This window comes from Streptomyces sp. NRRL F-5755 (assembly GCF_001279365.1).
Classification (GTDB): Bacteria; Actinomycetota; Actinomycetes; order Streptomycetales; family Streptomycetaceae; genus Streptomyces; species Streptomyces rimosus.
Genome location: NZ_LGCW01000047.1, coordinates 56,414 through 98,059, shown reverse-complemented (window position 1 = coordinate 98,059; position 41,646 = coordinate 56,414). Strand labels below are relative to the sequence as shown.

The 41,646-nt window shown below is 71.8% G+C and carries 35 protein-coding genes (1 of these 35 running past the window's edge); 16 read left to right on the top strand and 19 right to left on the bottom strand.

The window, feature by feature from the left end:
• Nucleotides 1-451 precede the first annotated feature (451 nt).
• The 9 genes from ADK86_RS08140 to ADK86_RS45615 all read left to right on the top strand — a co-directional run bounded on the left by ADK86_RS08140 (nt 452) and on the right by ADK86_RS45615 (nt 12,765).
• The gene (locus ADK86_RS08140) at nt 452-1,732 is read left to right on the top strand and encodes a cytochrome P450 (protein WP_234345767.1); all 1,281 of its coding nucleotides are present in this window, start codon (nt 452-454) and stop codon (nt 1,730-1,732) included.
• 94 nt (nt 1,733-1,826) lie between these two features.
• Nucleotides 1,827-2,642, top strand: coding sequence for a thioesterase family protein (locus ADK86_RS08135; RefSeq protein WP_053695983.1), 816 nt, complete (start codon nt 1,827-1,829; stop codon nt 2,640-2,642).
• A 30-nt stretch (nt 2,643-2,672) separates the two neighbouring features.
• On the top strand, nt 2,673-3,473 hold the full coding sequence (locus ADK86_RS08130) for an alpha/beta fold hydrolase (protein ID WP_053695982.1): 801 nt from the start codon (nt 2,673-2,675) through the stop codon (nt 3,471-3,473).
• 302 nt (nt 3,474-3,775) lie between these two features.
• Nucleotides 3,776-5,302, top strand: a complete 1,527-nt coding sequence (locus ADK86_RS08125) for an AbfB domain-containing protein (RefSeq protein ID WP_159393812.1) — start codon at nt 3,776-3,778, stop codon at nt 5,300-5,302.
• A gap of 65 nt (nt 5,303-5,367) precedes the next feature.
• A complete protein-coding gene (locus tag ADK86_RS08120; RefSeq protein ID WP_053695980.1) occupies nt 5,368-5,907 on the top strand; it encodes an RICIN domain-containing protein in 540 nt (179 codons plus the stop codon).
• Nucleotides 5,908-5,971: 64 nt separating this feature from the next.
• Nucleotides 5,972-6,511 (top strand): RICIN domain-containing protein, encoded by a 540-nt coding sequence (locus ADK86_RS08115; protein ID WP_053695979.1) that lies wholly within the window; start codon nt 5,972-5,974, stop codon nt 6,509-6,511.
• A gap of 284 nt (nt 6,512-6,795) precedes the next feature.
• On the top strand, nt 6,796-7,785 hold the full coding sequence (locus ADK86_RS08110; RefSeq protein ID WP_234345766.1) for a hypothetical protein: 990 nt from the start codon (nt 6,796-6,798) through the stop codon (nt 7,783-7,785).
• A gap of 166 nt (nt 7,786-7,951) precedes the next feature.
• The gene (locus ADK86_RS08105; RefSeq protein WP_078951924.1) at nt 7,952-12,334 is read left to right on the top strand and encodes a polymorphic toxin-type HINT domain-containing protein; all 4,383 of its coding nucleotides are present in this window, start codon (nt 7,952-7,954) and stop codon (nt 12,332-12,334) included.
• Nucleotides 12,229-12,765: an Imm1 family immunity protein gene (locus ADK86_RS45615; RefSeq protein WP_078951923.1), complete on the top strand. Its 537-nt coding sequence runs from the start codon at nt 12,229-12,231 to the stop codon at nt 12,763-12,765. The genes ADK86_RS08105 and ADK86_RS45615 overlap by 106 nt, the downstream gene beginning before the upstream one ends.
• Nucleotides 12,766-14,039: 1,274 nt before the next feature.
• Here the strand turns inward: ADK86_RS45615 and egtD are convergent.
• From egtD to ADK86_RS08035, 13 genes are all read right to left on the bottom strand, one after another.
• A complete protein-coding gene (egtD, locus tag ADK86_RS08095) occupies nt 14,040-15,002 on the bottom strand; it encodes an L-histidine N(alpha)-methyltransferase (RefSeq protein ID WP_053695976.1) in 963 nt (320 codons plus the stop codon).
• A complete protein-coding gene (egtC, locus tag ADK86_RS08090) occupies nt 14,999-15,754 on the bottom strand; it encodes an ergothioneine biosynthesis protein EgtC (RefSeq protein WP_053695975.1) in 756 nt (251 codons plus the stop codon). Before egtC ends, egtD begins: the two co-directional genes overlap by 4 nt.
• Nucleotides 15,755-15,845: 91 nt before the next feature.
• On the bottom strand, nt 15,846-17,162 hold the full coding sequence (gene egtB, locus ADK86_RS08085; RefSeq protein ID WP_053695974.1) for an ergothioneine biosynthesis protein EgtB: 1,317 nt from the start codon (nt 17,160-17,162) through the stop codon (nt 15,846-15,848).
• Nucleotides 17,159-18,523 (bottom strand): ergothioneine biosynthesis glutamate--cysteine ligase EgtA, encoded by a 1,365-nt coding sequence (egtA, locus tag ADK86_RS08080; protein ID WP_078951922.1) that lies wholly within the window; start codon nt 18,521-18,523, stop codon nt 17,159-17,161. Before egtA ends, egtB begins: the two co-directional genes overlap by 4 nt.
• A gap of 343 nt (nt 18,524-18,866) precedes the next feature.
• Nucleotides 18,867-19,628, bottom strand: a complete 762-nt coding sequence (locus tag ADK86_RS08075; RefSeq protein WP_053695973.1) for a sulfite exporter TauE/SafE family protein — start codon at nt 19,626-19,628, stop codon at nt 18,867-18,869.
• On the bottom strand, nt 19,601-20,185 hold the full coding sequence (locus ADK86_RS08070; protein ID WP_053695972.1) for a hypothetical protein: 585 nt from the start codon (nt 20,183-20,185) through the stop codon (nt 19,601-19,603). Before ADK86_RS08070 ends, ADK86_RS08075 begins: the two co-directional genes overlap by 28 nt.
• Entirely contained in the window at nt 20,182-21,009 is an 828-nt protein-coding gene (locus tag ADK86_RS08065) for a hypothetical protein (RefSeq protein WP_053695971.1), read from the bottom strand. The genes ADK86_RS08070 and ADK86_RS08065 overlap by 4 nt, the downstream gene beginning before the upstream one ends.
• A complete protein-coding gene (locus ADK86_RS08060) occupies nt 21,006-22,685 on the bottom strand; it encodes a TauD/TfdA family dioxygenase (RefSeq protein ID WP_053695970.1) in 1,680 nt (559 codons plus the stop codon). The genes ADK86_RS08065 and ADK86_RS08060 overlap by 4 nt, the downstream gene beginning before the upstream one ends.
• Nucleotides 22,682-23,851, bottom strand: a complete 1,170-nt coding sequence (locus tag ADK86_RS08055; protein ID WP_053695969.1) for an acyl-CoA dehydrogenase family protein — start codon at nt 23,849-23,851, stop codon at nt 22,682-22,684. Before ADK86_RS08055 ends, ADK86_RS08060 begins: the two co-directional genes overlap by 4 nt.
• 7 nt (nt 23,852-23,858) lie before the next feature.
• The gene (locus ADK86_RS08050; protein WP_234345765.1) at nt 23,859-24,806 is read right to left on the bottom strand and encodes a VOC family protein; all 948 of its coding nucleotides are present in this window, start codon (nt 24,804-24,806) and stop codon (nt 23,859-23,861) included.
• A 17-nt stretch (nt 24,807-24,823) separates the two neighbouring features.
• A complete protein-coding gene (locus tag ADK86_RS08045; RefSeq protein ID WP_053695968.1) occupies nt 24,824-25,567 on the bottom strand; it encodes an enoyl-CoA hydratase/isomerase family protein in 744 nt (247 codons plus the stop codon).
• 20 nt (nt 25,568-25,587) lie between these two features.
• Complete coding sequence (locus ADK86_RS08040; protein WP_053695967.1) at nt 25,588-26,838, bottom strand: acyl-CoA dehydrogenase family protein; 1,251 nt, start codon at nt 26,836-26,838, stop codon at nt 25,588-25,590.
• Nucleotides 26,835-28,478, bottom strand: a complete 1,644-nt coding sequence (locus ADK86_RS08035; RefSeq protein ID WP_053695966.1) for an AMP-binding protein — start codon at nt 28,476-28,478, stop codon at nt 26,835-26,837. Before ADK86_RS08035 ends, ADK86_RS08040 begins: the two co-directional genes overlap by 4 nt.
• Before the next feature lie 667 nt (nt 28,479-29,145).
• Here ADK86_RS08035 and ADK86_RS08030 point away from each other — a divergent pair.
• Complete coding sequence (locus tag ADK86_RS08030) at nt 29,146-29,658, top strand: nucleotidase (RefSeq protein ID WP_053695965.1); 513 nt, start codon at nt 29,146-29,148, stop codon at nt 29,656-29,658.
• Nucleotides 29,659-29,781: 123 nt separating this feature from the next.
• Here the strand turns inward: ADK86_RS08030 and ADK86_RS08025 are convergent, their stop codons facing one another.
• On the bottom strand, nt 29,782-30,342 hold the full coding sequence (locus tag ADK86_RS08025) for an ATP-binding protein (protein WP_063788965.1): 561 nt from the start codon (nt 30,340-30,342) through the stop codon (nt 29,782-29,784).
• Nucleotides 30,343-30,349: 7 nt separating this feature from the next.
• Nucleotides 30,350-30,958 (bottom strand): CGNR zinc finger domain-containing protein, encoded by a 609-nt coding sequence (locus ADK86_RS08020; protein ID WP_234345764.1) that lies wholly within the window; start codon nt 30,956-30,958, stop codon nt 30,350-30,352.
• A gap of 137 nt (nt 30,959-31,095) precedes the next feature.
• On the opposite strand from ADK86_RS08020, the gene ADK86_RS08015 reads away from it, so the two are divergent.
• A complete protein-coding gene (locus ADK86_RS08015; RefSeq protein ID WP_234345763.1) occupies nt 31,096-31,944 on the top strand; it encodes an alpha/beta fold hydrolase in 849 nt (282 codons plus the stop codon).
• Between the two features lie 21 nt (nt 31,945-31,965).
• Here ADK86_RS08015 and ADK86_RS08010 read toward each other — a convergent pair whose 3' ends face one another.
• Complete coding sequence (locus ADK86_RS08010) at nt 31,966-32,781, bottom strand: class I SAM-dependent methyltransferase (protein WP_234345762.1); 816 nt, start codon at nt 32,779-32,781, stop codon at nt 31,966-31,968.
• Nucleotides 32,782-33,061: 280 nt separating this feature from the next.
• On the opposite strand from ADK86_RS08010, the gene ADK86_RS08005 reads away from it, so the two are divergent.
• Entirely contained in the window at nt 33,062-34,183 is a 1,122-nt protein-coding gene (locus ADK86_RS08005) for a selina-4(15),7(11)-diene synthase (protein WP_053695961.1), read from the top strand.
• A gap of 74 nt (nt 34,184-34,257) precedes the next feature.
• Here the strand turns inward: ADK86_RS08005 and ADK86_RS08000 are convergent, their stop codons facing one another.
• Together ADK86_RS08000 and ADK86_RS07995 are read right to left on the bottom strand one after the other, a co-directional pair.
• Complete coding sequence (locus ADK86_RS08000; protein WP_053695960.1) at nt 34,258-35,895, bottom strand: phytoene desaturase family protein; 1,638 nt, start codon at nt 35,893-35,895, stop codon at nt 34,258-34,260.
• A gap of 52 nt (nt 35,896-35,947) precedes the next feature.
• Nucleotides 35,948-36,403, bottom strand: coding sequence for an SRPBCC family protein (locus ADK86_RS07995; protein ID WP_053695959.1), 456 nt, complete (start codon nt 36,401-36,403; stop codon nt 35,948-35,950).
• Nucleotides 36,404-36,628: 225 nt separating this feature from the next.
• Between ADK86_RS07995 and ADK86_RS07990 the strand changes: the two genes are divergently transcribed.
• Together ADK86_RS07990 and ADK86_RS07985 are read left to right on the top strand one after the other, a co-directional pair.
• Entirely contained in the window at nt 36,629-37,513 is an 885-nt protein-coding gene (locus ADK86_RS07990; RefSeq protein WP_053695958.1) for a short-chain dehydrogenase/reductase, read from the top strand.
• Between the two features lie 92 nt (nt 37,514-37,605).
• A complete protein-coding gene (locus tag ADK86_RS07985) occupies nt 37,606-38,781 on the top strand; it encodes a glycosyl hydrolase family 18 protein (protein WP_053695957.1) in 1,176 nt (391 codons plus the stop codon).
• Here ADK86_RS07985 and ADK86_RS07980 read toward each other — a convergent pair.
• The gene (locus tag ADK86_RS07980; RefSeq protein WP_053695956.1) at nt 38,725-39,606 is read right to left on the bottom strand and encodes a helix-turn-helix transcriptional regulator; all 882 of its coding nucleotides are present in this window, start codon (nt 39,604-39,606) and stop codon (nt 38,725-38,727) included. The two genes, ADK86_RS07985 and ADK86_RS07980, sit on opposite strands and share 57 nt — an antisense overlap.
• Nucleotides 39,607-39,789: 183 nt before the next feature.
• Here ADK86_RS07980 and ADK86_RS07975 point away from each other — a divergent pair, with 183 nt between their 5' ends.
• Nucleotides 39,790-40,788, top strand: coding sequence for an NADPH:quinone oxidoreductase family protein (locus ADK86_RS07975; protein WP_053695955.1), 999 nt, complete (start codon nt 39,790-39,792; stop codon nt 40,786-40,788).
• A protein-coding gene (locus tag ADK86_RS07970) for an acyl-CoA dehydrogenase family protein (protein WP_053695954.1) crosses the window boundary here: on the top strand, nt 40,785-41,646 show its 5' portion. The gene runs 353 nt beyond the window's last position; the window shows 862 of its 1,215 coding nt (coding positions 1-862); the start codon lies at nt 40,785-40,787; its stop codon lies beyond the right edge, outside the window. Before ADK86_RS07975 ends, ADK86_RS07970 begins: the two co-directional genes overlap by 4 nt.

Below are 41,646 nucleotides of genomic sequence, written 5' to 3'. Positions count from 1 at the left end.
ACGTAGGAGTGGGGGACGGGGTGGGTGTGGGGGTGGGCTTGGGCGGCCTGGTCGGTGAGGGCGTCGGAGTAGGGGTCGGGGTCGGGCACTGCCACTCCCAATCCCAGCCCGGCCCCCAGTCCCAGTCCCAACACCAGTCCCAGTCCCCACACCAGCCCCGGCCCCAGCCCGGCGGCCTCGGCCGGCCGGTCGGCGGCTGCACCGGCGCGTCCACCCCGGCGCTCGCGCAGGCGTCGGCGGGCCGGGCCGGGGCGGCAGACGGCCGGGCGTGGGCCACCGCGGGCGCCGACAGCACGGCGAGCGCCACCAAGAGCGGTATCAAAAGCGCAGGTTGGACGCTGCGGAAACGTTGCGATCCCTTCACGTCGTCATGCTGCGCAGGCCGGACCGCCATCAGCCGCCGGGCGGGCCCGATTCCCCCGAACGGATGGAATACCGTACGGTCGCCTGCGTGAGAGCAGCCGACGTGTTCGCACCCCGCACGTACGCCACCGCGGTCCCGTACGAGCTCTTCCGGGAACTGCGCGCGACCCGGCCGGTGTGCTGGATCGAGGAACCGGCGGTCGACGGCTGGCCCGCCGGGACCGGCTACTGGGCCGTGCTGCGGCACGCCGACGTCAAACACGTCCTGCGTACGCCCGAGATCTACTCCTCGTACCTGGGCGCGACCCAGATCCGCGACCCCGACACCGAGGAGGACCTCGCGTTCGTCCGGGCGATGATGCTCAACCAGGACCCGCCGGACCACGCGCGCATCCGGCGCGTCGTCGCCGCGGCCTTCACCCCGCGCGCGGTACGGGAACTGGCGGACGTCATCGACGCGCGGGCGCGGGAGCTGGTGGCGGAGGTGGCACGGGCGGGCGAGGCGGACTTCGTGACCGTGGCCGCCGACCTGCCGGTGTGGACGCTGGCGCACGTCATGGGCGTCCCGGAGGAGGACCGGCAGCTGCTCTTCGACTGGTCGAACCGCGTCATCGGCTACCAGGACGACGCGTACGCCACCTCCAGCACCGCCGACCCCGCCCGCCTCAGCCCGATGGGCCGGGCCGCCCTGCGCCACCGGGCCGCTCCGGCGCTCCGCCCGGACGGACGTCCGGTCAACCCGCGCTCGCGCCGCGCGCTGGCCGACATGTTCGCGTACGCCCACGCCCTGGCCGAGCACCCGCGCCCCGGCACCGTGATGGCCCACCTACGGGAAGGCGGCCTGACCCGCGCCGAGTTCGAGAACACGTTCTTCCTCTTCGCCGTGGCCGGCAACGAAACGCTGCGCAACGGCATCCCGGGCGGCCTGCTCACCCTCCTCCGGCACCCGGACCAGTTCGCCCGCCTCCGCCGGGAACCGGAGCTGACCGACAGCGCGGTGGAGGAAATGCTGCGCTACTGGCCCCCGGTGATCGACTTCCGCCGCACCGCCACCCGCGACACCGAACTCGGCGGCCGGCACATCCGCCGCGGCGACAAGGTCGTCGTCTACCACGCCTCCGCCAACCGCGACGAAACCGTCTTCCCCACCCCCGACCACTTCGACATCACCCGCACCCCCAACGACCACCTCAGCTTCGGCTTCGGCCCCCACTTCTGCCTGGGCAGCCACCTCGCCCGCCTCCAGATGCGAGCGGTACTGCGGCATGTGCTGGAGCGGCTGCCGGGGCTGGAGCTGGCGGGGGAGCCGGTGCGGTTGGTGTCCAACTTCCAGAACGGGTTGAGGCGGTTGCCGGTGCGGGTGAGGTGACCCGGCTACCGCACGAACCCCGCCCGGACGGCGTGGGCTTGCGACTTCTGAACATCCATTGCCCGGAACGGCCGACGTGGAGTAGGCAGTCTTCATGACTGATCCTTTGCCGGCCGAGCCGGAAGCGGGAGACCAGGCGTTCTACCGGAGCCTCGGTGAAGGCCGCTACGAGAGCAGTTCCGCCACCGCGGGCCCGTGGAGCCCCAAGACCCAGCACGCCGGTCCGCCCTCGGCCCTGCTGGGCAGGGCGCTGGAGCGGCACGAGGCCCGGGAAGGGTTCCGTGTCGCGCGCGTCACCGTGGACCTGCCGCGCCCGGTGCCCGTCGCCGACCTGCACGTCCAGGTGCGCACCGTCCGTGCCGGCGGGCGTACGGAGCTGGTCGAGGGCGAGCTGACCTCGGGCGGCGAGACGGTGATGCTCGCACGGGCGTGGCGGGTGGCCGCCGCCCCGGCCGACACCCCGCGCCTGCGCCCGGAGACCGAACCGCCGCCCCTGCCCGGACCGCAGACACCGCAGACCATGGCCGCTGCCCACCTGGACGGCTACATCGCCGCCATGGAATGGCGCTTCGAGCCCGGGAAGAACTTCGACACCCCCGGCCCGGGAACAGCCTGGGGTCGCCAGCGCATCCCCCTGGTGGCCGGCGAACCCGACACACCCCTGACCCGCGCACTCACCCTGGCCGACAGCAACTGGGCGGTCGCCTTCGAACTCGACCACGTCCGCCAGTTCGTCATCAACACCGACATCACGCTGGCACTGCACCGTGAGCCGGTCGGTGAATGGTTCTGCATCCGCTCGGCGACGGCAGCCAGTCCCGGCGGGTCGGGACTGGCTGCCGGTCAGCTCTCCGACGGGGCCGGGGACTGCGGCCGCATCCTGCAGACACTGCTGGTCGCCGACCGCTGACGATTTACACCGAGATATTGGGAGCCCCCTGTGCCGCTCGTCACGACCCCGGGCGGAACCCGGATCGCCTGCCAACTCCGCGGCGAAGGGCCCGTACTGGTCCTGCTCTCCGGCCAGGCCAACAGCCACCACTGGTGGGACGGCGTACGGGAGGACTTCCACACCACCCGCAGCACCCTGACCCTCGACTACCGGGGCACCGGCGACAGCGACGCGCCGGACGCCCCGTACAGCACCGGTCTGTTCGCCCACGACGTGATCGCGGTCCTCGACGCCCTGAGGATCGACCGCGCGGATGTCTACGGCACCTCCATGGGCGGCCGGGTCGCCCAGACACTGGCCGCCCACCACCCGGACCGGGTCCGGGCTCTGATCCTGGGCTGCACGTCCCCCGGCGGCCGGTACGGCGTCGAGCCGAGCAACACCGTACGCCGCTCGCTGGCCACCACGGACCCGGCCGCCGCCCGACGAGCCCTCGCCGAACTCATGTACACCCCCGCCTGGCTCGCCACCCACCCCGGCCCCCACCAGACCTTGGGGGACCCCACCATGCCGCCCCACGCCCGGCGCCGGCACCTGGCCGCCAGCCGTGACCACGACGCCTGGAAAGCCCTGCCCGGCATCCGCGCCCGCACCCTGGTCCTCCACGGCACCGACGACCTCCTCAACCCCACCGCCAACGCCCCACTGCTCGCCGACCGCATCCCCGACGCCCGTATGTCCCTGCTGCCCGGCGCCCGGCACGCCTACTTCGAGGAGTTCCGCGAAGTGGCGAGCCGGATGGTGCTCGACTTTCTCGACGAGGCGGAGAAGGCCGCGCAGCGCTCCTGAAGGCCCGGCACGGCCCCAAAGGACGGAGCGGGGGGCTGCGGCGGGTGCTGAGACTTCCCGGATTGGTTGACCTGAAAACGTACTAGGACGCCTGGATCTGGCCAATGGGGACAACTTCGGTAAGTCTGCTTTGACTCTCCATAAGCCCAGATTAAAGACTTCGCTGGCGTTCGTTCTGTACATGTCCAGGTCGCCCGTACGGGGGGCTAGAGGGGTTCCTGAGAACAAAAATGCATAACAACAGCACACGTCCCGTGCGTCCCGGTTCCGCCCGCGCACGGCAGCTCATCACGCGCGGGATCGTGACCGCCACGGCGCTGGCGGCCGTCACCGGCATCGCCGCTCCGGCCGGTGCCTTCGCGGCTCCCTCGGGCGCCGCGGGAGCGGTGGCCGATGTCACCCGCACCACCCCGGAGCAGCGCATCGCCGCGGCCTCGAAGCTCGGATTCGAGCCGGCCCCCGAGCAGTACGCCATGAGCGACCGCGACTTCATCCTCGTGCTGTGGTCGAAGGCCAAGGACGCCGGCGGCAAGTGGGAAGCGATACGCCTGGCCGCCGAGGAGGCCTTCGCCAGCGCCTCCGCCGACGATCACGTCCGCTTCATCACCGACGGCGTCCGCGAGGCGTTCGACATCGATGCGAAGCGGCAGCAGGAGGAGGCGGCCGAGGACCGCAAGGCGCGCACCCTCAAGGCGCAGGCGCTGATCGCGATCGGCATCCCCACCAGCCCCGAACTTCTGGGGCTCAGTGACGAGAACTTCATCCGCGCGGTCATCAAGCACCAAGCCACCACGCCGGAGGTCAGGAAGGCCGCTGACCAGGCTCTGGGAGAAAAGGACCCGGCCGTCTGGCGCGAGTTCATCACCAACGGCGCTCGTGAAGCCCACGACCGCGACACGGCGAACGAGCGCAGGGAGCTGGAGCAGAAGGACCGCGAGAAGGCCCAGCGCCAGCAGGAGCTGGACGCCCGCCGGAGCGCCGGCGCGCTGTTCGGCATCGTGCCTTCCGAGGCCATGCTGAACCTCAGCGACGACAACTTCATCCGCGAGCTGATCAACCGGACTCCGGCCGAGGCCCAGGGCACCGAGCTGTTCGCCGCGGCCCAGAAGGCGCTGAACAGCTCCAGCGCGGCGGACTGGCGGACGTTCATCCACACCGGCGCCGACCACGCCTTCAAGCGCGACGCCGAGATCGACGCAAAGAAGCAGGCCGACGAGACCCGCCGGAAGGTCCTCGCCATCCAGGCCCGGGCGGCCAAGACCGGGGTGCGCCCCAACCTGGTCGCCGCGGCGGAGAAGGCGCTCCAGGGCACCCCCGAGGACGTCTCCCTGTTCTTCCGGGAGGGCCAGTTCCGTGCTCTGCGACAGTCCCTCCAGGCCTCCAGGCTGAGCGGCTGGTTCATCCGCCAGTCCAGCGTCGACGGCGGCAACACCTTCCTGACGCCGGTCGGCGTCAAGGGCAAGGAGTCCGACCGCGAGGACGCCACCTGGATCGTCCAGGACGCGCTGGCCACCGACATCGAGCCCGGCTGCTTCTCCTTCGAGTCCGCACGCAAGCCCGGCTTCTACCTGACGCTGAAGGACTCCCGCGTACGGATCGCCCCGGACGACGGCAGCGCAGAGGCCAAGAAGGACGCCACCTGGTGCGTGCACAAGGGCCTCACCGGTGCCGGCAAGTCCTTCACGTCCATGTCCAACAAGGACGCCTATCTGCGGCAGTACAAGGGTGACCTCTATGCGGCCGTCAAGGGCGGCAAGCATGGCTTCGAGGCGGCCAAGGACTTCGAGCAGGACGCCACGTGGAACCTGTCCACCCCGCTCGCTGGCTGACCGGCCCGCCTGAACCACTAGACGTCACCGACGTCACTACCTTGAGAACAAGAACGGAATTCACGATGTCTCGGTCCATCCGAGCCGCGCTGGCCACCGCCGCCGGTCTCACCGCGCTCGTCGGTGGTACGGCCACTGCCCACGCCGCCCCGGTCGCCTCCGCACCGGCTCTGGCGAAGCTCCAGGCAGCGCACAGCGGTAAGTGCCTCACCACCACCAACGGCAGCTTCAACAACGGCGCCAACGCCGCGCAGTCGACCTGCGTCGACGGCCTTGACAACCAGGTCTTCGAGCTCGCCCCCGCCGGTGACGGAACCTTCGAAATACGGGCGAAGCACAGCGGCAAGTGCCTCGAAGTGCGCGGCGGCGGCACCAAGGCGGGCGACAACGTCTGGCAGTGGTGGTGCGGCGAGGGCGACCACCAGCGCTGGCGGTTCCGCCTGGTCGAGGTCGCCAAGGAGCTGTTCGAACTGCGCCCCGAGCACGCGCCGAACCAGTGTCTGGACGTCTACGACAGCCAGACGGCGGACGGTGCCAACGTCACCCAGTTCACCTGCAACGGCGGCGACAACCAGCGCTGGCGGATCCTGCCGGTGGCTGGCTGACGCGTCGCCTGCCGACCGCGTACTCCTTGACGACAACACTGTGAGAAGAAGAGAGAACCACACGATGGCACGGATCACCCGAGCCACGCTGGCCACTGCCGGCATGGTCGCCGCGCTGGCCGGCGGCACGACCACCGCTCACGCGGCAGGCACCACGCCCGCCCCGGCCGCGGAAACCGTCCAGTTCCAGCTCGCCGCCACCGGCAAGTGCCTGGACACCTCCCCCTACACGGCGGGAGACCAGACGAAGGTGCAGCAGCTCACCTGCAACGGCACCGACGCCCAGAAGTGGCGCGTCGTACCCGCCGCGGAGTCCACCTTCGAGCTGCGGAACATGGTCAGCGGACGGTGCCTGGAAGTGCGCAGGTCGCAGCCCCAGTCCGGTGCCGAGGTCTGGCAGTGGCCCTGCTCGGGCGAAAAGCATCAGCGCTGGACGTTCGGTCTCCTGGACCCGATCAACAAGCTCTACGAGATCCGCCCCACGCACACCGGCGACCAGTGTCTGGACATCGGCCACGCCCAGGACACCGAAGGTGCCGCGGTCTGGCAGTGGAAGTGCAACCAGGGCATCGCTCAGCAGTGGCGCATCCTGTCGGTCAAGTAGCCAGCCCGGCCGTGCCGTTCGGGCACGGCGGACACCTGCCGTGAAGAGACGGTGCCGCACCGGTCCGCCGGTGGCGGCATTGTCCTCACGTTCTTCCACGTAACCGGTCGCAGCACGGGATGTGCGTGCTGCTCGCCGAATTTTTCTCCGAGGGGACTTGAGTGAGACGTCAGTGGTGGATCGCCCAGGCGTTGACGTGCGGCGTACTGGCCGGTGCGAGCGCTGTCGCGGGCACGGCGCCGGCCTGGGCCGACGCTCCGGGGGGCGTCCCGGCTGCTCATGGCGTGACCTTTGCTCAGGACTCCGACGCGGCCGCGCTCATGGCCGCCGAGGCAGCCGAGCGGGCCCGCAAGGAAGTGCTGGGCTATGCGATGACCAACCCGTACGCGGAGGTCCGCATGTCGGCCTGGAATGCCCTGCGGAGCGATGACCCGCAGGCGATCGAGAAGTGGCTGGCTCCCGATGGCGGCTATGCTTTCGCCCGCACCCGGGCTCGTAGTGTCAGGGCTCGTAACAAGGCCTACATCGAACGGGTCATCCGTACGCACCCCGCGAGTTACTCCCCCGAGGTGCGGGCCGCCGCCGAGGAAGCGCTGAAGGGCAGCTTCGACGAGCAAGCGGAATTCGTCCGCACGGGATACGCCGAGGCCCAGAAGCGTGACCGTGCCAAGCGTGATGCCAGTACGCAGCACAAGCAGAAGGTCGCTGCCGCCGCTCGTGAATACGTGAGACAACTCGCCGAGGAGGATCCGGGCGAGCAGGTACGGACGGCGGCGCAGTGGGTGCTGCGGCCCGGTGCCACGGACGACGACATCGCGGAGTTCTACGGGTACGGCTGGGCGTCCGGCGCCACGCTGGATCTGGAGAGCCACCGGTCCCGGATCGCGGACGAGGAAACGCTCCGCCATGACAAGCTGACCCGTCTGATCAAGGTGGCGGTGGCGGCCGAGGAGGCCGTCAAGGGTGCTGCCGACGCGGCGCAGGCCAGGGCGAACGCGGAGCGGGCCTGGGAGGCGGTGGCCGGGCACGCCGACGCCGCACGCAAGGCGTGGCTGGCCGAGCAGGCCGCCGCCGAGACCCAGTCGAAGAACTGGCGGGCCATCGCCGAGAAGGCCAAGACCTCTGCCGACGACCTCTGGAAGAACATCGCGGACCCGGCCACGGCCACCGGCGACGCGTGGGCCAAGGAACTGGCGGGCGCCGTCGAATCGGCCACCTTCTGGCAAAACATGTTCGACCGGGCCATGGAAGGCGAGACCCGGGTCAAGGGCTGACCCCTGCCTCGTCTCCAGTACCGCACTTCCCGTCTTTCCCACCCATGCCCTGCCCTGCTCGAACGCTTCGTGTGTACGGGCAGGGCAGGGTCCATTTCTGTATCCGTTGACTGAGGGGGTTCTTCCCTTGATAGCCAGATTCCGGCCCAGAGCCGGAAAACCACGCATGGGCGTGACCGGAACCATGAGCAAGGCCGTCGCCGCGGTGGTCGCCATGGCGGTGCTGGGTACGACGGCGACCGAAGCCGTCGCCGCCGCGCCCGCCAAGCCCGCTGAGAAGTCAGCGTTCGCCCAGGCGATGTCGACGCTCGACGCAGCGGTCGCGTCACTGCCGAAGCCCGCCGCCACGACACAGGCGCCCGCCAAGTCCACGCTGGAACGGCTCAGCGCGGAGCGCGACCGGCAACTGGTCGAGGACTATGCGGACGGCGACCCCGAAGAGGAGGTGAGGGAAGCCGCCAAGAAGGCCCTGGAGAGCAACGACCCGAACGCGATCCGGGAGTTCCTGGAGCACGGCGAGGCCGAGGCCCGCAAGCGCGCCAAGGAGAAGAAGGAAGACCACGACGCCGAGAACCGCAAGAAGATCGAGGCGATGCGCGGCACCGGTGGGCCGCACTTCAACGCCGAGGTCGAGCGTGTTCTGGGCCCCAAGGCCACGGCCAAGGACCGCGCGGCCTTCCTGGCCTACGGTGCGCAGATCGCGCGGGACGAGGACGCGAAGGACGAGAAGACCGCCAAGGAGCACGCGGCAGAACTCCGCAAGCGTGTGGAGATGCTCGCCACGGTCGGCGGCCCTTATGTGCAGGCGGCGGCCAAGGCCGCGCTTGCCACCGGCGACGATGCGGCCATCACGGAGTTCCTGGAAAAGGGATACCTGGTCGCCGCACAGAAGGACGCCGACGACCAGGCGGCTCAGGAGAAGGCGCTGAAGGAGGCCCAGGAGGCCGCCGACAAGCTGGCTGAGCTGGCTCTCAAGACCAAGCGCGCGGCCGAGGCCCGTACCAAGCTGATCGGCCACCACGGGGAAGCCGTCAAGGCCCTCAAGGACGCCTCCAACGCCATGACGTCGGCCGCCACGGCCGCACGTCAGGCCGACCGGATGCTTTCGGCCGACCGGGCCGGCAAGCGACTGTCCTCGTACGACGAGGTCAAGGCCGAGGTGGCCCGCCAGGTGAAGTACGCGACCCAGGCGACCAAGGCCGCCCAGGTCGCGGCCGCCCAGGCCAAAATCCAGGCCGACATCCTGGTGGAGACCGGGCTGACCCACGGCACCGAGTGGTCCGAGGTCGCCTCCGGCATCGCGGCGGCCGCCGACGCGGCGGTCAAGGCGAGCGAGACCGCCCAGCACGCCGTGGACGCCACGGCCGCCGACGCCGCGGCGCTCAACTCCAAGAACGCGGCCGAGGCGCACGAGCAGCAGGCCAAGCAGTGGCGCGCCAACGCCGAGCAGCACGCCAAGGCGGCGGCCACGATGGCCGCGGCCGCCGAGAAGCAGGCCAAGATCGCGGCCGACGCCGCCGCCCGGGCCAGGACGGCCCGTATCGAGGCGGAGAAGGCCGAGGCGGAGGCGTGGGAGCACGCCAAGAAGACCCGAGCGGCCCGCCTCGAAGCCGAGCGGCAGGCGAAGATCGCTGCCGAGCAGCGGCAGATCGCCGAGCGCGAGCGCAAGCTGGCCGCCGAGGCACGTGCCCGCGCCGAGAGCGAGCGGGACGCCGCCAAGGCGGCACGGGCCCGCGCGGAAGCCGAGGCCCGTACCGCCGCGTCGCTGCGGGCCAAGGCACAGGAGTCCGCCGCCACCGCCGCCTCGGCGCGCGCGAGCGCCGCCGAACAGGAAGGCATCGCCGCCAAGGCGGACGAGAAGGCACGGGGCGAGGAACAGCGGGCCCACGAGGCCCGGGACAAGGCGCACCAGGCCGAGCAGAACCACCGGGCGCAGGAGGCCAAGGCCCAAGCCATGGAGGCGGTGGCCGCCTCGGGGCGCGGCTCCCTCGACTTCGCTGAGGCCCGGACCGCGGCGAAGTCCGCCCGTCAGGACGCCGACGCCGCGGGCGTGGCCGCCACCCAGGCGCGCAGCGCCGCCGACGGCGCCAGTGGCGCGGCCGTGCGCTCCCGCGCCGCGGCGACCGAAGCCGCCGGGCACGCCGCCCGGGCACGTGCCGCGGCGGCCGAGGCCACCGCGCACGCTGCAGCGGCCAATGCCGCCGCGAACAAGGCCGAGGCTGCTGCCGCTGCGGCGAACGCCGCGGCGAACAAGGCCGAGTCTGAGGCCGCCGCCACGCACGCCGCGGCGCAGCGCGCCAACGCCCAGGCTGCCGAGGCCACCGCCCAGGAGGCCCGCGCGGGCATCGCCGCCCACGAGTCCGCCCGCCTGGCCGATCTGGCCATGCGGGAGGCCAAAAACGCCCTCAACGCAGCGAACCGCACCAAGGAGGAGGCCGAAGGCGCGGTCCGCGAGGCCGCGATGGCCAGGCTTCAGGCCACGACCGCCGTACAGGCATCCACTGCCGCCCGCAGCACTGCCGCCGGCATCGCCGACCCGGCCAACACCGCCATCGAGATGACCGCGCCCTTCTCCGGCTCGGACGTCGACGCGGACTTCGCCGCGCAGGTGGCCACGGCCGCCCTGGAGACCGGCAAGGAGCAGGTCGAATCGGCCGAGGCCAAGGCCGCCGAGGCGCTCAAGGCCGCCAAGGCCGCCGAGGACGCCGCCAAGCGGGCCAACGCCGAAGTGGCACCGGCCTTCAAGGCCGCCGCCGATGCTGCGACCTCCGCGGCAAACGCGGCGCGTTCGTCCGCCAACGCCATGAAGTCCGCCGCCCAGGCGGCCGACGACGGCGCCAAGGCGAGGGCCGCCGCGGCCAGCGCCAACAAGGCCGACGCCCAGGCCCAGGCCGACGCCAAGGCCGCCCGCCAGGCTGCCAACCAGGCCTACGCCGACGCCAAGGCGGCCCGCGAAGCGGCCACCGCAGCCGAGGCCGAGGCATCCCGCGCCCGCGGCGCCGCAGCCGAGGCCACGCAGCACGCCAACGCCGCTGCCGCCGCCGCGACCCAGGCCGAACATGACGCCTCGGTCGCCCAGGGCGCCGCCAAGCAGGCCGAGAGCGACGCCGCAGCCGCCAGCAAGCTCGCCGACTCCGCCGAAGAACACGCCAAGTCGGCGGAAGGCTTCGCGAAGAAGGCCAACGAGTACGCCCAAGAGGCGAAGGAATCCGCCGTGAAGGCGGAGGCTTACGAGCGGGAGCAGGAGCGGAAGAGGCGTGAGGAGTCGCTCAATGATGCAGGCAGCAAGGGCGAATACGGGCAGCTGAATGCGGGCGAGGAAGCAGCTCTCAAGGCAGCCGGCATAACGCCCGAAGAGTACAAGGCAGCTCTCGACCTCGACGACGCGGGGTTCCTCGGTTTCCTCAAGGAACACGGCGCCGAAATCTTGGAGAAGCTCCTCGGCCTTGATGACGTCAAAGCGTGCTTCACCAAGGGAGACATCGAGGCTTGCATTTGGACGCTCATCGGGGCGCTTCCCTGGGGCAGGGCTTTCCAGGCCATCAAGGAAGCCCCAGCGATCGGTAAGGCCATCTATCGGACTGTCACGAACATCGGCAAGTTCATTGAGGAGTCCGACAAGGCGAAGAAGCTGATCCGCAAGAGCAAGGAGATCATCGAGAAGTTCCGGCGGACTCCCTGCGCCAAGAAGAACAGCTTCACGCCGGAAACTCCGGTGGTGATGGCCGACGGTTCACGTAAGGCCATCCGAGACATGCGAGTCGGTCAGCAGGTTCTCGCTACCGATCCGACAACCGGCCGGACAGAGGCGCGCGCTGTCACCGACGTCATCGTCGGCGAGGGACAGAAGCACCTGGTAGAGGTCACCATCGACACCGATGGCGCAGTTGGAAACGCCACCGGAACACTCAAGGCCACCGACGGCCACCCCTTCTGGTCTGCGAACCGTAGCCAGTGGGTGGACGCCAAGAACCTCAAGGCGGGCGACCGTCTCCGCACCGTCAACGGTGACCTGCGCAAGGTCGTCGGCACCCGCGCCTGGACCGAGGTTCGTCGGGTCTACAACCTCACTGTGGCGGGCATCCACACGTACTATGTGCTGGCGGGCGCGACTTCCGTACTTGTTCACAACTGCAACTTCAATCGCGACACGGAGGCCGCGAGGCTTCCGGCTTACCGAGAAGGGGGCCCGACTTCCGGTCGTGCTGTTGCCGGGGACGGTGCTTCATACGATCTGGTCAGCGGCAATACAAAAGAAGACGCCGCTTTGATCGGTTGGGTCAACGACACGCTTCGCCAACGAGGCATCTTGCCTGGATCGTCCACCTCTTGGCGGGCCAGTGATGTCGAGCAAAAATTCGCTGCCATCATGGCGCGAGACGGTATCACGGATGCAAATCTGGTGATCAATTTTCCGACCGGTCCGTGTACGGTGAGATTGGGATGCGATCAGGTGTTGGACGCCCTACTGGGCAGCGATCGATCGCTTACACTGCATTGGCAGGAGCCGGGTGGCGCCTGGAACAGTCGGAGATATGGGAGGCGTTAATCATGCAGGCTCGCGCTGAAGCGCGGTATCGATTGGATCACGGCGAGAAGCCGGCACTTCTCCATACGGCTGAGGAGGTCGATGCGTTGATCGACTCGCTCCTGACTGGTCCTGTTCATGAGAACATGGCTCAGATCCATTCCCTGGAACGAGAGTCCATGCCCTCTGGATTCCCCGATCACGAACTGCTGGTTGGGGTCGACAGGGACCTCCAGGTGGGTGTCATCGCGTACTTGGATTCTGATGGAAATGTAGTGACGTTGGGATCACCCGGTCGGTCTGGCCCTGTGTATTACATTCAGGGACACATGACGGAGTTTCCCGCCAATTCAGAGATCCCTATTGATCTTGTTCGGCGAGGCGTAAAAGAGTTTCTGTCTTCGGGAGGGCGGCGTCCGGCCTGTGTTCAATGGCAAGCGGCGCAGGCCTGAAGATCCCGGTATATGGAACTTACACTGTTGCCCCGCAGAGGGCATTCTGTGGGGCAACAGTGGTTATAGAGCCGGAATAGAGTTAGGCGTTCGATAGGGCTGCGTGCCGAGCCGCCTGCTTTCAAAGCATGCAAGGTTAAATATTCACGCAGAAGCCCCACCGAAAGAGATTTCGATGGGGCTTCTGCGTCGTTTCGGCAACGCTTACGGCAACGTCAGCGGACGACGGCTGTGGCGGGGTGGGGGCGCCAGGGTCGTCGTTGGTTGCATCGAGGGCGTTGCCGAGGAGTTCCTTAATGACGACAAGGTCGACGCCCTGACGCCGCACGGACCGAACTCGGCGGCACCGTGCGGACGGCGATGTTGGCGAGCCAGCCGCAGACCGTGCCGCCGTGGTACGCCGGGTTCTTCCCGAACGTCGCCTCGTTCCGGCCAGGTGGGCGTCGCTACTGACCACCGATGCGGGGGCCCGACCGGTTCACGATGATCAGCGCGTCCTAGCCCTCCTTGGCGCTGCAGGGGGCGCCCCTAGCGGAACCGGTGCCGGGGCGTCGCTGCCGTGCGCTGTAATCGGCGGGCAGGGGCGGGGCACCGACGTCTGGCCGCCGCCCCGCCTTCAGGGCCCGAAAGCGGGCCGATCTCGGCGAACCCGCCGTACGGTCACCGCGCCGCTGATGTACTGGCCCTTCAAAACCATCAGAGGAGCCGTGCGTGACCTACAGCAGGGACTACACGGTGGTAGGGCGGGGCGCTGGTCCCGCTGGTCCCGCTGGACCTGCGAACGCGAGGGCTGCGGGCAGACCGGTACGACGCGCGGCGACCAGCACGACGACTTCGCCGCTGTCCACGGTGCCCGCCACCAGCAAGAGGCCCGCCACGAAGCTCTCGTCAATGACGCGGTCGCCGTGCTCACCGACGCTAGGGAGGTGCTTGGCACGGCACAATCCGATGGCGCGGCATCGGGGCTCGTCACGCCCCGCCCCGATGCCGCGCGTAGCGCGCTGGCAGGTGGCGCCGAGCTGGTTGAGGTGTCGAAGTCGGGAGTGCCGGATCAAGCGCAGTCCACTGACGAGTAGACCGAGGATGAAAGGCCCACCGGATTCACCTTCGTGGTAGCTCGACAGGGTGAATCCGGCGGGCAGGCGGCAGACGCAGCGAACTGTGGGCTCACCGCATCAGAGCGGTGCGTGACAGTGGTCACTCGTCGAGTTGGGTTGCAGCTTTCGGCTCCTTCGGGCGGTGCCCGCCCGCTCGCTTGCTGAGCACCGCTTCACTCACCCCCGCACAGCCAACGAAACCCCGAACCTCCCCTCCCCGTCAGTCCACCACCGCCTCATCTCAAACCCAGCACCCCCCAACTCCTCCCGCACCCCCTCCTCCCGGAACTTAGCCGAAATCTCCGTCCTGATCTCCTCACCCTCCCCAAACGGCACCGCCAAATCCAGCGCCGGAACCTTCACGGTCAATTCCTTCGTCGCCCGCAGCCGCATCTCGATCCACTCCCGCTCCGCGTTCCACAGCGCCACATGCTGGAAATCCGCCGGATCGAAGTCGGCTTCCAGTTCCCGATTGATGACGTTGAGGACGTTCTTGTTGAACTCGGCGGTGACGCCGGTCGGGTCGTCGTAGGCGGCTACGAGGGTGGCCTCGTCCTTGACCAGGTCGGTGCCCAGGAGGAGGGCGTCGCCGGGGGAGAGGAGGTCGTGGGCGGAGCGGAGGAAGGTGGCTCGTTCTTCGGGGAGGAGGTTGCCTATGGTGCCGCCCAGGAAGGCCAGGAGGCGGGGGCCGGGGGTGCCGGGGAGGGCGAAGCCCTGTTGGAAGTCGGCTACCAAAGCGTGGACCGTCAGGGAAGGGTGCAGGGCGAGGAGGGTTTCGGCGGCGGAGGTCAGGGCGGTTTCGCTTACGTCGACCGGGACGTAGGTGTGCAGGGCGGTCAGGGCCGCTATGAGGTGGCGGGTTTTGTCGGAGGAGCCGGAGCCGAGTTCTACCAGGGTGCGGGCGCCGGTGGCGGCGGCGATTTCGGACGACCGGGTGATGAGGATTTCGCGTTCGGCGCGGGTCGGGTAGTAGTCCGGCAGTGTGGTGATCTCGTCGAAGAGTTCGCTGCCGCGGGCGTCGTAGAACCACTTGGGCGGGAGCTGTTTGGGGGTGCGGGTCAGTCCGTGCGCGACGTCGGCGCGGAGCGCGGCGGTGGTGGCGTCGGCGGGCAGGGTGCGGGTGACGGTGAGGGGACTCACGCGGCGGGCTCCTTGAGCGGGGTGAGAAGGACGTCGGTGGGCGTGGCCGCGAGCAGCGTGTACGGCGGGACCTCGGTCCAGTGGGGGGAGGCGTCGTACGGCTCGGAGGCGACGGTGGTGCTGCGGCCGGGTTCGGCGAGGTAGAAGAGGGAGTCGCCCCAGGTGGTCGCGGCGATGGTGGCGCCGTCGGTCAGGAGCAGGTTCAGCCGGGCGCCGGGAGCGGCGGCGGACACCGCGGCGACGGTGTCGGCCAGCGCCTCGGCGGGGTCCATGCCGGCGCTGAGGCGGTGGTGCACCAGTGCCCACAGGAAGGCCGAGTCGCAGCGGGCCTGGAGGGACAGCAGCCGGTGCGGCGGCAGGTCGGCGGCCAGGTCGGCCAGGGAGCCGGGCCAGCCGGGCACCGCACCGTTGTGGCTGAACAGCCACGGCCCGTCGGCGAACGGCGCGGCGGCCGCCTCGGCGTCCGCGCCGGCGAAGGTGGCGTCCCGTACGGCGGCGAGCAGCGCGGTGGTGCGCACCACCCGGCACAGGTCCAGGACGCCGGTGTCGGCCCAGATGGGCCCGGCCCTGCGGTAGCGGGCGGGAACCGGGTCGCCGGGCGCGTACCAGCCGATGCCGAAGCCGTCCGCGTTGACCGTGCCGTGGACCTGGTGCCGGGGCTGCCAGGACTGGCGGTACAGGCCGTGGGAGGGCCTGGTGATGAGGTCGCCGATCGGTACTTCCGGCCCTAGATAGGCGAGATGACGGCACATCAGCCTCGCCTCCCGGGGCCGTGTGGAGCCGCAGGCGTGTCCTCCGGCGGTGCCGACGCCGGGGTCGGTGCCGATGCCGGCGCCGGGGCCCTCATGCGCCCGCCGTCCCGGCGTCCCGCGCGGTGCGGAAGCCGGAGAAGATCTGGCGCCGTACCGGCAGGTCCCAGTTGCGGAAGGTGCCCCGGCAGGCGACCGGGTCCACGGCGAACGAACCGCCGCGCAGCACCTTGTACGGCCCGCCGAAGAACACCTCCGAGTACTCGCGGTAGGGGAAGGCGGCGAAGCCGGGGTAGGGGAGGAAGTCGCTCGCCGTCCATTCCCATACGTCGCCGATCAGTTGGCGTACGCCGAGCGGTGACTGGCCGTCCGGGTAGCTGCCGACGGGAGCGGGGCGCAGATGCCGCTGGCCCAGGTTGGCGTGTGTGGAGCCGGGGTCCTCGTCGCCCCACGGGTAGCGCCGGGACCGGCCGCTGGCCGGGTCGTGCCGGGCCGCCTTCTCCCACTCCTCCTCCGTGGGCAGCCGCCGTCCCGCCCACCGCGCGTACGCGTCGGCCTCGTACCAGCTGACGTGCAGCACCGGCTCCTGCGGCGGCACCGGCTCGGTGACGCCGAAGCGCCGCCGCAGCCACTGCCCGCCCTCCCGGCGCCAGAACAGCGGGGCGCGCAGCCGGTGTTCGCGTATGTGGTCCCAGCCCTCGGGGGACCACCAGCGTTCGTCGTCGTACCCGCCGTCCTCGATGAAGTCCTGGTACGCGCCGTTGCTCACCGGTGTGGTGTCGATGAGGAAGGACGGCAGGAGGCGGCGGTGTGCGGGGCGTTCGTTGTCCAGGGCCCACGGCTCGGTGGAGGTGCCCATCGTGAACGGCCCGCCGGGGACGAGGACTTCGGTGGGCAGGATGCCGTCGGAGGTCACCGGCGGCTCGGGGGCCGTGAGTGCGGCCGGGCCGCGGCGCAGCTGGTGCGTGATGAGCATGGTCTCGTCGTGCTGCTGCTCGTGCTGCGCGATCATGCCGAACGCGAAGCCGGAGTCGAGCAGCGGCTCGCCGCGCAGCGGGCTGCTCTCCAGTACGTCCAGCACCCGGCTGCGGACGTCCGTGACGTAGCCGTGCGCCTCGGCGGGCGGCAGCAGCGGCAGGGACGGGCGCTCGGCGCGCGGGTGCTCGAAGGCGTCGTAGACGGAGTCGATGTCCGGGCGCAGCGCGTCCCGCTTGCCGACCGCGCGCAGCAGCCACTGCTCTTCCTGGTTGCCGATGTGCGCGAGGTCCCACACCAGCGGGGACATCAAGGGGGAGTGCTGCGCGGTGAGGTCGTGGTCGTCGACGCAGGTGGTCAGCAGGCGGGTGCGGTCGCGCGCGGCGAGCAGCGCGCGCGCCGCGCGTTCCCGGAGCGATTCGGGATCGTGGGTCACAGGCTGTCCTTCCCAGGGGTGAGCTCGTCCTCGTACGCGGCGTCCGTTGCCGCCGGTAACCCGGTGGGCGGCGCGGGCACGGCCGGCCGGGGCGGCGGCGCGGCGGGCGCTGGCTCGTCGTCCGCGTACGCCCCCTCCAGCAGGTCGTCCGCCGGGCAGCGCCCGCGTGCCACGTACCGCTCGGTGAACCGGGCGACCGCGCCGGTCACCTCCGCCGAGGCGCCCAGCCGGGGCAGCGCCTCCTGCGCGATGGTGAAGCAGGCCAGCGCGGCGGCGTGCAGCTCGGGATCGGTCAGCGCGCCACGGGTGGCGTGCCGCCACAGCGGGTTGCGCGGCGCGGGACGCGTGCCGGCCGTCTCCGCGAGCGGCTTGACCACGCGGTACGCGCTCTCGGCGGCCTCGGGGTCGTCGAACAGCGCGGCCGTGACGGCCAGCGGCACGATCCAGCCGCCGTCCCCCGGCTGCGCGTCGATCATGCGCAGTTCGAGGTGCCCGCGCGGCCGTACGGGCGGGAAGAGCGTGGTGACGTGGTAGTCGAGGTCCTCCGCGGTGGGCGGGCGTGGCGCGCCCGTACGGACCCAGTCGCGGAACGTCAGCCCCTCGGGCGCGTCCCACGGGCCGTCGTCGCTGCGTACGCACATCACGGGCGCGTCCAGGACGTACCCGGCCCAGGCGGTGCGCGGATCGGGACCGTCCGGCGGGGCGAGGGTGCGGGCCGGGTCCATCTGCGACCACACCAGCTGGCGGGTGGAGCGGTAGCCGGTCGGGCAGCCCTCGCTGACCGGCGAGTTGGCGAACGCGGCGACCAGCACCGCGCCCAGCAGGTGCGCCAGTCTCCAGCGGCGGCCGAGACCCAGCGGACCCGGCTCCTCGTGGCCGGCGTCCACGCAGACCTGTACGGAGGCGGTGCCGCACATCATGGACCGGCCGGCCGCGCCCCAGCGGTCGAAGTACGCCTCCATGGTGGTGTACCGGGGATCGGTGAGGACCCGGTGCGGGGGGTGCCAGGGGTTGTGGCCGTGACCGGCCATGCCGAGGCCCAGCTCCCGCATGGCGGGACGCACCAGTGCCAGGTCGGCCGAGACGGCCTCGATACAGGCGGTGAGGGAGGTGGCGGGCAGCGAGCTGAGCTCCAGCTGGCCGCCGGGTTCGAAGGTGAGGGCCGACCGCAGGGGGAGGGCGCGCAGTGCGGCGGCCGCTTCGCGGTGTCGTACGGGGTCGACGGGACATCGGGGGTTGCGGGCGTCGTGCACGAGCCATTCGATCTCGACGCCTATGTGGCGAGGTGGTCCGGTCTTGAAGCAGATGCCCCGCAGGTGGGCCTCCAGCTCCGCCTCCGTGACCGCCGGACGTGCAGGCATGGGCTCCAACTCCTTCGGGCCGGGACGGCGGCTGCCGTCCGACGGCGGAATTGCCGCCCTCCACCTAATCGGGTGCGGGCGGTGCGCTCAAGGGCACATTCTCGTCGGCCGGGCGCCGGTGCGCGAGGGCACGCACCGGCTCCGGGCCGCCCGGAGGGCCCGCGCGGCCGCTGCTGCCTGGGAGTTTTCGGGGAGGAGGAAGATGCCGGTGGTTCGGTTCTTTGTGCGAATTTGGGATGCGGTCAGGTAGGGACCGGTGTCCGCTTCGGGCCGTACGGCGTCGAACCGGCCGGTGTCCCCTGCGGGCCGTAAGGACCCGTGCCCCTCCACAGGCCGTACGGCGTCAGTACGCTTCCACCGCCAGTTTGACGGCGAGCCCCAGCCCGGCCAGGGCGATGCCCACCCGCAGCAGTGCGGTGGGAAGACTGCGCGCGAGCGGTGGGCCCAGCCAGGAGCCCAGCAGCAGGCCCAGCGCCAGCGGCAGCGCGTCGAACCACGACACGGTGCCGAACAGGACGAAGCCGGCCGCCGCGACCAGGTCCGCCACACCGACCAGGACGTTCTTCAGGGCGTTGCTGCGGAGCAGGCTCTCGGACGTGGTGGCCAGCAGCAGGGCGAGCATCACCACCCCCGAGGCAGCGGCGAAGTAACCGCTGTAGAGCGCCACCGCGAACATGCCGAGGACCGTCAGCCATGTGGTGCTCTCCGGCGGCTTCGGCTCGTCGCTGCCGGGGGTGTCGCGGGCCGGCCTCCGTACGAGGATGGCCACCGACGCGCCGCCGACCAGGAACGGCACCACCCGCTGGAACACCCCCGGCGGGGTGGCCAGCAGGAGGGCCGCCCCGGCCGCGCTGCCGAGGACGACCACCAGGCCGAGCCTGAGGAGGGCGGACGACTGACCGGACAGCTCCCGGCGTGAACTGGGAACGACGGTGATGTTGCCGATGGCGAGGGAGACCGTGTTGGTGACATTGGCGGTCGTCGGCGACAGGCCGGCGGCGAGCAGCGCGGGATAGGAGAACAGCGACGCGAGTCCCGCGACGGTTCCCGTCAGTCCCGCGGCCACTCCGGCCGCGGTCAGCAACGCGAAGTGTGGGATCGACAAGTGGGGGGCTCCGGGGGTCGGGGATCGGGCGGCCCGCCCGTGAGGGCGAAGCGGTACAGCACGGTCGGGTCGCCGGGTGACACGGAGGAGGGCAGGGCCTGCGTCGACGTGTCCGGAACGGCATGGTAGGTGCGGGCGAGTTCCCGGACGAGCACGGCATGCGCAGGGTCGTCCGGGCCGGCCGGCGCTTCGAAGACCTCCGCGCCGTCGCGGCGGACGCTCCCGGCCATCGCGGCCATCAGGGCGAGCGCCACACCGGCCTCCTCCTGGAGGGCGACGAGATGCCAGGCCACGTAGGTCCGGGGGTCCGCGGGTCTGCGGTAGCCACCGAGGAATCCGACGACGGCTCCTGCCCGGTCGGCCACCATGGACGTACGGGCGAAGTCGCGGCAGCAGATCCGGCAGGCGGCTCGTGTGACGGGGGAGGCCGACCGGCGGGCGAGGGCGTGCACCTCGTCCGTGTCGGCCACCGTGGGGTGGCGGAACGTCAGGGCGCGGGCGCCGTACGACGTCCCGTGCCGCTGTGACGCCACCGGGTGGGCCCGTTCCACGGTCATCGACGGCCTCCGGCAGGTGCGGCGGCCCGGGGCGCTGTGCTGCCTGCGCGGCGGACCGAGGCAGGGGCCAGGAGCTGCCCCAGGCCGGTACGCGCGGCAGGAAAACCGAGACGGCGCGCCAGGTCCCAGAGCACCGCCTGATTACTGGTCACCACGGGACGCCCGACCAGGGCCTCGATCCGGTCGATGACGGGCGTCACCCGCAGCGAGGTGCAGCAGACCAGCAGGCCGTCGGCGCGCGGACCGCAGGCGTGGCGGGCCGCGCGGACGAGGACATGGGGCGGGACGCGGCCGATGTGCGCGTCCTGGGCGAGCTCCAGCCCGACGACATCGGCCACCTCGAAGCCGGATGCGCCGAAGTGGCGGGCGATCGCCACGTTCAGCTCGCGCACATTGGGCGTGAGGATCGCCGGCCGCCGGATGCCGAGGTGCCGCATGGCGGCCGCGGCGGAGCTGACCGGCGTCAGGCACTGCACCGCCGGGTGCGCCGCCCGCAGCAGCCGTTCCACCTCCCCGTGCCCGATCGCGGCGGCGCCCGCGGTGCAGCCGTAGACCAGCGCGTCCAGGCGTCCGCCGGGCAGGATGGTCCGTGCCGCCTCGGTGATCCGGTCCCTGGTGGCGCACAGGGACGCCGCGGTGATGGGTTCGGTGTTCGCCAGCCGGGTGGTGCACAGCCCCACGCTCGGCGGGAGCAGGCTCCTGAGGGTGTCCTCGATGTTGGCGTCGGTGGCCAGGGCCAGCAGCCCCACGGTGCCGTCCGGCGTGGCGTCCTCGAAGGGGATGCCCGCCCGGTCGGGATAGGAGTTCACGGCGGCCGTGTTCATGCCGGCCCGGCGTTCTCGCGGACGGTGATCCGGTGGATGACCCGGCGATAGCGGCGCGTGTTGAACGTGGACGCGGCATGGACGACACGGCGGTTGTCCCAGAGGACGACATCACCTTGCTGCCACCGGTGGCGGTAGACGAATTCCGGCTTGGTGGCCGCTTCGGTGACTTCGCGGACGAGGCGCCGGCCCTCCTCCTCGTCCATGCCGACGGCACCGATACTCATCCGCGCGCCGAAGTACAGGGCTTTGCGGCCGGTACGCGGGTGGCTGCGCACCAGCGGCCATTGCTGCGGCGGTTCCTTTTCGAGTTCCAGTTCCGCTTCGCTGATGCCCTCCGGCTTTCCGAGTTCGCGCAGATAGTCGTTGACGCCCTTGACGGAATGCAGCAGCCGGACCTTGTCGTAGCGGCGCCGCGTTGCGGGATCGAGCGCCTCGTACGCGGAATAGGTGCACGCGAACAGCGTGTCGCCGCCGACCGGCGGGACCTCGACGCCGTACATCATGCTGATCCAGGTGGGCACGGCGTACTGGGAATGGTCCGCGTGCCATTCGAGATCGCTGATGTCCGCCTCGTCCTCGTGACCGGAGTAGTCCGGCGCGAACAGCACGGCCCTGTCGGCCGGATTCCCGATCACGAAGATCTCCGGATGGCCGGTCCTGCGGTCCTCGAACCGCGGCGGGATGTCCAGTTCCCCCAAGGCCCGGCAGAACCGGACCTCCTCGGCCGGGGTGAGGCTCTGACCGGGGACGATGAGGACCCCGTACCGCTCCAGCGCGTCTTCGAGGGCCTCGACGGCCGCGGGCCCGGGAGGCTGCCGCATATCGAGTCCTTCGACCCGGGCACCGATGACCGCGTCGGCAGGAATGACCTTGAACGGGGCCGCTTCGCGGTGTCCGGGCCGCTTCTCCCGCAGCATGTCCCCGGCCAGTTCCCAGATTTCCGGGCGGGCTTCGCGGAAGGTGACCGTACGGTCGTCCGGTTGCTCCCACAGTGTGGCGTCACCGGCCACTATCCGGTTCAGGCATTCCACGACCACCTGGGCGCACAGCTCGTTGACCGCGTGCACCAGCCGCGGCACCGTCGCGTCCGGCACGGGCGGCAGCGGGCGGGACACGATGACGGGGCCGCGGTCGATACCGGTGTTGATGAGATGCGCTGTGGCGCCCTGCGGAAGGTCGTGGATGACCGCCCAGATATAGGGGGTGTTTCCGCGGACGTCCGGCAGCATTCCGGGATGGGTGTTGACGATGCCGTACGGAAGGGTGCCGATCACCTCCGGCTTGAGAATGCGGGTGTCGCCCAGCACCGCGAGGTGGAGATCGTGTGCCAGCAGCGTGCGCCGGGTGATGGCGTCGTTGTGGCTGTCCACCGTCACATAGGCGATGCCGTGTTCGGCACACATTTCCTGACTGGTGGTGGGCGGTTGGAAGCCGGGCACGCCTTGTAATACGTCGAGTTGCGCACGGCGTCCCCGCGTGGCCAGTGTGGAGGTCTCCTCGATGACGATGGCGGGCACGAAACCGGCCGCCAGCAATTCCTGGAGCATCAGGTCGCCTCGTGGGTGCGCGGCGAGGTTGAGGAAGGCGAAACGCAGGTCCTGTGGTGTCGAACAGTCCGGGATCGTGAAGGGCCGGGGCGTTGCCTGTACGTCGTGCTGGATCGCGTGGTTCACCGGTGGATCTCCTGTCCGTACGTGTGGTGCGGGGGCCCGCCGTGCCGCGGCAGGCCGAGCGCGTCGGCCACCCGGCGCGCGTGGGTGTCGGCGTCACCGAACGCCGGAGCGGCGCTCAACGCGTGCTGGAGGTACAGGTGCAGGTCGTGCTCGGCGGTGAAGCCGATCGCTCCGTGCACCTGGTGCCCGAGCGCGCACACCCTCTGGTACGCCTCGCTCACCCACGTCTTGGCGCAGGACACGGGCAGGGCCACCGCCTCCGGGCCGTGGTCGCCGGACCCGGAGGCCCGGGCGCCGGCCAGGTGCCGGATCGCCTCGTACGTGATGAGCCGCGCGCTCAGCACGTCGACCGCCATATCGGCACAGTGGTGCTGGACCGCCTGGAAACTGCCGACCGGCCGGCCGAACTGGCGGCGTTCGGTGGCGTACGCGAGCGTCAGATCGAGCACCCGCTGCGCGCCGCCGACCATCTCCGCGCAGGTCGCCGCGGCGCCGAATGCTTCGAGCGCCTGGATCACCTCGTCTCCCCGGCCGATGCGGCCGAGCACCGCGTCGGAGGGCACGGTCACGTCCTTCAGGCGCAGCCGGTACCGGGGGACCGGTCCGATGACGCGCAGCGGGGCGATGTCGATGGCAGCGGCCTGTGCCGGGTCGAGCAGGAAGACGGCGGGCCCGGTGCCGGCGTGTGCCGCCACGAGGACGGCGTGCGCTGCCGCGGCGAAGGGTACGAAGGTCGCCGTGCCGTTCAGCGTCCAGCCGTCGGTACGGCGTGTGGCCGCGATATCCGATGCCGTCGCCGCCGTCATGGGCCGGCCGGCGGCGATGGCCGGCAGCCAGGCGGCGCATTGCTCTTCGGTGCCGAACCTGCCGATCGTCATCCCGGCGCACGCCGTGGTGACCAGGAACGGGCTGGGCACCTGGGCGGCTCCCAGCTCCTCCGCCAGCAGACAGCTCTCCAGAAAACCCGCTCCCAGTCCGCCGTGCCGTTCGGGGACGGCCAGTCCGGTCCACCCCAGGTCGGCCATCTGCTGCCACAGCTCACGGGAGTACCCCTCGCCGGGGCCGTCCCGCACGGCCCGTACCCCGGCGGTCCCGCTCCGGTCGCGCAGCAGTTTCCGCGCGGTGGTCCGGATCATCTCCTGTTCGTCAGTGAGCGTCAGGTCCATGACATGCCTACACGGACCGGAACGAAGCGATCTTGTCCGAACGCACCCACACACCGGGACGCTGCTCCCAGAACAGCTGCACGAGGACCCCGCCTGTGTGCTTGGGGTGGATGAAGGTGTGCTTCCAGGCGGCGCCGTCGGTGACGCCCTCCTCCTCGCCGAACGTCGGCACCCCGTGGGCCACGCAGGCGGCGAGGGCGTTGTCCCAGTCGGCGACCTCGAAGGTCACGTGATGCGCGGCCGGCCCGCTGCGCCGAAGGAACCTGTCGACGAACGACGCCTCGCCCCGCCCCGTGATGACTTCCCAGCAGGTGCTGGACCCGGGAATGTTGAGCACCAGGTCGGCCATGTCCGGGGCCGCGCCCTCCGGAGTACGCCACACCTCGACGAACCCGGCCAGCTCGGCGTACCAGGCGGCCAGTTCGTCACGGTCCGGGAAAGCCTGGCAGAGGTGGTCGATGCCCCGGATGCCCAGTGTGGGGGCGTCGGCGGCGGCGCGCCGGGGCGCGGGCCGCGCCGCTTCGTCGCCCAGCATGCTCGTACTGCCGGGCCCCTGGAGCCTCCAGAGGACTCCCGGCCCGTGCTCGGGGGGCGACAGGGAGGTCTCGGCCCAACGGCCCGGTACCGAGTCGGTGATCTCCAGACCGCGGCGCCGGATCTCGGCGAGCGCGGCATCCAGGTCGGGCACCTCCGCGCCCACGTGGTGCAGCCCGGGCCGGCCGTCGCGGTCCTCCAGCCAGCGCCCCAGCACCGTACCGGAGTCCGCTGGACTGAGCAGCACCCAGTACTGGCCGGACGCGCCCGGGACGCGCAGGCGCATGCCGCGTACCCGCGCCGCCGGGTTGTCCCAGGTGTGTGTGGGCTCGAAGCCGAACAGGCCCTCCAATAAGGCCGCTTGTTCCTCCAGGTCCGCGGTGACGACGGCGATGTGGTCGATGCGGTAGATCCGCAGCACGGGAATTCTCCTCGGCGTCAGCTGGGGTGCGGCTCGATCCAGTCGTATCCGCCCTGGACCAGTTCCTTGACCAGGCGGAGGTTGTAGCGGTTCATCGCGGCGATCCGCTCGGCCAGCTCGGCGACCCGGGCATCGAATTCCGCGGCGGGGAATACGGAGTTGACCAGGCCCAGGGCGAACGCACGGGCCGCGTCCAGCCGTGCCCCGGTGAACAGCAGCTCCTTGGCCCGCGCCTTGCCGATGCGCTCGGGGAGCCGTTTCACCCCGCCCCAGCCGGGCGCGTTGCCGCCGTACGCGGGCTGGTCGGGGTCGCCGTCCTCGGTCATCCTCGGCCGGTAGGGCGGCCGGGCGGACAGCGTGATCTCGACCAGGCCCATCCGGGCGTTCTCGTGCGCCACGATGAAGTCGGCGCCCAGCGCCAGTTCCAGGCCGCCGCCCACGGCGAAGCCGTGCACGGCGGCGAAGACCGGCACGGACAGCCGCTCCATCATGGCGAACGTCTTCTCGCCGAGACGCCCCTGCTCGACGCGTTCCGCGGGCGTCAGCGACTCGGACCACGCGAGGTCCATCCCGGCGCAGAAGGCCCGTTTCCCGGCACCGCGCAGCATCGCGACACAGACGTCGGGGTCGTCGTCGATCTCGCCGAACGCCCGGCGCAGTCCGTGCAGCATGCCGGGCGTCAGCGCGTTGAGCTTGTCCGGGCGGTCCAGCGTGATCCAGCAGACCCGGTCCTTGGTGGTGATGTCGAGCCCTTCGTACACGTGCGTCTCCTCCTGTCGGGTCAGGCCGAGGGCAGGCCGAGGCCCCGGGTGGCGATGACGTTGCGCTGGATCTCGGAGGTGCCGCCCATGAAGGTGGCGGCCACCGCGTCGAACCACAGGTGGGTGAAGGCCCCGTCCAGCGGAGCCGGCTGCGTCTCGTCGCCCCGCCACAGCAGGCTGTGGGGGCCGAAGGCCCGGGCGCCCGTGCGGGCCAGCCGCTGGTGCAGCTCGGCGCTGAACAACTGGTTGACCGACGCCTCGTGGCCGGGCACCTCTCCGGCGTCCTCCCGGGCGACCGCGTAGCGCGCGAGCTGGTGGGAGACCCGCACCTCGATGTAGCGGCGGGCGATCTCGCTCCGCAGCCCGTGGTCCCACTCCGGGTGCAGCTGCTCCGGACCGTGCTCCGTCTTCAGATAGGTGATCAGGTCCGTCAGCGCGTGGTCGAACTTGATGGTGGTTCCGAGCCCGGCGCGTTCAAAACTGAGCGTGTCCATCGCGACGTACCAGCCCCGGCCCTCCTCGCCCACACGGTTGGCCACCGGCACGCGGACGTCCTCGAAGAAGATCTCACAGAACGGTGCCGCGCCCCGGATGTCGGTGATCGGGCGGATCGTGATGCCCGGCGAGCGCGCGTCCACCAGCAGGAAGGTGATGCCCCGGTGCCGCGGGGCCCCGGGATCGCTGCCCGTACGGACGAGGACGAACAGCCAGTCGGCGTGGTGTCCGAGCGAGGTCCACACCTTCTGCCCGTTCACCACATACTGATCTCCGTCGCGCACGGCGCGCGTGCGCAGCCCCGCCAGGTCCGAGCCCGCTTCCGGCTCGGAGAACCCCTGGGCCCAGACCCGCTCGCCGCGCGCGGTGGGAGGCAGGTGTTCCGCTTTCTGTACGGCGGTGCCGTGCACCAGCAGCGTGGGTCCGAGCAGAAAGACGCCGAGGCCGTTCACCGCCGGTTTCCCCGCCCGCATGATCTCTTCGTGGAGGATGAACGCCCTGGTCGCCGACAGATCCGCGCCACCGTACCGGCGCGGCCACCGCGGGGCGATCCAGCCCCGCCGGGCCAGTGCGGCTGCCCAGGCGCGGGCGCCCGCGGTACGCGTGGCGTCCGCGGAGCGCAGATCCGCCGGCCAGTTGTAGCCGCGTACGTCCTCCGGCTCCAGGCCGTTCTCGGCATGCGGATCGGGCCGGTACGCAGCGGGGAACACGTCCCGTACGAACCGCCGTACGCTCCGGCGGAAAGCGGCCTCCTCCTCGGTGTCGCCCCAATTCACGCCGACCTCTCACGGGTGGTGGGCCGATGGCTGACAAACGCCCCCCGTTCGCGGTCCCACGTGCTGGCGGTCAGGCCGCGGTCGCCGCGGGTGCGTAAGTGATGCTTGGCGATTTTGTCGGTCGCCGTCCGGGGGAGCGCGTCCACGAACTCCAGATAGCGCGGCACCATGAACACGGGCAGCGCCTGCCGGCAGTACGCGGTCAGTTCGTCGTGGCCGAGGGTGGCGCCGGGCACGAGCACCACCACCAGTTTCACCTCGTCTTCCCCGAGCTCCGACGGGACGCCGATGGCCGCGCTTTCGCGCACAGCGGCGTGTTTGTTCACCGCCAGTTCGATGTCGAAGGCCGAGATGTTCTCGCCCCGGCGGCGGATGGCGTCGGCCATCCGGTCCACGAAGTAGAAATAGCCGTCCTGATCCTGCCGCATCCGGTCACCGGTGTGGAACCACAGGTTGCGGAAAGCGCGCGCGGTGGCCGCGAAATTCCCGTAATACCCGCCGGTGACGACATGGGGCTGTTTGGGGCGCAGCACCAGCTCGCCGGTGTGTCCGGCGGGCAGGATACGGTCCTGCTCGTCGACCACCGCCGCTTCGAAACGCTCGGAGTTCACCCGCCCGCAGGAGCCGTGCCGCCAGTCCCCGAACGCGCCGGCCAGCGGGATACCGGCCTCCGTGCTGGTGTAGCTCTCCACCGAGCGCACACCGAACCGTTCGCGCAGCTCCGCGTCCCACAGGGACTTGCCAGTGTAGAAGAGTTTCAGCGGGTGCTGCTTGTCGCGGGGGGACGGCGGCTGTTTCAGCAGAATGGGCAGGATCGAGAAGACCGACAGGGCGATTCCGGCGTCAAAACGGCGTACGTCGTCCCAGAATTCGGAGGCGCTGAACCGCTCCGCCACCGCCACGGTGCCGCCGCACAGCAAAGCGGACAGCACGCCGTCCCACATACCGGCGGCGTGGAAGAGCGGCAGCGGGCAGTAGACCTTCTCGCCGTGTACGTTCACGAACCTCAGCACGTCCTCGGCGCACGCCAGGGCCAGCGCGTGCGGCACCAGCGCCCCTTTGGCGGGGCCGGTGGAGCCGGAGGTGTACATGATCGCCAGCAGGTCGGAAGGGCGTGCCCCGTGCTCGGGCCGCGCGGCCCCGTGGGCCATGAGGTCCGGCCATCCGACCGTCCGGCCGCCCGGTGGTGCCGCCGCGTTCCCGCCGGTGGCCGCGGGCGGGTCGCCGGGTGCGCACACGACGGTGAGGCGCAGGTCCGGCAACTCCGCGGTGACCGGGGGCAGACGGTCGGCGTACCGGCTGTCGACGATCAGCGCGGTGCAGTCGGAGCCGGCCAGCACATTGCGTAGAGCCGGGCCGTGGTAGGCGGTGTTGACCGGAACGGCGACCGCGCCGATACGGGCCAGCGCGAACGTGACGAACACGATCTCCGGGCGGTTCGGCAGCATGACGGCGACGTGCTCACCCGCCGCCACCCCGGCCGCCAGCAATCCCTGGGCCACGCGGTCCGACTGCTCGTCCACCTCGCCGAAGGTGAACGCGGAGTCCTGGAATTCGAGGAACAACGCGTCGTGATGGGACTCGGCGCGCCGGGCGAGAACATCGCCGAGTGTCATGTCTTCCGGGGGAGCGTCGCGCATCTCACCTCCCGGCGCGCGACAGGGGAAAACCGTCGTCGCGCGCGGCTGAGTGTGTGACCGGATAGTTGCGCTGTGCGTCCTGATGGTCTTTCCGCATCCGGGACAAAACCGTGCGCTTTTCGGGGCGCCGGATATCCCGCATGAGTACGCGAGGCATCCTGAACGGGCCTCGGCGCAGCCGGCTCGTACAGTCGGCTCACGCAGCCGCGGTGTCTGCCGCCACGGCCTGCGCACCGGCGTCGAGGGGACGCGGAACACGTTGTCAAACAGCCCCATGGGGGCGCGTTGTTGATGACGGTAGCAACGGCGGAGCGGGGGCGGCAAGGAAGGTCGTGACCAGTGGGGTTGGCCTTTCGGTGCCGAGGAAGCACAGGTCAAACGCATGGAGATCGTCCCGTGGCCGAACGGCCGTCCGTAAATAGTCGGCAAAACCGTGGCGGCGGCATGGGGTCTGCAATTCCTGCGCAACATGGCACTGGTATGTCGCATTCCGGCCCGGGGCCCCACGCGTCGTTCCGGTCGGGTGCTTCACCGGCCCCGCGTCACCGGTGCGCCGGCCGGCCTCACGTACGATCCACTCGACCGCCGCAACGACGGAATCCGGCCACCGTACGGACAGGGCCGCCCAGGAGAGCGGCAGCCGCCGGCACCGGAACGGAAGGACGCGATGACGAGAACGGGGAGGGGCGGACGCGGCGCGGCGTCGCGGCCCCTGGCGGTGTTCGACCTCGACGGCACGCTCGCCGATACCGCGCACCGCCAGCACTTCCTGGAGCGCAGGCCACGTGACTGGAACGGCTTCTTCGCCGCGGCGCCCGACGACCCGCCGCTCGCGCCCGGCGTGGCGCTGGCCCGGGAGAGCGCCGCGGACTGCGAGATCGTCTACCTCACCGGCCGCCCCGAACGCTGCCGCCGGGACACGCTGGCCTGGCTCGAACAGCACGGACTGCCCGAGGGGCGCCTGTACATGCGCCCGGACAGCGACCGGCGCCCGGCCCGCCACACCAAGCTGGAACTGCTGCGCCGCCTCGCGGGTGGCCGCGACGTACGCCATGTCGTGGACGACGACGAACTGGTCTGCGCCGCCTGCGAACAGGCGGGCTTCCCGGTCGTACGGGCCCGCTGGGCGGCGCCCTCCGCCGAGCTGAAGGACGCGCAGGAGCGGGAGGGGCGGACCTGAGGCGCGGGTGGGCGGTGCGTCCCGGGCGGTGCACGGTGCGCCGGTCGAGCCGGTAGCGTCGGTACGGTGACGTATCGACGTCATTCGCCGTGCGGCCCGGCCGTCCTCGTCGCCCTTATCCCTCTACCCCTCACACCCCTCGAACCGGAACCGCCGCGCCGCCTCGGCCGCCCCCATGCCCTGCGCGCGGCCCGGGACCTCGTGAACGGTGCTGATGCCCTCCGCCAGGAGATGGCGGGTGTCGGCGGTGTCGCGGAGCAGGGTCGCGTACGCGGAGATCTCCGCGTCCGGGATGCGTTTGGCGCGTTCGCGGCTCTGGAGGAGCAGGACCGGCTCATGGGGTGCGAAGCGCAGTGCGGTGACCGGGACGCCGAACTTCCGCGCCATGGCCAGCAGCCGTTCGCGGCCCCGGGGCAGCACATTCGTCGCGTCGATCAGGACCGTGCGCCCCTCGTCCAGCCGCTCGGCGACCCGGCGGTCGCGCTCCTCGAAGACCTGCGCGTCGACCGTGCCCCGGTCGACGCCGGGGCCGAACAGCTCCTCGGCGATGGCGTCGCTGGACACCACGGCCTCGGCGGGCAGCCGGCCCTGCGCGACCAGTTCCCCGGCGAAGGTGCTCTTCCCGGCGGCCGGCGCTCCGACGAGCAGCACCAGTCCGGCCGGGACCAGCACGGGAGTCTCCATCGCGCCATCATCCACCGCCGTCCGCGCGGGGCGCACGCCCCGTCCGTGCCAGATGGCGGCGGGCCTTGGCGCGGTTGCCGCACCGCTCCATGGAGCACCAGCGGCGGTTGTGCGCGGGGGAGCGGTCGACGAAGCGCACGGCGCAGTCGTCCGCGCCGCAGATACGCACCCGCCGGACCTCGGGCGAGGGCAGCAGCGCCACCGCGTCCTGTGCGACCAGGGCGAGCCCGGCGGCCGGGTCGTCGGGGACCGGGGCGGGCGAGGTGGTGTGCGTCAACCGGCCGTCCACGACCGTGAGTTGTGGTGTGGGAAGAGGGAGAGCGGCTGCCGTGCTGTTGAGCAGGGCCAGGTCGGCGGGGGTGGGGAGGGCGCCGTCGGCCGCCGCGAGCACCGCCCGGTCCAGCGCGTCGCGCAGCTTGTGCGCCAGGGCGAGCGCGTCCGTGTCCCGCGCCGCCGGGCGGGCCGCCACGGCTGTTCCCGCCCACTCCAGCCACCGCCGCAGATCCTCCGGTGCGGCCAGCGTCTCGCGCGGTACGCGCGCCCGGTTCCGCAGGGTGTTGACGAAGTCCAGGCACAGTCGCCCGCCGCACCGGAGCCACACGTCATCGCTCGACATGCTTGCCACTGTACTAACCCCCTGAGAGGGTTAGGAAGGTGCGGGCCGCAGGGCGGTCCGGTGCGATGACGGCTGCGAAATCGCGTGGGAGGCAACAGGTGGCGGACGGTACGACCACAGGCGGTACGACGTCGGGCGTGGCCCAGGTGAACGGCGTACGGCTGCACTACACGAGGGCGGGCTCCGGGCCGCTCGTGGTGCTGCTGCACGGCTGGCCGCAGACCTCCCGCTGCTGGTGGCCGGTCCTCGGCGAACTGGCCCGGGATTACACCGTGGTGGCTCCCGACCTGCGCGGCTACGGCCTCAGCGACAAGCCCACGACCGGTTACGACAAGCGGACGATGGCCGCCGACATGGCCGGTCTCGTCGAGTCGCTGGGCTTCGAACGGGCCAGTGTCGTCGGCCACGACCGGGGCGCGCGGGTCGCCCACCGCTGGGCGCTGGACCGCCCCGAACAGGTGGAGCGGATCGCCGTCCTGGACATCGTGCCGACCCGCGAGGTGATGCGCCGCGTGGACGCCACCATCGCCTCCGGATACTGGCACTGGTTCTTCCACTTCCAGCCCGACCTGCCCGAGCGGCTGGCCGGCCAGGACGTGCGCGGCTACCTGGAGTACTTCTTCGAGCGCTGGACCTACAACCGGCACGCCCTGACCGACGAGGCCGTGGACGCGTACGTGACGGCGTTCTCCCGCCCCGGCGCGCTGCGCGCGGGCTTCGACGACTACCGCGCCACGGAGACCGACATCGCCCTCGACGACGCGGACTTCGCCGAGGGCCGGCTGCTGACCGTACCCGTACTGGCCCTGTGGGGAGCGGCCGGCCTGCCCGCCCAACTGCCGACACTGGACATCTGGCGGGACCACTCGGCTCATCCGGAGCAGGTCACCGGCGCCGAGATCCCGGAGTGCGGGCATTTCATCGCGGAGGAGGCGCCGGGGGCGCTGCTCGCGCAGCTGCGGGAATTTCTGCCGGGGGTTGCGTGAGGTGATGTGACGCCGGGTTGTTCAAGCTTGGGCGCTGGCCAGTAGGGCGGTGTGGGGGAGTGTGAGCAGGCCGCCTGGGGCCGCGAAGTGCGCGCACAGTGCGGCGTACTGACGCTTGACCTCGGTGACGACCTCGGGCGGCTGGCTCACCAGGATCTGTCCGGCCGACGCCAGCCCGGCGGCGGGTCCGCTCCACCACTGCTCGGCGGTGGTCCGGTGCTCCCAGGTGAGGGTTTCGCAGCGGATGGCGGTGAGGCCGGTTTCGTGTAGGAGGCGGGTGAAGCCCTCTTCCGTGCGCGGGAAGTCGTCTTCGGGGGCGAGTGTGGGGAGATGGGCGGGCCGGGGCACGCCGGCGGCCTGGAGGGCGCGGCCGATCAGGGTTTGGCCGGGTGCCGGTGGGGCCGCCCAGATGGAGAGCGCGATCCGGGCGCCCGGCCGCGCGACCCGGCGCAGTTCGGTGAGTGCCGTGCGGGGGCGCCCGACGTGGTTGAGTACGAAATTGCCCAGCACGGCGCCGAAACCGCCGTCGGTGAAGGGGAGTCGGGGCAGCGCGGCGACGCACACGGCCGCGCCCGGGGCGGTCGCCGCCGCGCGGGCGGCCATGCCGGGGTCCGCGTCCACGGCCGTCACCGCGGCGCCCCGGCCGCCCGCGGCACGGGCGGCGGTGCCGGTCCCGGTCCCGGCGTCGAGCACGCGCAGGCCGCGGCGTACCTCCGCCGCGTCGAGCAGCGCGGGCACCGGGTGGGCGCAGAGCGCGGCGAAGCTCCGCTCGTACGCCGCGGCCCGCCCGGCCCAGGCCCGGCGCTCCGTCGCGTCGAAGGGGGTGAAGATCGTCACAGTGCCTCCGTCCTCGCGGCGGTCCGCGGCCGATGCGCCGTCAGGGGGCGGCGTCCAACTCGGCGTACGGGCTGCCCGGTCTGCCGCGGGCGCCGCGGAGGGCCAGGTGCCGAAGGGAACCGGACGCTGCCCCTCCAGGAACTTGTCATAGACACCAAGACGCTATTGGATCAGGGGGCCGGGGTGCGTACTATGCGCCATAGTTGATCAGTCAAGGACCGGACTGTCCGGTTCCGAGCCCCGGCCGCCATGCCGCGCCGATGCTGAGAGGTGGTCACGAGTGGGACCCGAGCTGACCGTTCCGCCGACCTACTCGCCCCTTCCGCCCGCCGTGCATCCCCGGCATCCGGAGATCGAGGCCCGGACGACGGCTTGGGCGGAACGTTTCTCCATAGGCTCCGACGAGCTGCGCGGGCGCCTGGTCACCCATGGGATCGGCGGCTTCGCCGCGCGCATCCTGCCCGACGGCCGCGAGGAGGTCGTCTCCCTCCTCGCGGACTTCGTGCTGTGGCTGTTCGGCGTCGACGACGGCTACTGCGAGGAGAGCGACCTCGGGCACGACCCGGGGGAGCTGACGGGCGTACTGCACCGGCTGCTGCGCGTCGCGCAGAACCCCGAGTCGCCGGTCCTGCCGGGCGACAGCCTCGCCGAGGGGCTGCGCGACCTGCGGCACCGGATGACCCGGTACGGCACCGCCGGCCAGACCGCGCGCTGGATCGACGCGCTGCGCGAGTACTTCTTCTCCGTCGTGTGGGAGGCGTCCTACCGGCGCTCCGGCACCGTGCCGAGCCTGCCCGACTACACCCTGATGCGCCTGTACGACGGGGCGACCTCGGTCGTCCTGCCGATGCTGGAGATGGGCCACGGCTACGAACTCCAGCCGCACGAGCGCGAGCACACCTCCGTGCGCGCCGCGGCCGAGATGGCGTCCTTCATCATCACCTGGGACAACGACATCTTCTCCCACCACAAGGAGAGCCGCGGGGAGGGCTACTACCTCAACGTCCTGAGGGTGCTGCAGAACGAGTACGGCACCTCCCCGGACGAGGCGCTGACCACGGCGATCGCCCAGCGGGACCGCGTGATGACGCTGTTCATGCGGCTGAGCGCGCACCTGCGGCAGCAGGGCAGCCCGCAGCTGCGCCAGTACCTGCACAACCTGGGCACGTTCATCCGCGGGTCCCAGGACTGGGGCATCAGCTCCCGGCGCTACACCACCCCGGAAGACCCGGCCGGGCTGCCTTCGACACTGTGCTCCACGCCCACCGACGACAGCCGCGCGCCCCTGGACATCCCCGTCATCTCCTGGTGGTGGGGCCTGGTCCCGGACGACGACGCAGCGCCGGACGAGAAGGCGGAGACGGCCCGTACGCCTGCCGGGACGATGGCGGCCACGGCCTGACCCTGGCGCGCGCGGCACCCTGTCCGACGTCCCGACGTCCCGACGCCCCGACGCAACCGAAGCCCCGGCGCCCATCACTCCGTGGGATCGTCCGGCCGCTCACCGAGCCGGTTACGTCCTGTCAGCGACCGCTGAAGGAGGCTGAGCGCGCTGCTCGGCGACCGCTTGCGCAGGGCGGCGCGCGCCGCGTTGGCGCCGGGCGCGCCGTGCACACCGCCACCCGGATGCGCACCGGCCGACGCCAGGAACAGGCCCTTGACCGGCGTCTCCGGACGCCCGGTGCCCGGAACGGGTCGGAAGACGAGCTGCTGGTGCATGGCGGTCGTACCGCCGTTGATCGCGCCGCCGTGCAGATTGGCGTTGAGCGCCTGCAACGTGGGCGGCGCCAGGATGCGGCGGGCCCGGATACGGCTGCGGAAACCCGGCGCGTACCGCTCCACCTGCTCCTCCACCCGGTCCGCCATCGCCTGCCGCTCGCCGTCCCGCCAGGCGCCGGTGATGCCGTCCTCCCCGGCGTCCGCGCGCACGTCGTGCGGCACATGGGTATACGCCCAGGCCGACTCCGTACCGGCCGGCGAACGGGTGGCGTCGGCGGTGGTCATCTGCCCGAAGAGGGCGAACGGCCGGTCCGGTACCCGGCCCGCCGCCAGCTGCGCCGCGAACCGCGTCAGTTCGTCGACACCGTCGGCCAGGTGCACGGTGCCCGCGGTCGCCGCCCCGGGCGCGGTCCAGGGCACCGGCCCGTCCAGCGCCCAGTCGACCTTGAACGTCGCGAAGTCCCACTGGAAGCGGCGCAGGTCCGCCAGCAGCCGGGTGGGCAGGTGCCGGGCGTCGACCAGCTCGCCGTAGAGGGACGGTACGGAGACGTCGGCCAGCACGGCACGGCCCGCAGGCACCGTCTCGCCGCCCGCGGTGCGCACCGCCACGGCCCGGCCCGCCCGTACGACGACCTCGGTCACGCGCTCGTCGCAGCGCAGCACACCGCCGCGCGCCTCCAGCCGCCGCACCAGCGCCTCGGTCAGCGCGCCCGCGCCGCCGACCGGCACCGGAAAGCCGTACGTCTGGCCGAGCATGGACATCAGCCAGCCGAAGCCGCCGCTGCCCGCGGCCTCCGGCGCGAGGTCGGCGTGCAGGGCGTTGCCCGCGAGCAGCAGCCGCCCGCCCTCGCCGCCGAACTCCTCGTCGCCCAGGCGCCGGACCGGCAGCACCAGCGTGCGGGCCAGCCGCAGGCCGCCCGCGCTGCGCAGCCGGGCGGCGAGCCGGGCGGTGGCCACCACCGGCGGGAACGGAGTGAACAGGGCCTTCAGGATGTCCGGGCCCACCCGTTCCCAGATCTCGCAGAGCCGCCGCCAGGCGTCGCCGTCGCCCGCCGCGAAGCGGTCCAGCCCGTCGGCGGTGGCCGGCATCCGGCGTTCCAGCACCGCGCACCGGCCGTCGGTCAGCGGGTGCGCCAGGACACTGGGCGCGTGGCTCCAGCGCAGCCCGTGGTCCTCCAGGCGCAGCGCGGCGAGCACGGGCGAGGCGGCGGCCAGCGGGTAGAAGGAGCTGCACAGGTCGTTGACGTAGTCGGGGTGGACGCCGCGGTCGCTGCGGACCGCGCCGCCCGCTTCCGGCTGCGCCTCCAGGACCTCCACGCTCCAGCCCGCGTCGGCCAGCAGGTTGGCGGCCACCAGCCCGTTCGGGCCCGCGCCGATCACCACCGCGTCCGGCACGGCCGCCTCCTGTCCGCCGGGGCCGGGGGCCGTACGCCCGCGTGCCGCGCCATCAGGCCGCCTCGCGCCGCTGCCGGGAACCGCTTTCCACGAGCCGGGCCAGCCGCCGGAGCATGCTGCGGTGCCGGAGCTGGAACAGGGCGTCCAGGACGGTGTTGTGCAGCAGCCCGCCGGGGCCCTGGAGAGGGTGCTCGTCCATGATCACCAGGGCGTGGTCGCCCCAGGGGCGGATCTCGATGGCGATCCGCGCGGTGCCCAGCGCGCCGCTGTCCACCTCCAGTTCCAGTTCCTTGGGCGGCTCGCAGCGCCGCACCACGGTCCGGCCGCTGAGCGACCACGGCCCCACGTGCACGCTGTAGCTGATCATCGAGCCCAGCTCCGGCCAGACCCCCTCGCACGGCCGCGACCGGTACGGGCCGACCACCCATTCCTGGTACCGGCCGCCGTCGGCGAGGACCGCCCATACCGCGTCGGGACGCGTCTTGATCAGCTGATGTCTTACCGCCATGCGGTCTCCAACGTCGGGGGAGCCGGTCGCCGGCCTGGGCCGATTCCTACCCGTCGGCCTCCGGTATCTCATCCGGGTGCCCACGGAGCGCCGGACCACACGGGACGGCCGTGCCGGGCCCCGGTGCCGCCACGGCGTTACGTTGGACCGACCACCCCGTACCGACCGTCCCGTACCGGCGTCCCCGTACCGCCGGGCACCGCACGCGGACCGTGGAGGACCGACATGAGCCACGACCTACCCCTGCTCGGGCGCACGGCCGTGGTGACCGGGGCGGCGCGCGGCCTGGGGGCGTCCATGGCGCGTTCACTCGTACGGCGGGGTGCCGACGTGGCGCTGCTCGGGCTGGAGGAGGACGAGCTGGAGCGGGTCGCGGCCGGCCTGCCGGGGCACGCCGCCCACTGGCCGGTGGACGTGACCGACGAGGACGCGATGGACCGCGCCGCCGCGCTCGTGCAGCGCCGCTTCGGCCCGCCGTCCGTTGTCGTCGCCAACGCCGGGGTGGTGGCGGGCGGGCCCTTCCTCGACACCGATCCGGCCGTGTGGCGCCGGGTCGTCGAGGTCAACCTGATCGGCAGCGCGGTGACCGCCCGCGCCTTCCTGCCCGCGCTCCTGAGCACCCGGGGCTACTTCCTCCAGGTCGCCTCCCTCGCGGCGCTCGGCCCGGCGCCGATGCTGTCGGCGTACTGCGCCTCGAAGTCCGGGGTGGAGACCTTCGCGCAGGTGCTGCGCGCCGAGCTGGCGCACCGCGGTGTGGGCGTCGGGGTCGGCTACCTGAGCTGGGCGGACACCGAGATGGTGCGGGCGTCCGACCGCCGGGCGGCGATGCGGGAGCTGCGCGCCCACCTGCCGTGGCCCGCTTCGAAGACCTACGACGCGGCGCCGGTGGCCGACCGTCTGGTGCGCGGCATCGAACGGCGGTCCGCCGCGGTCTACGCGCAGCCGTGGCTGCGCGCGGGCCAGGTGGTGCGGGCCGTCCTGCCGGGGATCGTGACGGAGGGCTCCCGCCGCGCGTTCCTGCGCCTGGCCGGCCGCACCGATCTCACGGCGACGGGCCTGCTGGGGGCGGGCGGCCGGGCGGCGGAGGCCGCCGGGGACTTCCGCGGCTGACGGTTCGCCGTACGCCCGGACGGCGGGCCCGGACGCGGCCGTTCGGCGCAGTCCGCGCGGCGGGACCGTCCCGCCCGGGACAGGCTCGGGGCATGGATCATGCATCGGCTGCCCGGGCGCGGCTCGGGATCGCGTTCCTGCTGGCGGCGTCCGGGGTGGCCGCCGCGCTGTCCCCCGGCGCGGCGGCCCAGGACCGTACGGGCGGCACGGCCGCGCACCGGGCCCACGCCGCCATGCCGCCGCCCGCCACCGGGGACGACGGCACGGAGGGCACCGGAGAGGCGCCCGGAGCCAAGGCGCCCGCCACGGGGACCGGCCGTACGGTCTCCGCCTGGCTGCCCTACTGGGGCGACACCCGGGGCGCCTACCGCGACGCCCTCCAGCACGCCGCGCAGCTGCACACCGTCAGCCCCTTCTGGTACCGGGCCACCTCCGACACCACCGTCAAGAGCCAGCCGGGCGCGGGAAACAGGCAGGTCGTCGCCGGGCTGCACCGGGCCGGCGTCAAGGTCGTGCCCACCGTCAACGAATCCATGAACGCCGACACGATGGCCGCCCTGCTGCACGACCGCTCCCGCCGCGGCGCGCACATCAGGGCGCTGCTGCGGCTGGTGGCCTCGCGCGCGTACGACGGCATCGACCTCGACTACGAGACGATGGCGACCACCGGCACCGCCCGGATGCGGGACCGCGTGCGCACCGGCTACGCGCTGTTCGCCGACGAGCTGTGCGCCAAGCTGCACGCCCGGGGCAAGAGCTGCGTGATCACGGTCATGGCCCGCACCGCCCGCTCCGGCAAGGCGTATGACTACGCGCGCCTCGGCAGGGCCGCCGACCGCATCCGGATCATGGGCTACGACCTGCACTGGGCCGAGGGCTCCCCGGGCCCGCTGTCCTCGCTCGCCTGGTACGAGGAGTTCCTGCGCTACGCCACCAGTACCGTGCCGCGCGACAAGCTCGAAATCGCCTTCCCCGGGTACGGCTGGGACTGGACCCGGGGTGTCAAGGCCCGCGCCAAGCACCTGACCTGGAAGGAGGCGGAGGCGCTGCGCCGCCGCAAGGGCGTGGCCTACCGCTTCGACACGAAGTCGGGCACGCCGCACTTCACGTACCGGGTGGGCCGTGCCGTGCACGACGTCTGGTACCAGGACGCGCGCGGCGTCGCGGCGCACCTGCCGCTGCTGCGGAAGTACGGGGTGCGCAACACCGGGCTATGGGCGCTCGGGTTCGAGGACCCGGGGTTCTGGAAGGTGCTGCGCGGCGAGTAGCCGCAGCGCCGCCTCGGACGGCGAACCGGGCCGTGCGCTGTACATCAGCAGGCCCTGCCCGGAGCCGTCCGGCGTCTGCATCAGCTCGAAGTCCAGCTCCATCGCGCCGACCAGCGGGTGGTGGAAGCGCTTGGCGCCGAAGGTGCAGTTGCTGACCCCGTGCCGGGCCCACAGGGAGCTGAACTCGGCGCTCTTCATGGACAGTTCGCCGATCAGGGCGGCCAGCTGCCGGTCGTCCGGGTGCTGGCCGGCCGCCATGCGCAGCGCGGCGACGGCCCGCCGGGTCTCCGTCTCGCGGTCCGGGTACAGCTCGCGGGTGTGCGGGTCGAGGAACAGCAGCCGCTGGGTGTTGGGGCGGTCCGGCGGACGCCCGGGGCTCGCGTAGTCCAGGTGCCCGGCCATCAGCGCGTGCCCCAACGGGTTCCACGCCAGCACCTCGAAGCGGCGGTCGAGCGCCACGGCCGGCACCCCGTCGAGGGCGGCGAGCAGCTGGAGGACCCCGGACCGCGCCTTGTCGGGCCGTACGGCCGGGCGACGGCGGGCCTTGGCGGGGCGCGCGAGGTCGCGCAGGTGCGCGCGTTCGTCCGGGGTCAGCCGCAGGGCGCGGGCCAGCGCTTCGAGGACGCCGTCCGAGGCGTTGTGGCTCTGGCCCTGTTCGAGCCGTGTGTAGTACGCGACGCTCACCCCGGCCAGCTGGGCCAGCTCCTCACGGCGCAGGCCCGGTACGCGGCGCCGGCCGCCGTAGGAGAGCAGGCCCACGTCCTCCGGCTGGAGGCGGGCGCGGCGGGTCTTCAGGAAGTGGCCCAGCTCGGCAGGTGTGTCCATGGCGGCCAGTGTCGTACACCGGGGCGCGGCGAGCCTGACCCTGCCGGTATCAGGATGATCCGGGTGGGGCCGGTCCTCCTGGGCTTCGACGGTTCCCTCGGGGATACCGACCGCTTAGTATGCCGATGGCCGCGGGGCCGGTGCCCCGCGCTCCCCGCGTACCCGAGGTCTGTGGAGGCACCAGTGAAGGCATGGCGCGTACACGAGAACGGCGAGCCTCGCGAGGTGATGCGGCTGGAAGAAGTGCCGGACCCGCAGCCCGGCCCGGGGCAGCTGCTGCTGCGCGTGCGGGCCGCCAACGTCAACTTCCCCGACGCGCTGCTGTGCCGCGGCCAGTACCAGGTGCGCCCGCCGTTCCCGTTCACGCCGGGCGTGGAGATCTGCGGCGAGGTGCTCGAAGCGGGCGAGGGCGCGTCCGGGCAAGCGGGCGCCCGGGTGCTGGCCCAGCCCCCGCTGCCGGACGGCGGTTTCGCCGAACGCGTCCTCGTGGACGCGGCGGCCGTCCGTCCCGCACCGGACGCCCTGGACGACGCGGAGGCCGCCGCGCTGCACATCGGCTACCAGACCGGCTGGTTCGGCCTGCACCGCCGGGCCCGGCTCCAGGCGGGCGAGACCCTGCTCGTGCACGCGGCGTCGGGCGGCGTCGGCAGCGCCGCCGTCCAGCTCGGCAAGGCCGCGGGCGCGCGGGTCATCGGCGTGGTGGGCGGCCCGGACAAGGCGGCCGTCGCCCGGGAGCTGGGCTGCGACCTGGTGCTGGACCGGCGTACGGACGACATCGTGGCCGCCGTCAAGGAGGCGACCGGCGGCCGGGGCGCGGACGTGGTCTACGACCCGGTGGGCGGCGACGCGTACGCCAAGTCCGTCAAGTGCGTGGCCTTCGAGGGCCGCATCGTGGTCGTCGGTTTCGCCAGCGGCGCCGTACCGACCCCGGGCCTCAATCACGCCCTCGTGAAGAACTACACGATCCTGGGCCTTCATTGGGGCCTGTACAACACCAAGGACCCGGCCGCGGTCGACGCCTGCCACGAGGAGCTGGCCAAGCTGGCCGCGCAGGGCGTCATCAAGCCGCTGATCGGCGGCCGGGTGCCGCTGTCCGGCGCGGCCGAGGCCGTGCAGCGGGTCTTCGACGGCACCACCACCGGCCGTCTGGTCGTCGTCCCCGGCCTGGAGGACGCGTCATGACCGACGGAATCACGGAGACCGGGCGCCTGGACGCCGCCGAACTGCGTCGCCGTACCGCCGACTTGCTCGCCACTCACCCGCCCGCCGACACCGCCCCGCTCGACTTCCTGCGCGCGCGCTTCGACGCCGGGCTGGCCTGGGTCCATTTCCCCCGGGGGCTGGGCGGGCTCGACGCGCCGCGCGCGCTCCAAGCGGTCGTGGATGCGGAGTTGGAGGCGGCGGGCGCACCCGACAACGACCCGCGCCGTATCGGCATCGGCCTGGGCATGGCCGCCCCCACCATCCTCCGCTTCGGCACGGACGAGCAGAAGCAGCGCTTCCTGCGCCCGCTGTGGACCGGCGAAGAGGTCTGGTGCCAGCTGTTCAGCGAACCCGGCGCAGGGTCGGACCTGGCCGCGCTCGCCACCCGCGCCGTACGGGACGAGGACGGCACCGGCTGGGTGGTGGACGGCCAGAAGGTGTGGACGTCCAGCGCCCACCTGGCCCGCTGGGCGATCCTCATCGCCCGTACGGACCCGGACCTGCCCAAGCACCGCGGCATCACCTACTTCGTGTGCGACATGACCGACCCCGGCGTCGAGGTGCGTCCGCTGCGGCAGATCACCGGCGAGGCCGAGTTCAACGAGGTCTTCCTGACCGGCGTACGGATTCCCGACGCGCACCGCCTCGGTGGGGTGGGGGAGGGCTGGAAGGTCGCGCAGACCACGCTGATGAACGAGCGGGTGGCGATCGGCGGCTCCCGCCAGCCGCGCGAAGGCGGCATGATCGGCGTCGCCGCCCGGGCCTGGCGCGAACGCCCCGGAGCACGCACCCACGACCTCCACCAGCGGCTGCTGCGCCACTGGGTGGACGCCGAGG

Coding starts and splice junctions, on each gene's coding strand:
- ADK86_RS08135 (WP_053695983.1), top strand. CDS start 1,827: ATGACTGATCCTTTGCCGGCCGAGCCGGAAGCGGGAGACCAGGCGTTC.
- ADK86_RS08120 (WP_053695980.1), top strand. CDS start 5,368: ATGTCTCGGTCCATCCGAGCCGCGCTGGCCACCGCCGCCGGTCTCACC.
- ADK86_RS08115 (WP_053695979.1), top strand. CDS start 5,972: ATGGCACGGATCACCCGAGCCACGCTGGCCACTGCCGGCATGGTCGCC.
- ADK86_RS08105 (WP_078951924.1), top strand. CDS start 7,952: ATGGGCGTGACCGGAACCATGAGCAAGGCCGTCGCCGCGGTGGTCGCC.
- ADK86_RS45615 (WP_078951923.1), top strand. CDS start 12,229: ATGCGATCAGGTGTTGGACGCCCTACTGGGCAGCGATCGATCGCTTAC.
- egtC (WP_053695975.1), bottom strand. CDS start 15,754: ATGTGCCGTCATCTCGCCTATCTAGGGCCGGAAGTACCGATCGGCGAC.
- egtA (WP_078951922.1), bottom strand. CDS start 18,523: ATGCCTGCACGTCCGGCGGTCACGGAGGCGGAGCTGGAGGCCCACCTG.
- ADK86_RS08070 (WP_053695972.1), bottom strand. CDS start 20,185: ATGACCGTGGAACGGGCCCACCCGGTGGCGTCACAGCGGCACGGGACG.
- ADK86_RS08065 (WP_053695971.1), bottom strand. CDS start 21,009: ATGAACACGGCCGCCGTGAACTCCTATCCCGACCGGGCGGGCATCCCC.
- ADK86_RS08055 (WP_053695969.1), bottom strand. CDS start 23,851: ATGGACCTGACGCTCACTGACGAACAGGAGATGATCCGGACCACCGCG.
- ADK86_RS08035 (WP_053695966.1), bottom strand. CDS start 28,478: ATGCGCGACGCTCCCCCGGAAGACATGACACTCGGCGATGTTCTCGCC.
- ADK86_RS08030 (WP_053695965.1), top strand. CDS start 29,146: ATGACGAGAACGGGGAGGGGCGGACGCGGCGCGGCGTCGCGGCCCCTG.
- ADK86_RS08025 (WP_063788965.1), bottom strand. CDS start 30,342: ATGGAGACTCCCGTGCTGGTCCCGGCCGGACTGGTGCTGCTCGTCGGA.
- ADK86_RS08020 (WP_234345764.1), bottom strand. CDS start 30,958: ATGTCGAGCGATGACGTGTGGCTCCGGTGCGGCGGGCGACTGTGCCTG.
- ADK86_RS07995 (WP_053695959.1), bottom strand. CDS start 36,403: ATGGCGGTAAGACATCAGCTGATCAAGACGCGTCCCGACGCGGTATGG.
- ADK86_RS07990 (WP_053695958.1), top strand. CDS start 36,629: ATGAGCCACGACCTACCCCTGCTCGGGCGCACGGCCGTGGTGACCGGG.
- ADK86_RS07985 (WP_053695957.1), top strand. CDS start 37,606: ATGGATCATGCATCGGCTGCCCGGGCGCGGCTCGGGATCGCGTTCCTG.
- ADK86_RS07980 (WP_053695956.1), bottom strand. CDS start 39,606: ATGGACACACCTGCCGAGCTGGGCCACTTCCTGAAGACCCGCCGCGCC.